The sequence below is a fragment of the Cellulomonas sp. EB106-03-03-XG116 genome, from assembly GCF_058792015.1.
On record NZ_JBYTEP010000006.1, the window covers coordinates 56,303 to 111,811 of the forward strand.

Annotated in this window: 55 protein-coding genes, 1 tRNA gene and 1 riboswitch (2 of these 57 only partly in view); of the genes, 19 read left to right on the plus strand and 37 right to left on the minus strand. The window is 74.5% G+C overall.

Going from position 1 to position 55,509, the window contains the following annotated elements; all coding sequences use genetic code 11:
- From AC3WUG_RS04370 to AC3WUG_RS04400, 7 genes are all read right to left on the minus strand, one after another.
- Positions 1–5, minus strand: the 5' portion of a protein-coding gene (locus AC3WUG_RS04370) for a hypothetical protein (RefSeq protein ID WP_492326533.1). It extends 604 nt beyond the left edge of the window; 5 of the gene's 609 nt are visible here — the first part of the coding sequence; the start codon lies at positions 3–5; its stop codon lies off the left edge, out of view.
- 163 nt (positions 6–168) lie between these two features.
- Entirely contained in the window at positions 169–408 is a 240-nt protein-coding gene (locus AC3WUG_RS04375) for a helix-turn-helix domain-containing protein (protein ID WP_147795137.1), read from the minus strand.
- A gap of 250 nt (positions 409–658) precedes the next feature.
- Positions 659–1,030 carry a glycine cleavage system protein GcvH gene (gene gcvH / locus AC3WUG_RS04380; protein ID WP_492326534.1) on the minus strand — a complete coding sequence of 124 codons (372 nt, stop codon included), beginning with the start codon at positions 1,028–1,030 and terminating at the stop codon, positions 659–661.
- A gap of 67 nt (positions 1,031–1,097) precedes the next feature.
- Positions 1,098–2,270 carry a glycine cleavage system aminomethyltransferase GcvT gene (gene gcvT / locus AC3WUG_RS04385; protein ID WP_492326535.1) on the minus strand — a complete coding sequence of 391 codons (1,173 nt, stop codon included), beginning with the start codon at positions 2,268–2,270 and terminating at the stop codon, positions 1,098–1,100.
- The gene (gene gcvP, locus AC3WUG_RS04390) at positions 2,267–5,281 is read right to left on the minus strand and encodes an aminomethyl-transferring glycine dehydrogenase (RefSeq protein ID WP_492326536.1); all 3,015 of its coding nucleotides are present in this window, start codon (positions 5,279–5,281) and stop codon (positions 2,267–2,269) included. The genes gcvT and gcvP overlap by 4 nt, the downstream gene beginning before the upstream one ends.
- Positions 5,282–5,481: 200 nt before the next feature.
- A riboswitch (glycine riboswitch) is annotated at positions 5,482–5,595 on the minus strand.
- Between the two features lie 78 nt (positions 5,596–5,673).
- Positions 5,674–6,192: an ACT domain-containing protein gene (locus AC3WUG_RS04395; protein WP_492326537.1), complete on the minus strand. Its 519-nt coding sequence runs from the start codon at positions 6,190–6,192 to the stop codon at positions 5,674–5,676.
- Positions 6,189–7,274, minus strand: a complete 1,086-nt coding sequence (locus AC3WUG_RS04400) for a lactate/malate family dehydrogenase (RefSeq protein ID WP_492326538.1) — start codon at positions 7,272–7,274, stop codon at positions 6,189–6,191. Before AC3WUG_RS04400 ends, AC3WUG_RS04395 begins: the two co-directional genes overlap by 4 nt.
- Positions 7,275–7,497: 223 nt before the next feature.
- Between AC3WUG_RS04400 and AC3WUG_RS04405 the strand changes: the two genes are divergently transcribed.
- Positions 7,498–9,534 carry a DUF4214 domain-containing protein gene (locus AC3WUG_RS04405; RefSeq protein WP_492326539.1) on the plus strand — a complete coding sequence of 679 codons (2,037 nt, stop codon included), beginning with the start codon at positions 7,498–7,500 and terminating at the stop codon, positions 9,532–9,534.
- Positions 9,535–9,579: 45 nt separating this feature from the next.
- Here AC3WUG_RS04405 and AC3WUG_RS04410 read toward each other — a convergent pair whose 3' ends face one another.
- From AC3WUG_RS04410 to AC3WUG_RS04425, 4 genes are all read right to left on the minus strand, one after another.
- Positions 9,580–10,014: a TFIIB-type zinc ribbon-containing protein gene (locus AC3WUG_RS04410; protein WP_492326540.1), complete on the minus strand. Its 435-nt coding sequence runs from the start codon at positions 10,012–10,014 to the stop codon at positions 9,580–9,582.
- 118 nt (positions 10,015–10,132) lie between these two features.
- On the minus strand, positions 10,133–11,317 hold the full coding sequence (locus AC3WUG_RS04415) for a pyridoxal phosphate-dependent aminotransferase (RefSeq protein WP_492326541.1): 1,185 nt from the start codon (positions 11,315–11,317) through the stop codon (positions 10,133–10,135).
- Positions 11,318–11,601: 284 nt separating this feature from the next.
- The gene (locus AC3WUG_RS04420) at positions 11,602–12,114 is read right to left on the minus strand and encodes a low molecular weight protein-tyrosine-phosphatase (RefSeq protein WP_492326595.1); all 513 of its coding nucleotides are present in this window, start codon (positions 12,112–12,114) and stop codon (positions 11,602–11,604) included.
- A 106-nt stretch (positions 12,115–12,220) separates the two neighbouring features.
- Positions 12,221–13,768, minus strand: a complete 1,548-nt coding sequence (locus AC3WUG_RS04425) for a SulP family inorganic anion transporter (RefSeq protein ID WP_492326542.1) — start codon at positions 13,766–13,768, stop codon at positions 12,221–12,223.
- A 158-nt stretch (positions 13,769–13,926) separates the two neighbouring features.
- Here AC3WUG_RS04425 and AC3WUG_RS04430 point away from each other — a divergent pair, with 158 nt between their 5' ends.
- Entirely contained in the window at positions 13,927–14,811 is an 885-nt protein-coding gene (locus AC3WUG_RS04430) for an SDR family oxidoreductase (protein WP_492326543.1), read from the plus strand.
- A gap of 332 nt (positions 14,812–15,143) precedes the next feature.
- On the opposite strand, the gene map is transcribed toward AC3WUG_RS04430, so the two are convergent.
- The 3 genes from map to AC3WUG_RS04445 are packed head-to-tail and all read right to left on the minus strand — an operon-like array spanning position 15,144 to position 17,419.
- Positions 15,144–15,914: a type I methionyl aminopeptidase gene (gene map, locus AC3WUG_RS04435; protein WP_492326544.1), complete on the minus strand. Its 771-nt coding sequence runs from the start codon at positions 15,912–15,914 to the stop codon at positions 15,144–15,146.
- Between the two features lie 31 nt (positions 15,915–15,945).
- Complete coding sequence (locus AC3WUG_RS04440; protein ID WP_492326545.1) at positions 15,946–16,551, minus strand: TetR/AcrR family transcriptional regulator; 606 nt, start codon at positions 16,549–16,551, stop codon at positions 15,946–15,948.
- Entirely contained in the window at positions 16,544–17,419 is an 876-nt protein-coding gene (locus tag AC3WUG_RS04445; RefSeq protein WP_492326546.1) for an alpha/beta fold hydrolase, read from the minus strand. The genes AC3WUG_RS04440 and AC3WUG_RS04445 overlap by 8 nt, the downstream gene beginning before the upstream one ends.
- 62 nt (positions 17,420–17,481) lie before the next feature.
- Here AC3WUG_RS04445 and AC3WUG_RS04450 point away from each other — a divergent pair, with 62 nt between their 5' ends.
- Together AC3WUG_RS04450 and AC3WUG_RS04455 are read left to right on the plus strand one after the other, a co-directional pair.
- Positions 17,482–18,057 (plus strand): GNAT family N-acetyltransferase, encoded by a 576-nt coding sequence (locus AC3WUG_RS04450; protein WP_492326547.1) that lies wholly within the window; start codon positions 17,482–17,484, stop codon positions 18,055–18,057.
- A 406-nt stretch (positions 18,058–18,463) separates the two neighbouring features.
- Positions 18,464–19,099, plus strand: coding sequence for an NADPH-dependent F420 reductase (locus tag AC3WUG_RS04455; RefSeq protein WP_492326548.1), 636 nt, complete (start codon positions 18,464–18,466; stop codon positions 19,097–19,099).
- 43 nt (positions 19,100–19,142) lie between these two features.
- Here the strand turns inward: AC3WUG_RS04455 and AC3WUG_RS04460 are convergent, their stop codons facing one another.
- Complete coding sequence (locus AC3WUG_RS04460; RefSeq protein ID WP_492326549.1) at positions 19,143–19,538, minus strand: winged helix-turn-helix domain-containing protein; 396 nt, start codon at positions 19,536–19,538, stop codon at positions 19,143–19,145.
- Positions 19,539–19,806: 268 nt separating this feature from the next.
- Here AC3WUG_RS04460 and AC3WUG_RS04465 point away from each other — a divergent pair, with 268 nt between their 5' ends.
- On the plus strand, positions 19,807–22,260 hold the full coding sequence (locus AC3WUG_RS04465) for an Ig-like domain-containing protein (protein ID WP_492326550.1): 2,454 nt from the start codon (positions 19,807–19,809) through the stop codon (positions 22,258–22,260).
- Between the two features lie 170 nt (positions 22,261–22,430).
- Positions 22,431–24,713 (plus strand): hypothetical protein, encoded by a 2,283-nt coding sequence (locus AC3WUG_RS04470; protein ID WP_492326551.1) that lies wholly within the window; start codon positions 22,431–22,433, stop codon positions 24,711–24,713.
- Positions 24,714–24,892: 179 nt separating this feature from the next.
- Here AC3WUG_RS04470 and AC3WUG_RS04475 read toward each other — a convergent pair whose 3' ends face one another.
- Positions 24,893–25,804, minus strand: coding sequence for an endo alpha-1,4 polygalactosaminidase (locus tag AC3WUG_RS04475; RefSeq protein WP_492326552.1), 912 nt, complete (start codon positions 25,802–25,804; stop codon positions 24,893–24,895).
- Positions 25,801–26,748: an LLM class flavin-dependent oxidoreductase gene (locus AC3WUG_RS04480; protein ID WP_492326553.1), complete on the minus strand. Its 948-nt coding sequence runs from the start codon at positions 26,746–26,748 to the stop codon at positions 25,801–25,803. Before AC3WUG_RS04480 ends, AC3WUG_RS04475 begins: the two co-directional genes overlap by 4 nt.
- A gap of 93 nt (positions 26,749–26,841) precedes the next feature.
- Here AC3WUG_RS04480 and AC3WUG_RS04485 point away from each other — a divergent pair, with 93 nt between their 5' ends.
- A complete protein-coding gene (locus AC3WUG_RS04485) occupies positions 26,842–27,405 on the plus strand; it encodes a dihydrofolate reductase family protein (protein WP_492326554.1) in 564 nt (187 codons plus the stop codon).
- An 80-nt stretch (positions 27,406–27,485) separates the two neighbouring features.
- Here the strand turns inward: AC3WUG_RS04485 and AC3WUG_RS04490 are convergent, their stop codons facing one another.
- From AC3WUG_RS04490 to AC3WUG_RS04535, 10 genes are all read right to left on the minus strand, one after another.
- Positions 27,486–28,082, minus strand: a complete 597-nt coding sequence (locus AC3WUG_RS04490) for a dihydrofolate reductase family protein (RefSeq protein WP_492326555.1) — start codon at positions 28,080–28,082, stop codon at positions 27,486–27,488.
- A 40-nt stretch (positions 28,083–28,122) separates the two neighbouring features.
- A complete protein-coding gene (locus AC3WUG_RS04495; RefSeq protein WP_492326556.1) occupies positions 28,123–28,893 on the minus strand; it encodes a DUF1206 domain-containing protein in 771 nt (256 codons plus the stop codon).
- Between the two features lie 166 nt (positions 28,894–29,059).
- On the minus strand, positions 29,060–29,629 hold the full coding sequence (locus AC3WUG_RS04500; protein ID WP_492326557.1) for an RNA 2'-phosphotransferase: 570 nt from the start codon (positions 29,627–29,629) through the stop codon (positions 29,060–29,062).
- Positions 29,622–29,894, minus strand: a complete 273-nt coding sequence (locus AC3WUG_RS04505) for a hypothetical protein (RefSeq protein ID WP_492326558.1) — start codon at positions 29,892–29,894, stop codon at positions 29,622–29,624. The genes AC3WUG_RS04500 and AC3WUG_RS04505 overlap by 8 nt, the downstream gene beginning before the upstream one ends.
- Before the next feature lie 319 nt (positions 29,895–30,213).
- The gene (locus AC3WUG_RS04510) at positions 30,214–31,602 is read right to left on the minus strand and encodes an RHS repeat-associated core domain-containing protein (RefSeq protein WP_492326559.1); all 1,389 of its coding nucleotides are present in this window, start codon (positions 31,600–31,602) and stop codon (positions 30,214–30,216) included.
- A gap of 177 nt (positions 31,603–31,779) precedes the next feature.
- Positions 31,780–32,004 carry a hypothetical protein gene (locus AC3WUG_RS04515; protein WP_492326560.1) on the minus strand — a complete coding sequence of 75 codons (225 nt, stop codon included), beginning with the start codon at positions 32,002–32,004 and terminating at the stop codon, positions 31,780–31,782.
- Between the two features lie 58 nt (positions 32,005–32,062).
- The gene (locus AC3WUG_RS04520; RefSeq protein ID WP_492326561.1) at positions 32,063–32,629 is read right to left on the minus strand and encodes a suppressor of fused domain protein; all 567 of its coding nucleotides are present in this window, start codon (positions 32,627–32,629) and stop codon (positions 32,063–32,065) included.
- A 650-nt stretch (positions 32,630–33,279) separates the two neighbouring features.
- Positions 33,280–33,564, minus strand: a complete 285-nt coding sequence (locus tag AC3WUG_RS04525) for a hypothetical protein (RefSeq protein ID WP_492326562.1) — start codon at positions 33,562–33,564, stop codon at positions 33,280–33,282.
- A 205-nt stretch (positions 33,565–33,769) separates the two neighbouring features.
- Positions 33,770–34,009: a DUF6959 family protein gene (locus AC3WUG_RS04530; protein ID WP_492326563.1), complete on the minus strand. Its 240-nt coding sequence runs from the start codon at positions 34,007–34,009 to the stop codon at positions 33,770–33,772.
- 64 nt (positions 34,010–34,073) lie between these two features.
- Positions 34,074–34,541, minus strand: a complete 468-nt coding sequence (locus tag AC3WUG_RS04535; RefSeq protein ID WP_492326564.1) for an SMI1/KNR4 family protein — start codon at positions 34,539–34,541, stop codon at positions 34,074–34,076.
- A 289-nt stretch (positions 34,542–34,830) separates the two neighbouring features.
- Here AC3WUG_RS04535 and AC3WUG_RS04540 point away from each other — a divergent pair, with 289 nt between their 5' ends.
- Positions 34,831–35,268 carry a hypothetical protein gene (locus AC3WUG_RS04540; RefSeq protein WP_492326565.1) on the plus strand — a complete coding sequence of 146 codons (438 nt, stop codon included), beginning with the start codon at positions 34,831–34,833 and terminating at the stop codon, positions 35,266–35,268.
- Positions 35,269–35,272: 4 nt separating this feature from the next.
- On the opposite strand, the gene AC3WUG_RS04545 is transcribed toward AC3WUG_RS04540, so the two are convergent.
- The 3 genes from AC3WUG_RS04545 to AC3WUG_RS04555 are packed head-to-tail and all read right to left on the minus strand — an operon-like array spanning position 35,273 to position 37,732.
- Entirely contained in the window at positions 35,273–35,845 is a 573-nt protein-coding gene (locus AC3WUG_RS04545; RefSeq protein WP_492326566.1) for a YdeI/OmpD-associated family protein, read from the minus strand.
- A gap of 46 nt (positions 35,846–35,891) precedes the next feature.
- Positions 35,892–36,494 (minus strand): response regulator, encoded by a 603-nt coding sequence (locus tag AC3WUG_RS04550; protein WP_492326567.1) that lies wholly within the window; start codon positions 36,492–36,494, stop codon positions 35,892–35,894.
- Positions 36,491–37,732 (minus strand): sensor histidine kinase, encoded by a 1,242-nt coding sequence (locus AC3WUG_RS04555; protein ID WP_492326568.1) that lies wholly within the window; start codon positions 37,730–37,732, stop codon positions 36,491–36,493. Before AC3WUG_RS04555 ends, AC3WUG_RS04550 begins: the two co-directional genes overlap by 4 nt.
- A 153-nt stretch (positions 37,733–37,885) precedes the next feature.
- Between AC3WUG_RS04555 and AC3WUG_RS04560 the strand changes: the two genes are divergently transcribed.
- Positions 37,886–38,383 (plus strand): small multidrug efflux protein, encoded by a 498-nt coding sequence (locus AC3WUG_RS04560; RefSeq protein WP_492326569.1) that lies wholly within the window; start codon positions 37,886–37,888, stop codon positions 38,381–38,383.
- Between the two features lie 87 nt (positions 38,384–38,470).
- Positions 38,471–39,241, plus strand: coding sequence for an SRPBCC family protein (locus AC3WUG_RS04565; protein ID WP_492326570.1), 771 nt, complete (start codon positions 38,471–38,473; stop codon positions 39,239–39,241).
- 49 nt (positions 39,242–39,290) lie between these two features.
- On the opposite strand, the gene AC3WUG_RS04570 is transcribed toward AC3WUG_RS04565, so the two are convergent.
- The 4 genes from AC3WUG_RS04570 to AC3WUG_RS04585 form a co-directional block, all read right to left on the minus strand.
- Positions 39,291–40,988 carry a glycoside hydrolase family 13 protein gene (locus tag AC3WUG_RS04570; protein ID WP_492326571.1) on the minus strand — a complete coding sequence of 566 codons (1,698 nt, stop codon included), beginning with the start codon at positions 40,986–40,988 and terminating at the stop codon, positions 39,291–39,293.
- Positions 40,989–41,057: 69 nt separating this feature from the next.
- Positions 41,058–41,948, minus strand: coding sequence for a carbohydrate ABC transporter permease (locus tag AC3WUG_RS04575; protein ID WP_217614347.1), 891 nt, complete (start codon positions 41,946–41,948; stop codon positions 41,058–41,060).
- On the minus strand, positions 41,948–42,874 hold the full coding sequence (locus AC3WUG_RS04580; protein WP_147795105.1) for a carbohydrate ABC transporter permease: 927 nt from the start codon (positions 42,872–42,874) through the stop codon (positions 41,948–41,950). The genes AC3WUG_RS04575 and AC3WUG_RS04580 overlap by 1 nt, the downstream gene beginning before the upstream one ends.
- Positions 42,871–44,202: an ABC transporter substrate-binding protein gene (locus tag AC3WUG_RS04585; RefSeq protein WP_492326596.1), complete on the minus strand. Its 1,332-nt coding sequence runs from the start codon at positions 44,200–44,202 to the stop codon at positions 42,871–42,873. Before AC3WUG_RS04585 ends, AC3WUG_RS04580 begins: the two co-directional genes overlap by 4 nt.
- Before the next feature lie 117 nt (positions 44,203–44,319).
- Between AC3WUG_RS04585 and AC3WUG_RS04590 the strand changes: the two genes are divergently transcribed.
- Both AC3WUG_RS04590 and AC3WUG_RS04595 read left to right on the plus strand, forming a co-directional pair.
- Positions 44,320–45,543, plus strand: a complete 1,224-nt coding sequence (locus AC3WUG_RS04590) for an ROK family protein (protein ID WP_492326572.1) — start codon at positions 44,320–44,322, stop codon at positions 45,541–45,543.
- Positions 45,544–45,628: 85 nt separating this feature from the next.
- Positions 45,629–46,873, plus strand: coding sequence for a hypothetical protein (locus AC3WUG_RS04595; protein WP_492326573.1), 1,245 nt, complete (start codon positions 45,629–45,631; stop codon positions 46,871–46,873).
- A gap of 10 nt (positions 46,874–46,883) precedes the next feature.
- Here the strand turns inward: AC3WUG_RS04595 and AC3WUG_RS04600 are convergent, their stop codons facing one another.
- Complete coding sequence (locus AC3WUG_RS04600; protein WP_492326574.1) at positions 46,884–47,084, minus strand: hypothetical protein; 201 nt, start codon at positions 47,082–47,084, stop codon at positions 46,884–46,886.
- A gap of 41 nt (positions 47,085–47,125) precedes the next feature.
- Positions 47,126–47,278 (minus strand): hypothetical protein, encoded by a 153-nt coding sequence (locus AC3WUG_RS04605; protein ID WP_492326575.1) that lies wholly within the window; start codon positions 47,276–47,278, stop codon positions 47,126–47,128.
- Between the two features lie 476 nt (positions 47,279–47,754).
- On the opposite strand from AC3WUG_RS04605, the gene AC3WUG_RS04610 reads away from it, so the two are divergent.
- A complete protein-coding gene (locus AC3WUG_RS04610) occupies positions 47,755–48,894 on the plus strand; it encodes an acyltransferase family protein (RefSeq protein ID WP_492326576.1) in 1,140 nt (379 codons plus the stop codon).
- A 300-nt stretch (positions 48,895–49,194) separates the two neighbouring features.
- Here AC3WUG_RS04610 and AC3WUG_RS04615 read toward each other — a convergent pair.
- A tRNA-Leu gene (locus tag AC3WUG_RS04615) sits at positions 49,195–49,277 on the minus strand.
- Positions 49,278–49,512: 235 nt separating this feature from the next.
- Here AC3WUG_RS04615 and AC3WUG_RS04620 point away from each other — a divergent pair.
- The 6 genes in view from AC3WUG_RS04620 to AC3WUG_RS04645 are tightly spaced (at most 21 nt apart) and all read left to right on the plus strand, a layout consistent with a single transcriptional unit that may run on beyond the window.
- A complete protein-coding gene (locus tag AC3WUG_RS04620; RefSeq protein ID WP_147795101.1) occupies positions 49,513–50,226 on the plus strand; it encodes an FHA domain-containing protein in 714 nt (237 codons plus the stop codon).
- A gap of 21 nt (positions 50,227–50,247) precedes the next feature.
- Positions 50,248–50,751, plus strand: a complete 504-nt coding sequence (locus AC3WUG_RS04625; RefSeq protein WP_492326577.1) for an FHA domain-containing protein FhaB/FipA — start codon at positions 50,248–50,250, stop codon at positions 50,749–50,751.
- 8 nt (positions 50,752–50,759) lie between these two features.
- A complete protein-coding gene (locus AC3WUG_RS04630) occupies positions 50,760–52,091 on the plus strand; it encodes a Stp1/IreP family PP2C-type Ser/Thr phosphatase (RefSeq protein WP_492326578.1) in 1,332 nt (443 codons plus the stop codon).
- A complete protein-coding gene (locus AC3WUG_RS04635; RefSeq protein ID WP_492326579.1) occupies positions 52,091–53,566 on the plus strand; it encodes an FtsW/RodA/SpoVE family cell cycle protein in 1,476 nt (491 codons plus the stop codon). The genes AC3WUG_RS04630 and AC3WUG_RS04635 overlap by 1 nt, the downstream gene beginning before the upstream one ends.
- Positions 53,563–55,020 (plus strand): peptidoglycan D,D-transpeptidase FtsI family protein, encoded by a 1,458-nt coding sequence (locus AC3WUG_RS04640; RefSeq protein WP_492326580.1) that lies wholly within the window; start codon positions 53,563–53,565, stop codon positions 55,018–55,020. Before AC3WUG_RS04635 ends, AC3WUG_RS04640 begins: the two co-directional genes overlap by 4 nt.
- Positions 55,017–55,509, plus strand: the 5' portion of a protein-coding gene (locus AC3WUG_RS04645; protein WP_492326581.1) for a serine/threonine-protein kinase. It continues 899 nt past the right edge of the window; the window shows 493 of its 1,392 coding nt (coding positions 1–493); its start codon is at positions 55,017–55,019; its stop codon lies beyond the right edge, outside the window. The genes AC3WUG_RS04640 and AC3WUG_RS04645 overlap by 4 nt, the downstream gene beginning before the upstream one ends.

Consider the following 55,509-nt stretch of genomic DNA (forward strand, 5'->3'; position numbering starts at 1 on the left):
GTCATGACGTCTCCCATGCATATCGAGGATCGATGTTATCGATTGACGATATGCCATCGGGTGCGCCGCGTCGAGCCCGGCCGGGACGACGCAGGGCCGCGACCCCCGGCGAGGGGGGTCGCGGCCCTGGTGGTGCCCGTCACCCCCGGCGAGGGGGGTCGCGGTGCGTCAGCGCATGCCGGCGGCCTGGGCCCAGGCGACGGCCTCGGCCCGCGTGGAGACGCCGATCTTGCGGTACACCGACCGCACCTGCGACTTCACGGTGTTGCGCGTGACGAAGAGCTTGCGGGCGATGTCCTCGAGGGTGACGTCCTCCGCCAGCTCGGCGAGGACGACCCGCTCACGCGTCGTGAGCGGCTCACCCAGGATGCTGGTGGACGCGGTGGGGGCGATCTCCAGGGTGGCCATGCTGTCCTCCGGTCTGCGTGTGGCGAGTCCCGGCTGCTGGGGGTCTCCGGCTGCCGTCTACCGGTGTTGATCGGCAAGTGTGGCGGCCTCGATCGCAGTTGGTTTCTCACCCGTTCCCGGCGACGTGCGGACGATGCGGGACGCACCGCCCGTGTGCTAGGACCGAAGGCCCAGGTCACCGTCCGGCAAGCGGTCTCCTGAGAGGCTCCTCAGAAACACCCGAACGGGCTAACCGCCGTCCGGGGGAGTCTCAGTCCGTGAGCGTGGCCGCGTACTCCGCGGCGGACAGCAGCGGGCCGGCGCTCGTGACGTCCACCTTGAACAGCCAGCCGGCGCCGTACGGGTCCCCGTTCACGACCGACGGCTCGTCGACCGCCTCCTGGTTGACCTCGACCACGGTGCCCGCGACCGGGGAGTACAGCTCGGACACCGACTTGGTCGACTCGACCTCGCCCACGACCGCGCCCGCGGCGATCTCGCTGCCGACGGTCGGCAGCTCCAGGTAGACGATGTCGCCGAGCGCGTCGGCCGCGTTCTTCGTGATGCCGACGGTGGCCGGCTCGGCGCCGTCGATCCACTCGTGCTCGGCCGTGTACTGCAGGTGGGTGGGGACGTCGCTCATGGTGCTCTCCGGGGTTGTGCTCGCGAGCGGGCGCTCGCCGGCGGGTGGGGGGTGGTCGGGGCGGCGGTCAGGACCGACGGTAGAACGGCAGCGCCACCACGCGGACCGGCTCGCGCCGACCGCGCACGTCGACCGCGAGCTCCGTGCCCTCGGCGCTCACCTCGGGGGTCACGTACGCCATGGCGATCGGGGTGCCCAGCGTCGGCGAGGGCGCACCCGACGTGACGCGGCCGACCGTGACGGCGTCCTCGGCCGTCGAGGTGAGCACCTCGTAGCCGTGCCGCGCGGCGCGGCGACCGGAGCCGACCAGGCCGACGAGCACCCGGGACGGGGTGGCGTGCGCCCGCGAGGCGAGGGCCGCGCGGCCGACGAACGGCAGCGGCTCGCCGTCGGCCGTCGTCTTGTCCAGGCGGACCACCCGGCCGAGGCCGGCGTCGTGCGGGGCGGTGGTGGTGTCGAGCTCGTTGCCGTACAGCGGCATGCCCGCCTCCAGGCGCAGGCTGTCGCGCGCCGACAGCCCGGCGGGCACCAGGCCGAGCGGCGCACCCGCGGCGAGCAGGTCCCGCCACAGGCCGGGCGCCGCGGCGGCGGGCACGAACAGCTCGAAGCCGTCCTCGCCGGTGTAGCCGGTGCGGGCCACCAGGGCCTCGACGCCGCCGACGGTCGCGGGCACGCCCGCGTAGTACCGCACGTCCCGCACCGCGTCGGCGTGCGTGGGGTCGGTGAGGCCGACGACGATCTCGGCGGACCGGGGACCCTGGACCGCGATCAGCGCCGTCTCCAGGGACCGGTCGGTGAGCGAGGCGTCGAACGGAGCCAGCCGCTCGGCGAGCGCGCCCGCCACGACGGCGACGTTCGACGCGTTGGCGACCACCAGGTAGGCCTCGTCGGCCAGGCGGTAGACGATCAGGTCGTCCAGGATCCCGCCGTCCTCCTGCACGATCATCGTGTACCGCGCCCGGCCGACCGCGAGGCCGGAGATGTTCCCGACCAGCGCGTGGTCGAGGCCGGTGCCGGCCCCGGGGCCGTCCACGTGCAGCTCGCCCATGTGCGACAGGTCGAACAGCCCGGCCGCGGTCCGGACGGCCTGGTGCTCCGCCAGGTCGCCGGCGTACCGCAGCGGCATCATCCAGCCGGCGAACGGCGTCATCGTGGCGCCGAGCGCGACGTGCTCCGCGTGCAGCGGGGACAGCACGGCCCCCGTCGCGTCGTCGGTGGTCGGGGTGGTCGTCTCGGTCACAGCGCGGCTCCCTCGGCGTAGGCCTCGATGGGCGGGCAGGCGCAGACGAGGTTCCGGTCCCCGTGCGCGCCGTCGATCCGCCGGACCGGCGGCCAGTACTTCCCGGCGCGCAGGCCCGCGACCGGGTAGGCCGCGAGCTCGCGGCCGTAGGGCTTGTCCCAGTCGTCGGCGACGAGCGACGCGGCGGTGTGCGGGGCGTTCCGCAGCGGCGACTCGGCGACCGCCCAGCGCCCGGCGGCCACCGCGTCGATCTCGGCGCGGATCGCGACCATCGCTTCGACGAACCGGTCGAGCTCCGCGACGTCCTCGGACTCGGTGGGCTCGACCATCAGGGTCCCGGCCACCGGGAACGACAGCGTCGGCGCGTGGAAGCCGTAGTCCATGAGCCGCTTGGCGACGTCCTCCGCGGTGACCCCGGTCTGCTTGGTGATCGCGCGCAGGTCGAGGATGCACTCGTGCGCCACCAGGCCCGCGGGGCCGGTGTAGAGCACCGGGAAGTGCGGGGCCAGGCGCGAGGCCAGGTAGTTGGCGGACAGCACGGCGGTCTCGGTGGCGCGGCGCAGGCCGTCGCCGCCCATCAGCGCGACGTAGGCCCAGGAGATCGGCAGGATGCCGGCGGACCCGAACGGCGCGGCCGACACCGCGGGGGCCTCGCCGCCGGCGAGCGGGCCGGTCTCGCCCGTCCAGACCGCGTCCGTGGCCGGCAGGTACGGCACCAGGTGCGCCGCGACGCCGATCGGGCCGACGCCCGGGCCGCCGCCGCCGTGCGGGATGCAGAACGTCTTGTGCAGGTTGAGGTGCGACACGTCGCCGCCGAACTCGCCCGGCCGGGCCAGGCCGACCAGCGCGTTGAGGTTGGCGCCGTCGATGTACACCTGGCCGCCCGCGGCGTGCACCAGGTCGCAGACCTCGCGCACGTCCTCCTCGTAGACGCCGTGCGTCGACGGGTACGTGATCATGATCGCGGCCACGCGCGGGCCGTGCTGCTCGAGCTTGGCGCGCAGGTCGTCCAGCTGCACCGAGCCGTCCTCGGCGGTAGCGACGACGACCACCCGCATCCCGGCCAGGGCGGCCGACGCGGCGTTCGTGCCGTGCGCCGACGCGGGGATGAGGCAGAGGTCGCGCACCGGGACGTCCTCGGGCGCGGCGCCGCCGGCGATCGCCTCGGCCCGCCGGCCCTCGTGGTACCCGCGGATCGCGAGCAGCCCGGCGAACTCGCCCTGCGAGCCGGCGTTCGGCTGCACCGACACCGCGGCGTACCCGGTGATCTCGGCCAGCCAGCCGGTCAGGTCGCCGATCAGCTCGGCGTAGCCCGCGGCCTGCTCGGCCGGGACGAACGGGTGCAGCCCGGCGAACCCGGGCCACGAGATGGCCTCCATCTCGACCGTCGCGTTGAGCTTCATCGTGCAGGAGCCGAGCGGGATCATCGTCCGGTCCAGCGCGAGGTCCTTGTCGGACAGCGCGCGCAGGTACCGGAGCATCGCGGTCTCGGAGCGGTGCCGGTGGAACACCGGGTGCGTGAGGTAGTCGCTCGTCCGGCGCAGGTGCACCGGGATGGCGGGGGCGTCGAGCCCGTCGGCCGGGCCGGTGGCGAGCGCACCCGCGTCGGCGTCGGCGAACGCCGCGAGCACGTCCGCCACGTGCGCCTCGGTCGTCACCTCGTCGCAGGTCACCTGGACGTGGTCGTCGTCCGCGGCCCAGACGTTGATCCCGCGGGCGGCCGCGGCGGCGACCACCGCGCGCGCCCGGCCCGGCACCACGGCGCGGACGGTGTCGAAGAACTGGGCGTGCTGGACCGGGACGCCGCCGGCGCGCAGCCCGTCGGCGAGGGCCACCGCGCGCGCGTGCACCCGCTCGGCGATCTCCCGCAGCCCGTCGGGCCCGTGGTAGACCGCGTACATCGAGGCGACGATCGCCAGCAGCGCCTGCGCCGTGCAGATGTTGCTGGTGGCCTTCTCGCGGCGGATGTGCTGCTCGCGGGTCTGCAGCGCGAGCCGGTACGCGGTCGCGCCGTCGGCGTCGATCGACACCCCGACCAGGCGGCCGGGCAGCGAGCGCTCCAGGCCGGTGCGCACCGCCATGTAGGCGGCGTGCGGGCCGCCGTAGAACAGCGGGACGCCGAACCGCTGCGCTGAGCCGACCGCGATGTCCGCGCCCTGCTCCCCCGGCGGCGTGAGCAGCGTGAGGGACAGCAGGTCGGCGGCGACCGTGACCAGCGCGCCCGCGTCCTTGGCGGCGGCGATCAGCGGCGCGAGGTCCCGGACGGCACCGGAGGCGCCGGGCGCCTGCAGCACGAGCCCGACGAGCGCGTCCTCGCCGAGGTCCGGCAGCCCGTCGCTCAGGTCGGCGACCCGGACGCCCAGGCCCGCGGCCTCCGCCCGGCCGAGCGTGACGGCGAGGGTCTGCGGCAGGCAGTCGGCGTCCAGCACGACGACGCCCGTGCGGCCCTTGGCGGCGCGGTGCATGAGCGCGACCGCCTCGGCGACCGCGGTGGCCTCGTCGAGCAGCGAGGCGTTCGCGACCGGCAGCGCGGTGAGGTCGGCGACGACGGTCTGGAAGTTGAGCAGCGCCTCGAGCCGGCCCTGGGAGATCTCCGGCTGGTACGGCGTGTACGCGGTGTACCAGGCCGGGGACTCGAGGACGTTCCGGCGGATCACCGGCGGCGTCACGGTGTCGTGGTAGCCGAGGCCGATCATCTGGGTGAGCACGGTGTTCTTGTCCGCGATCGTCCGCAGCGCGGCCAGCACCTCCGACTCGCCGCGGGCCTCCGGCAGCGCGAGCGGGCGGTCGGTGCGGATGCTCGCCGGGACCGCCGCGTCGATCAGCGCGTCCAGGCTCGGCCAGCCGTCGCCGACGTGCGCCAGCAGGCCCGCGACGTCGCCCGGGCGGGGGCCGACGTGCCGGTCGGCGAAGCCGCGCGCGGCGTCGGTGCGGTCCGCGGGCGCGGCGGCGCGCGGGGTCCCGGCGGCCGTCGTGCGGGCGTCGGTGGGGAGGTCCTCGAGGTGGGTCACGCGGCTGCTCCGGGCGGGTCGGACGTGCAAGGCGGACGGGCGGGTGGTGCGCGTCTCCCCGCTCTGTCATCCGCCGGCCGCGGGCGTGCCGCGGACGTACGACCTGAGAGTTTTGCCGGTCCGCCGTGCCCGTGAGGGCCGGGGCGCGCCGGCTTGCACCGTCGGTGGGCCGGCGTGCGCCGGCCGCTTTCCAGAGTTGCCTCGCCACGGCGGTACGGGGGCCTGAGAGATTCCCGGGGAGGGTTGCTCCTTCGGCGCCTCGCGGTCGCGGCCGCCGGGGCGGTCGCGCGGGAGGGCTCTCCCGCCGCGGTTCGAGCAGCGTGTTGAGTTGTCTGGGTCACAGCCTAACCGCGGTCGTGGGCCGTTCGTCCCCCGCGTCCGCCCGTCGGCCGTTACGGCTCGGTGAACTCTGCCGCGGGCAGCGGCAGCACGACCGTGGCGGCCGAGTCCGCGCCGCGGGCGCGCGCGGCCGCCACCACGCGCTCGACCTCGGGAAGCGGGCCCTCGACCAGCACCGCCTGGCCCGCGGCGGGGTCGCCGGACCAGCGCACGGCGGCGTCGTCGGGCGGCACGAACGGCCCGGACGCGCGCGGCAGGTGCACCACCGCGGCCGCGCGGACCGCGGGGTCGCCGACCGCACGCACCTCGGCCGACCGGACGGCCGCGAGCCGTCGCAGCGTGCGCAGCAGCAGGCGCTGCCGCCGCTCGGAGGCGGTGAACGTCACCACGATGAGGCCGACGCCGTCCGCGACGTCGCCGGTGGTGAGCGAGTCGAACGAGACGCCGCGGGTGGAGAACACCCCGGTCAGCGCCGTGAGGGTGCCGGTGGCGTCCGCGCCCGCCACGAAGGCGACCCAGCGGCGGTCGGGTCCGGGCGCCGGCTCGACCGCGACGGGGCCGACGGCGGTCACCGGGCCGCCCCCGCGCCCAGCCCCCACGGCGCGAGCATCGCGTCGATCCGCGCGGCGGAGGCCAGCAGCCGGCGCGCCTCGTCGGGCTCGGGCTCGTCCAGCAGCACCCGCGTCCAGCCCTCGGGTCCCAGCACCACCGGCACCCCGAGCACCCCGCGCAGCGGCGTCCCCGCCACGGCCACCTCCCCGTCCAGCGCGACCTGCCCGGCGACCACGATGTCCCGCCCGTCGAGCACGGTGTCCACCAGGTCGACCGTCGCGTTCGCGGTGGCCGCCGCCGTCTTGGCGCCGCTCTGGTGCGTGAGCCACGGGCGCGCGACGCCGCGCAGGTCCGGCGGCCAGGTCTCGACCAGGTCGAACGCCGCGGCCACGTCGTCAGCCATCAGGCCGCCGAGGTCCCGCTTCGCGGCCTCGATCTCGGCCGCGAACCCGTCGAGGGTCCGCCCGCCGCGCAGCGCCGCCACCGCCCGCCGCCGCTCCTCGACGTCGAGCCCGCTGATCCGGACCGTCGACCACAGCGGCACGAGGTCGTCCCCGTGCTGCCCGGCGACGAACCCGCCGACCCGGTGCCGGCGCACGCCGAGCGAGACGGCGACCTCGCGGCGGAACCGCAGCGTGTCCAGCCAGGCGCCCATGCCGATCACCCGGTGCCGGCCCAGCTCGCGGGCCACCACCGCGACGCCCAGCTCCACGGGGTTGGACACCACGACGACCACCTCGTGCCCGGATCCGTGCCGCGCGATGGCGCGGGCGTAGGAGGCGAACACCTCGTGGTTCTCCGCCGCGAGCGCCGCCCGGTCCGTCACCGCCCCGGCGCGCGCGGGCGCCGTCCGGCCGGCGGTCAGCACGACGACGTCGGCGACCACGTCCTCCGGGTCGAGCGCCACGTCGATGAGCGGGGCGTGCTCGTCGTACGCGTCGACCAGGTCCGCGCGCAGCCCGTAGGACGCCCGCCCCGACGCGCCGCCCGGCCGCCCGACGAGCTGCAGCCGCGACGTCGTCGGCAGCACCCGCCGCTCGATGAGCTGCGCGCACACCTGCCGCCCGACGTCACCCGTCGCTCCCAGCACCGCCACGTCCACGGGGCCGACCCTAGGTCACCCGGACGGGCCCCATCGATCCTGGGCCGCTCACGCGGGCGGTCCGGCGTCCGATGGGGACGCTGCGCCATCCGGGTCGTGCGCGCCGAAACCCCGGCGCGCAGGCTCGGGAGAAGGGCACCATCGAGCACACAGGGGGCGATGCGCGGCCTGCGCCCGCCCCGCAGCACCGTCCCGCCCGCACCAGGGCCCCAGGAGGACCCGCATGAGTCCCACCGTCTCCAGCCACCCGGCCCTGCGCCGCCGGGCCGGCCTCGCCACGGCGGGCGCCGCCGTCCTGGGCCTCCTGGCCCCGGTCGCCGCGCTCGCCGACGAGCCGACCCAGGAGTTCCAGGTCGACGGGCGGGTCGTGTACCGCACGTCCGACCGCGTCGGCGCCGAGGGCCGGCACTTCGAGGAGGGGTCGGTCACGACCGCGTACGCCGAGGTCGGCGACGCGATGATCGACCTGTCCGCCGTGCAGGCCCCCGTCGTCGGCGCCGAGCTGAGCCCGTCCGAGGGCCTGCCCGCGGGCGGGGCGGTCACCGTGACGATCCAGGCCCGGGCCGGCCTCGACGAGGACGGTGCCCTCGCCGCGCTGGCGACGGAGGAGGACGCCGTGGCGCCCGCCACCCAGGTCGTGGACGTCGAGGTGACGGACGGCGGGACCGACCCGACGTCGCTCCCGGACGCGGCGCTCGTCTCGGGCGTGCACCAGCTCGTCGTCGTGCCTGCCCGGTGGAGCAGCTCCACCACGGTGCCCACCACCGAGCTGCAGGCCGCCGCCGCCGGGACGGAGACCTACTGGGAGCGGCAGAGCAACGGCCGCGTGGACCTGCAGACGTCCGTCCGCGCGGCGGTCACCGTGACCCGGCCGGCGCTGTGCGACGAGGACGCGATCATGGGCCAGGTCCTCGAGCAGACCGGGCTGACGCCGACGTCGACCCGGCACGTCGCGGTCTGGTTCCCGGAGCACGCCGGCTGCGACTTCGCCGGTCTCGCCACCATCAACGGCGGCGCCATCTGGCTCAACGGGGCCACGGAGATCTACGTGCTCGCGCACGAGCTCGGGCACAACCTCGGCCTCGGGCACGCGAACACGCTCGTGTGCACGACCGCGGGCGGCGGCCGCGTGCCCCTCACCTCCGACGGCCGGACCTGCACCGTCACCGAGTACGGCGACGACACCGACGTCATGGGGCAGGGCCGCGACTGGACCCGGCCGGGCAGCCTGAGCTCGGGCTTCGCCGACGCCCTCGGCTGGGCGACCGTGACGACGATCAGCAGCCCGGTGCTCACGACCAGCACGGTCGACCTCACGCCGCTGTCCCAGACCACCGGGGTCCGGGGCGTCCGCCTGACCTCGGACCTCGGCCCGGTGTTCGCCGACTTCCGCCCGGCGGTCGACTCCGACGCCCTGCACCGCCCCGAGTGGGCCGGTGTCCAGGCCCGCCTGGTGCTGACCGACCCGACCTACCGGTACCCGACGAGCTTCCTGCTCGACCTCCAGCCCACCGCCCCGTCGTTCGCGAACCCCTCCCTCCCGATCGGGCAGACCTGGGACGTCCCCGGGGCGGACGCCACGATCACCACCACGTCCGTCGCCGGGACCGCGCGGGTCACGGTGGGCCCGTCGGGCGAGGCGTCCCAGATCCAGCGGTACGTGACGAAGGTGTACCAGGACCTGTTCCTGCGTGCGCCCGACCCGACCGGCCTGACCAGCTGGACCCGCAACCTCCTGGCCGGGCAGCCACGCGTCGCCGTGGCCAACGCCATCACCGGCTCGGACGAGTACCGGTCGCGCCTCATCGCGGGCGCCTACCAGACCTACCTGGGGCGGTCTCCCGACCCGGCGGGTGCGGCGTCGTGGCTCCGCGCCATGCAGACGGGAAGCACCGTCCAGAGCATCGAGGGCGGGTTCATCGCCTCCGCGGAGTACTACCAGCGGGCCGGTGGCAGCAACTCGGCCTGGGTCGCCCGGCTCTACCAGCACGTCCTGAACAGGAACCCGTCGGCTGCCGAGATCACGGGGTGGACCCGTCAGCTGGCACAGGGCAAGTCGCGGACGAGCGTGGCCATGGGCTTCCTGCTCTCGTCCGAGCACCTCACGACCGTCGTGGACGGCTACTACGTCGACCTCCTGGACCGGCACATCGACGCCGTCGGCCAGGCGTCCTGGGTCTCGCAGATCCAGCGCGGCGGCCGTGTCGAGGCGATCATCGGCGGGATCATCGCCAGCCAGGAGTACTTCGGCAAGCCCTGACGTCGCGGCCGCGGGCACCGGCGTCCGGTGCTCGCGGCCCGCGGCTCAGTCGAAGTCGAGCAGGTCGCCCAACCAGGACTCCCGCTTCTTCTTCTTGCCGTACGGGTACCGCGGGTCGCGGCGGTCGTCGTAGCGCCGGTCGTCGGGGCGGCGCTCGTACCCGCGGTCGTCGCGGTAGCCCCGGTCGTCGCGGTAGCCCCGGTCGCCGCCGTAGCCGTCACCGCGGTGGCCCGGGTCGCGGTAGCCGTCGTAGCCCGGCGCCGGTGCCGACGCGTAGCCCGGCACCGGTGCCGGTGGGTAGCCGGGGGTCGCAGGGGCGGGGTCCGCGAGGCCCGGGGCGGGCGTCCCGGCGGCGCGGTCGAGGATCTTGTCGAGCTCGCCCCGGTCCAGCCAGATCCCGCGGCACGACGGGCAGTAGTCGATCTCGACGCCCTGCCGCTCGGCCATCACCAGCTCGGCCCCGTCCGTGGGACACCTCATGTCGACCTCCTCGCCCGTGCGCGCCCTCGGGGCGCGCGTCCTGCCCGGCCCAACGGACGAGGGCGGGGAGCGGTTCCGGGCGGTGGCGCCGGCGGCGCGGCGGTGGTGGCGGTGGGCGCTACAGCGTCCGCTGCCAGGCGACGACCCGGTCCACCGCCTCGGCCACGACCTCCGGCGCGGACGCGAACGACAGCCGCACCCAGTCGTGCCCGTCCACCGAGTCGAAGTCGGTGCCGGGCGTCAGCGCGACGCCCGCCTCGTCGAGCAGCCGGGCGCACCAGGTCCGCGAGTCCAGACCCGCCCCCGACACGTCCGCGTACACGTAGAACGCGCCGTCGGCGGGCGCGACCCGGGACCAGCCGAGCTCCGGGAGCCGGTCCAGCACGGACCGGCGGGACGCCGCGTACTGGGCGACGTTCGCCTCGGCGGCGGCGTACCCCTCCGGAGTGAACGCGGCGACCCCCGCGTGCTGCGCGAGCGCCGGCGGGCACAGCGCGACGTTGCCGGCGAGCGCGTCGACCGGGGCCGCGAGGTCCTCCGGCAGCAGCAGCCAGCCGAGCCGCCAGCCGGTCATCGCCCAGAACTTGGAGAACGAGTTGACCACGACGGTGCCCGTGCCGAGCGACGTCGCGGCGGTGGGGGCGCCGGCCGGGCCGGGCTCGGCGGCGACCGCGTCGGGGTAGGTGATCCCGTGGTAGATCTCGTCCGAGACCAGCCGGACCCCGTGCTCCGCGCACCAGGCCGCCAGCCCGTCGAGCGACGCGCGGTCGATCAGCGTGCCGGTCGGGTTGGCCGGGCCGGCGACCACGAGCCCGTCGACCGGGCGGTCCAGGGCCTCGAGCTGCTCGACGGTCGGCTGGTACCGGGTCTCGGGGCCGCACGGCAGCTCGACCACCTCGCACCCGAGCGAGGCCAGGATGTTCTTGTACGCCGGGTACCCGGGCCGGGCCAGCGCGACCCGGTCGCCCACGTCGAACGCCGCCAGGAACGCCAGCATGAACCCGCCCGACGACCCCGTGGTGACGGCGACCCGCGCCGGGTCGACGTCGACGCCGTACCAGGACCGGTAGTGGCCGGCGATGGCCGCGCGCAGCGCCGGGCTGCCGAGCGCCTCGGTGTACCCGAGGTCGCCGCCCGAGAGCAGCTGCACGGCGCGCTCGCGCACCACGTCGGAGGCGCCGGTCGACGGCTCGCCGACGCACAGGTTGAGCACCGACTGGCCGGCGGCGCGGCGGGCGTTGGCGGCCGCGACGATGTCCATCACGGCGAACGGGGGCACCTGGGAGCGCGCGGAGACCTTCACCCGCCCATCCTGCCCCGCGCCCGCCCACCGGCGCCCGCCCGCGCCCCGGCGCCCGCCCGCCCCGGCGCCCGCCCGCGCGCCGGGGCCCACCGAGCGCGGCACTTCCAGCCGAGCGCGGCACCTCCAGCCACCGCGCTCGGCGCGAGCTGGCGCGCTCGCAGCGAGCCGCCTGCGGTTTCCTGCGCGGACACCCCCGATCCGCGCGGGCGGCGCGGGAAGGCGTAGGCCGCGCCCGCAGCGCCCGCCGCCGCGCCGCGCCCTCCGCGCCGTGCCCGCCGCCGCGGTCAGGCGCGCGCCGCGTCCCGGTCCGACAGCGCCGCGCGGACCGCGTCGACGACGCCGTCCGCCGCCGCCTCGATCTCGTCCAGGCAGTGCTCGAAGTTCTCCGGCCCGCCGTACCAGGGGTCGTCGACGTCGAGCAGGTGCTCGTCCGCCCGGTCCGCCACCCGCGGCGCCGCCGGGTCGAACGTCCGGAACATGACGACGCGCCCGGCCGCCTCGTCGTCGCCGGCGATCCGGCGCAGCGCGCGGGCGTGCGACGCCGTCATCGCCAGCACCAGGTCCCGGTCGGCGAGGTCGGCGGGCCGCACCTGGCGCGCCTCCCGCCGCGGCACGTCGTAGCCGCGGGCCGCGAGGGCGGCGCGGGCCCGGCGGTCGATCGGGTTCCCGTGCTCCTCGTCGCTGACCCCGGTGGAGTCGACGACCACCCGGTCGCCGAGGCCGGCGTCCTCCAGGCGCGCGCGCAGCACCACCTCGGCCATCGGGGACCGGCAGATGTTGCCGGTGCACACCGTCATCACGCGGTAGCGGTCGTCCGTCACGCCGGGTCCTCCAGGGGGTCGTCGGGTCCGCCGTCCATCCTGGCACCCGGACCGGGACCCCGGCCCGTCGTGCCCGACCCCCTCAGTGCCCGCCGCCCCCGAGCGCCTCCGCCAGCCGCCCGAGCCGACGCGCGCTGTCCGCGTTCAACCCCACCACCTCGGCGGTCTTCCCCTTGGCGGCGTACTTGGTGACGATCGCGTCCAGCGTGGCCGCCGTCGACGCGTCCCAGACGTGCGCGTCCGCGAGGTCGATCACGACCCGCTCCGGGTCCCCGTCGTAGTCGAACTGGTAGACGAGGTCGTTGGACGACGCGAAGAACAGCGCCCCGGACACCGCGTACCTCCGCTCGCCGGGGTCCTCCCCCGCGTCGAGCCGGGTCACCGTCGTCAGGTGCGCCACGCGCCGCGCGAACAGCACCGTCGCCACGAGGACGCCCGACACGACGCCGTACGCGAGGTTGTGCGTGGCGACCGTGACCGCGACCGTCACGAGCATCACCGCGGTCTCGCTCAGCGGCATCCGCCGCAGGGTCGACGGTCGCACCGAGTGCCAGTCGAAGGTCGCGACGCAGACCATCACCATGACGGCCACCAGCGCGGCCATCGGGATCGCCCCGACGACGTCGCCGAGCACCACGACCAGGACCAGCAGGAACGCCCCGGCCAGGAAGGTCGAGATCCGGGTGCGCGCGCCCGAGACCTTCACGTTGATCATCGTCTGGCCGATCATCGCGCAGCCGCCCATGCCGCCGAACAGGCCGGACAGCACGTTCGCCGCGCCCTGGCCCCAGGCCTCGCGGGTCTTGTCCGAGTGGGTGTCGGTGACGTCGTCGACGAGCTTCGCGGTCATCAGCGACTCGAGCAGCCCGACCAGCGCGAGCCCGACGGCGTACGGCGCGACGATCCGCAGCGTCTCCAGGGTCAGCGGGACGTCGGGCAGCAGGAACGACGGCAGGCTGTCCGGCAGCTCGCCCTGGTCCCGCACCCGCGGGACGGCCAGCCCGGCGACGACGGTCACGACCGTCAGCAGCACGATCGCGACCAGCGGTGCCGGGACGACGGTCGTGAGCCGGGGCAGCAGCGCGATGATCGCGATCCCCGCCGCCACGAGCGGGTAGACCACCCACGGCACGTCGACCAGGTGCGGCAGCTGGGCGACGAGGACCAGGATCGCCAGCGCGTTGACGAACCCGACCATCACCGACCGCGGGATGAACCGCATCAGCCGCGCCACCCCGAGCAGCCCCAGCGCCACCTGGATCACGCCGCCCAGGACGACGGTCGCCAGCAGGTACGGCACGCCGTGGTCCCGCACGACCGGGGCCACCACCAGCGCCACGGCGCCGGTCGCGGCGGAGATCATCGCCGGCCTGCCGCCGAGGAACGCGAGCGACACCGCCATCACGAACGACGAGAACAGCCCGACCCGCGGGTCGACGCCGGCGACGATCGAGAACGAGATCGCCTCCGGGATCAGCGCGAGGGCCACCACCAGCCCGCCGAGCACCTCGGTCCGCAGCCGGGCCGGCGAGCGCAGCGCCGTGCGCACCGACCACGAGGCGTCCGCCTCGGGGACGGCGGGGTGCGCACCGTCGGGCGGCGCGGGAGCGGGCTGGGGGGTCGCGGGCACGCGGGATCCGTTCGAGGTCGGGTGGGGGCCGACCGGATCGTACTCTCACGCGGCGTCAGGGTTGCCTCGCACCCCCGTCGCCGACGGGCCCCCGCACCGCTACCGTCGCTGCCACCCGGGGCACGCGTCCCGCGGGCCGACCGGTGCGGAGGAGACGCATGGACGACGACCTGATCGTGGTGACGGGCGCCTCGGGGCGGGTGGGCCGGCGGCTGGCCGTGCGGCTCGCCGCGGAGGGGGCGCACCAGCGCCTGGTGGTCCGCTCCGCCGACCGCGCCCCGACGATCCCGGGCACCGAGACCGAGGTCGCCCTCAGCCCCGGCTACCGCGACGTGGCCTCGATGCGCGCGGCGTTCGCGGGCGCGCGCACGGTGTTCCTGGTCTCCGGGCGCGAGTCAGCGGACCGGGTCACCGAGCACCGCGCCGCCGTGGACGCGGCGGTCGACGCCGGGGTGGAGCGGGTGGTCTACCTGTCGTTCATGGGCGCGGCGCCCGACGCGACGTTCACGTTCGCCCGGGACCACTGGGTCACGGAGGAGCACATCCGCGCCTCCGGCCTGCGCTTCACGTTCCTGCGGGACTGCCTCTACCACGACGCGATCGTGCGGTTCGTGGGCGAGGACGGCGTGATCCGCGGGCCGGCGGGCGACGGCCTGGTCGCGGCGGTCGCGCACGACGACGTCGCGGACGTGGCCACGGCGGTGCTGCTCGACGAGCGGGCGCACGCGCACGACGGCGCCACCTACGACGTCACCGGCCCCAGCGGGTACACCCTCGCGGAGGCGGCGCAGGTGCTGTCCTCCGCGACCGGGCGGGAGATCACGTACCACCCCGAGACGGTCGAGGAGGCCTACGCGTCCCGCGCGGTCTACGACGCCGAGCCGTGGGAGGTGGACGGCTGGGTGTCCTCCTACACGGCGATCGCCGCCGGCGAGCTCGCGACCCCGTCGCCGATCGTGCGCCGCCTGTCGGGCCGGCCCGCGCAGTCCCTCGGGGAGTGGCTGACGGTCAACCCCGGCGAGTGGGCGCACCTGCGCGCGTGACCCGCGGGTCCCGCCGGTCCCGCCGGCACGACGCGACGGGGGCGGCGCCCGACCTCCCCCGAGCGTGCGCCGCCCCCGCCCGTCCAGGCGTCCGCGCGACCGCGACGGGCGTCCACGTCACCGTCGCCGACGGCGCTGGCCGGGGGGCGTCGGCGGGGTGAACGCGGGACGTCGGCCGCGCGTCGGATCGGCGGCGCGCCGGCTCGACGGGCGCGCCGGCTCGGCGGGCGCGTCGGCTCGGCGGGCGCGTCGGCTCGGCGGGCGCGTCGGATCGGCAGGGCGCCGGCTCCGCGGGCGCGACACCCCGCGCGGCGTGCGCGTCCCGCCGCGGGTCAGCCCTTGCGGGCCGTGAGCACCAGCGGGCCGTCGGACGTGATCGCGACCGTGTGCTCCGCGTGCGCGGCGCGGGAGCCGTCGGCGGTCCGGATCGTCCAGCCGTCGGGGTCGATGACGTAGCCGTCGCCCCCGGCCATGAACCACGGCTCGATCGCGATGACCAGCCCGGCCTTGAGCTTGATGCCGGTGCCGCGGCGCCCGAGGTTCGGCACGTGCGGCTCCTCGTGCATCGTGCGCCCGACCCCGTGCCCGCCGAAGTCGGCGTTGATGCCGAGGCCCGCCGCGCGGCCGACCTCGCCGATGGCCGCGGAGATGTCGCCCATCCGGTTGCCCGGGCGCGCCTGCGCGATGCCGGCCGCGAGCGCCTCCTCGGTGACCCGGATCAGCCGCTGGGAGTCGGGGTCGGGCGTGCCGAGCTGGAACGTGAGCGCGGAGTCGGCCACCCAGCCGTTCACCTGCGCGGCGAAGTCGATGCTCAGCACGTCGCCGTCCGCGAGCACCTGCTCCGACGGCAGGCCGTGCAGCGCGGCGTCGTTCACGCTGGTGCACAGCACGCCGGGGTACGGCATCGCGCCGAACGACGGGTGGTACCCGAGGTACACGGAGTGCGCGCCGGCGTCGTCGATCAGGCGGTGGGCGTGCGCGTCGAGCTCCTTCAGCGTCATGCCCACCCGGGCCACGTCCTGCAGGCTGCTCAGCACGCGGGCCACGAAGGCGCCCGCCGCCCGCATCGCCTCGATCTCGCGGGGTGTCTTCAGCTCGGCCACGCGCCCACCCTAGACGCGGCGCGGGTCCGGCTCAGCCCGGGGCCCCGGGGCGGTCGGCCGCGAGCGCCGCGACGCCCGCCACGAGCATCCCGACCAGGACGTCGAAGCTGCGGTCCCGGTCCTGCGGCAGCCGGAACCCGCCCCCGAGCTCGAGCGTGACGAACCCGTGCACCCCCGCCCGGACCGCCCGCACGGCGTCGACCGACCGCTCCTCGGGCAGGTCGAAGCCGCGCAGCGCGGCCGCGATCACGTCCACGGTGCGGGCCGCCGCGGCAGCCAGGGCGCCGGCGTCGGGGTCCGCCGGGTCGGGCGCCACCTGCACGGCGGCGTACCGCCCGGGGTGGGCGTGCGCGTAGTCGCGCATCGCGCCGGCCAGCGCCCGGAGCGCGTCGGGACCGGACCGGCCGACGGTCGCGTCGACCAGCCGCGCGGCGAGGTCCTGCACCGTCTGCACGGCGACCTCGCGGCGGAGCGCGGCGAGCGACCCCACGTGCTTGTAGAGGCTCGGCGTCGCGACCCCGGCCGCGGCGGCCACCTTCGCGAGCGTGAGGTCGGCGAATCCGGTGGGCCCGCCGTCGTCCACCAGGTCGAGCGCGATCCGGACGACCGCCTCTGGGGACAGGCCGGCCCTAGGCACCGGCGACCCCGTCGGCCGGCGCGCCGGGTGCGACCGGGGCGACGTCCGCCAGCAGCGCGAGCACCGCCTCGCCCACGACCTCGGGGGTCTGGTGCTGCGGGTAGTGCCCGGCGTCCTCGACCAGCAGGCCCCGGGCGCCGATCGCCTCGCGGACCCACGCGAGCTCGGCCGCGGGGTCCTTCCAGTCGGGGTCGAGCGCGCCGACGACCGCGAGCGCGGGCGCCTGGATGCGGGGCACGCGGGCCTCGACGGGCGCGTGCGTGAGCGCCAGCGCCAGGTCCCGGAAGGCCCGCAGGTAGCCGGGGCGGCGCAGGCTCGCCCGGATCGCCGCCGTGTGCGCGTCCAGCCGCGCCGACCGGGTGCCCTTGTTGAGCGAGCGGTAGTAGGCCGTCCACGCCGCGGCGCCCCACGGGGCGGCGAGCATCGCCCGGTAGACCAGCGGCATCACGGCGCGCACCGCGCCCGGGAGCTGCGGGTCGCGCAGGAACGGCGCCAGCAGGACCAGCCCGCGGACCAGGTCCGGCCGGTCGGCCGCGACGACGGCCGCCGCCGACGAGCCCATCGAGTTGCCGACCAGCACCGCGGGCCCCGCGGCCAGGTGCTCGACCAGCACGACGACGTCGCCCGCGGTCGCCTCGTCGCCGTGCGTCGTGAACCCGGCGTCGGAGTCGCCGTGCCCGCGCAGGTCGGTGGTGACGACCCGGTAGCCGGCACCGAGCAGGGCGGACCGGAGCTCGTCGTAGGTGGACCGCAGGTCGCCCATCCCGGGGACCATGACGACGAGCGGACCGGTACCGGCGTCGTCGTAGGCGACCCTCCCCTCGGGCCGCGGCAGGTGCAGCGTGCGTCGTGCGTCGTTGTTGTCCATAGCCCACAGGCTAATGCCATTAGCCATCGACGGCAAGGGGCTCCGTGCGGCATGCTCACCGCGTGCTGCACGACGTCACCCTCGAGGGCCACGGCGCCCGCCTCGTCCCGCTCGACCTCCCGCACGCCGAGGCGCTCGCCGCGTTCGTCGACGGCCGGGTGTGGGCCGGGATGTCCTCCGCGCTCCCCGTCGGCGTGCATGGGTGGCGCGCCGAGATCGAGCGCGCCCACGACGCACCGGGCCGGCTGGCGTTCGCCGCGCTCGACGCCGCGACCGGCGAGGTCCGGGGCAGCACGTCGTTCTACGACCGGGACCTGCGGGTGCCGCGCGTCGAGATCGGGCACACGTTCTTCGCGCCGCGCTGGTGGGGCACGTCGAACAACCCGGCCTGCAAGCTGCTCATGCTCGAGCACGCCTTCGACGTCTGGGGGTGCGCGCGGGTCGCGCTGCGGGCCGACACCCGGAACACCCGCTCGGTCGCGGCGATCACCCGGCTCGGCGCCGTGCCCGAGGGCGTGCTGCGGAACCACCGGCTCGCGCCCGACGGCTCGCGGGGCGACACCGCGTACTTCTCGATCCTGCCGGACGAGTGGCCGGCGGTGCGCGCGGGGCTGCTGGCGCGGCTCGGGGCCGGCTGACGCCTGCTGCGGGGGCCGTGCCGTCCGCGGCGTCCGCCGCGCGGTCCGCGGCTTCCGCACGCGGGCAGGGAACAGCCCGTGGGCCGGGCCTCCTGCTGGAGGGCCCTGCCGCGAAGGACGAGCTCGCGGCTCCCACGGGCTGCGGTGACTGCGGGGATTCGCCCGTCGCGGTCACCGGTCGGACCGGCGGCGCGGCGAACGGATCGCAATCCGTCCGAACACTGCTGTCCGCGACTAGCGGGCAGTCACCTCACGCGTCCAAGAAGACTTCATGTCTCGGACCACCTCCTTCCCGTGTGCCTCGACGGTACGTCCGCCCCGGCGCGCGCACCAACGGATTTTCCCCACGGCGGAACCGGGTCGGCTGACCAGGAACAACGGGCGCGCCCTCCGGCGTTGGCCCGGCATGACCACGATCGGATTCATCGGCGCCGGCCACATCGGCGGAGCGCTCGCCCGCCTGGCCGTCCAGCACGGGCAGACGCCCGTCCTCAGCAACTCGCGCGGTCCGCACACCCTCGTCGACCTGGTGTCCGAGCTCGGCGACGGCGCGCGCGCCGGTACCGCCGAGGAGGCCGCGACCGACGGCGACGTCGTCGTCGTCACCGTGCCGTTCCACGCCTACGCGCAGGTCCCCGCCGAGCCGCTGGCGGGCAAGGTCGTCATCGACACGAACAACTACTACTGGGAGCGCGACGGCCACGTGGCCGCGCTCGACGACGGCTCGACCACCAGCGCCGAGCTGCTGGCCGACCACCTGGGCGGCGCCCGCGTGGTGAAGGCGTTCAACCACATCACCGCCGCCGACCTCGGGTCGAAGGGCGCGCCCGCCGGGACGCCCGGCCGCCGTGCGCTCGCCATCGCGGGGGACGACGCGGACGCCAAGGCCGAGGTCACCGCGCTCATCGACCGCTGGGGCTTCGACGTCGTGGACGCGGGCCCGCTGTCCGAGGGCTGGCGGTTCCAGCGGGACACCCCCGCGTACGGTGCCGAGCTCGACGCCGAGGGGCTGCGCGCCGCGCTCGCCGCGGCGACCCGCTGACCCGACCACCCCGGCGACCGGTGCGGCGCGGTGGCGGCGCGGCTCAGCCCGCGGTGCCGTCGCGCTGCTCCGGGACCCGGACCTCGGGCGCGAGCCGGTAGCCCAGGCCGCGCACGGTGCTGATCGCGGTCCGGTCCCCCGACCCGTCCGCGAGCTTCCGGCGCAGGTTCGCCATGTGCACCTCGATGCTGCGCCGGTCCGCGTCCGTCGGCGTCGGCACCGCGTGCGGCCCGTGGACCGCGACCGCCACCGCGAGCTCGTCCTTCGACACCGGCTGACCGGCGCGCTCCGCGAGCGCCACGAGGATCTCGAACTCGCTGCGGGTCAGCGGCACCGGGCGGTCCGCCACGCGCACGCACCGCGCGGGCACCTCGACCACGAGGTCCCCGCGCACCAGCACCCGGCCGTCGTCGAGGCCGGAGTCGTCTCCGATCGCCATCGGCTCACGGTACGTCGGCCCCTCGCCGCCCGCGCGGGCAGGCCCGCCACCAGCGGCCTCGGCCCGGCGGGGGTGCCAGCACCCACCCGCCCGACGCCGTCCCTCAGTTCTCCTGCAGCCCTCCCCCGGACCGCCGATGAGCCCCCCGTCCACGAACACGGGGGTCGCCCCCGTCCGACAGGGGGAGAACCCAGTGCACACTTCGCGCACGCGATCCGGGCGCCTGAAGCGCCCCGTCGCCCTCGCGACCGCCGCGGTCGTCGCGGCGATGCTGATCCCGGCAGGCGCCGCGGTCGCCGACGAGGGCGAGACCGACCCGAACGCCGTCGTCGAGACGCAGCCCATCGCCGACCCGCAGCCCGCCGACCCGCTTCCCGCCGACCCGCAGCCGGACCCGCAGCCGCAGCCCGACACCCAGGACGAGAGCTCGACCACGCCGGTCGAGCCGACCCCGGTCTCGTCCGGGTCGGGCTCCGAGCAGGACGCCTCGCCGACGCCGGACACGCCGGTGCAGGGCGACACGTCCGACACCGACGTCCCGGACGACACCACGCCGGTCGCCGACCAGCCGTCCACCGGCACCACCACGCCCGAGCAGGACGCCCCGGACACCGACCAGGGCTCTGGCGACACCGGTCCGTCGTTCTCCGCCGGCGGCTTCAGCGTCTCGGGCTACTCCCTCGACCAGCAGGGCAACCGGGTCGCCGTCGTGGGCCAGGCGCTCACGCTCTCGCGCACCGAGCCGACGCCCGAGGGCGCGGAGTACTCCTGGGACTGGCGCACGGACGGCGGGTGGCGCGGGAACTCCGCCCAGTTCACCCCGACGACCGACGACGTCGGCAAGCAGCTCGTGCTCACGGTGATCGCGTACTCCGACGGCGGGTTCCACCCCGTCCTCACGGAGAACCTCGGCGTCGTGCTCGCCGAGGCGCCCGCCGCCGGCCCCGGCACGCCGCAGCCCACCACGCCGGTCGACAACGACCCGCAGCCGGACGACCGCGTCGAGGCGCCGGACGAGTGGACCGACTTCGTCTTCTCCGGCACCACCACGGACGAGTGGGGCGACCCGGTCGCCACCATCGGCACGCCGATCACCGTGCGCCCGACCACCAACTGGATGGCCGGCACCACCTTCACCTACGAGTGGCGGCTCGACGACTGGGACGGCCCGGTCGTCGGCGAGGGCACGACCTACACGCCTACGGCCCTCAACCGGATGATCTACCTGGTCGCCGACCCGACGTCGCCCGACGGCAGCACCCGCGGCGCCGGCACGATCGTCGCCTGGAACACGATCGACCCGACCGTCCCGGACGACTCCGACGACTCGGACGACTCCGACGACGACTCGGGCCTGAAGCCGATGCCCGAGGGCTGGTTCCAGGTCGACGGCGGCAACGGCTACGAGCTGGCCTACGGCAAGGAGTACACGGCGACGCCGACCGGCTTCGCGCCCGGCGCCGAGTACACCGTCCGCTGGACGGTCGACGGCGTGCAGGTCGGCTCGGGCCGGACGTTCACCCCGGCCGCCGGCCAGATCGGCCAGTTCGTCGACCTCGAGTTCGAGGTGCGCGCCGAGGGCTACGAGACGTACAAGTCGGTGCGCTCGGCCGGCTGGGTCCAGGCGCAGCCCACGGTCACCGTGTCCGCCCCGACCATCACCGCCGGCGCCGGCGCGACCGTGACGATCTCGGTCAAGGGTCCGGCCAAGGGTCCCCAGGTCACGGGCCCCGTCGACCTCTACGTGCACGGCAACGGCTACAGCCAGCCGCTCACCGGCCAGTCGCTCCAGAACGGGGTCGCCACCTACCGCATCCCGAATCTCCCGGCCGGCTCCTACGAGCTGACCGCGTCCTACACGGGCGACCAGATGTGGGCGCGCTCCTTCTCGATCCTGACCGCCTCGTTCGGCGGCTACACGTTCGCGCAGGGCGAGGGCACCCTGAAGGTCCTGCCCGGCGCCGCCACCGTCACCGCCCCGGCCACGCTCACGGTCCCGGTCGCGATGCGCTCGACGTTCGACGCGAAGGTCTCCGTGCAGGGCTCCGTGCTCCCCGGCTCGTGGACCCTCCGCGAGGGCACGACGGTCCTGGGCCACGGCTCGACCCACGACGGGCGGTTCGCCGTCACGGTGCCGGTGCTGAGCGCCGGCACGCACACCCTCGTGCTCGAGGTGCCCGCCACCGCGTGGTCGGCGGCCGGCTCGACGACCATCACGGTCACCGTCGTCGGCGAGCCCGTCCGGACCGGCACCACGCCGTCCGCCGCGCTCGACACCCCGAAGGCCGCCACGGCCCCGGGGCAGCAGATGGAGCTCGTCGCCGAGGGCTTCCAGCCCGGTGAGACGGTCGCGTTCTACCTGCACTCCGACCCGGTGTTCCTCGGCACCGCCGTCGCGGACGCGAACGGCGTCGCCCGGCTGATGGCGACCGTGCCCGGCGACGTCCCCACGGGCGCGCACACGGTGTACGCCACCGGCGGCACCACCGGCCGCTGGGCCACGCTGGCGGTGCAGCTCGCCGTCCCCGCGCCGACCGAGGTCACCCCGGTGTCCGCCCCGGTCGCGGCGGCCCCGGCGGCCGTCACGCCGGCGGCGACCGGTGCCGGTGAGCTCGCGGTGACCGGCTCCGAGGGCGGCGCCCTCGGCCTGGCCGCGGCGTTCCTCGTCGCGGTCGGCGGCGCCCTGGTGCTCGTCACCCGCCGGGTGCGCGCCCTGCGCTGACGCCCTGCCGCACGACGGCCCCTCGACCCGCGGACCGGGTCGGGGGGCCGTCGTCGTGCGGCCTGGGTGCTAGCACCCGCGGGCGCGAACGTCCCGAGCGGATTTCCGCTCCGGGCGGCACCGACTGCCGATGGGGCCGTCGATCGCGACCCACCGACCCCGGGGACCTCATGCCACGCCTCCTCCACCGGCGCCTCCGGCGCCCCGCCGCCCTGACCGCGGTCGCCGCGGTCGCCGCGGTGCTGCTCTCGGCGCCCGCCGCCCTCGCCCACACCTCGTCGCTCTCCGTCGCCTCGGGCACCGAGGCGGCCGGCGAGCAGGTGACCTACCAGTTCTCCTGCCAGCTCGACGAGGGCGACACCGCGCGCGGCGCCGACTGGTCGCTCTGGACGTGGACGGGCGAGGAGACCGGCGTGTCCGGCGGGGTCACCCTGACGACCAACACGCCCACGCAGCGCGCCGGGACGTTCACGGTCGACTACGCCGACGTCGACCCCGGCCTGTACAACCTGCACCTGCGCTGCCCGTTCCGCGAGGACGGGTACTTCCCGGCGAACCGGACGGTCGAGCTCGACGGGCCGGTCCAGCAGGACGTCGCGACCACCACGACGCTCACCGCGTCCCGCACGGCCGGCGTCGTCACCGGCGACCAGGTCACCTTCACCGCCACCGTCCCCGGCGTCCCCGCGGGTGACGTCGTCTTCACCATCGGCGGCACCGAGAACGTGACCGTCCCGCTGTCCGGCGGCACCGCCACGACGACGCGCACGATCACCGGCCCGACCAGCGTCGTCGCGGCCTACACCGGCACCTCCGGGTACGCGCCCTCCGCCTCCGGCTACGTCGGCATCGACCCGGTCACGGCGATCACCCCGGGCGTCGTCGGCCTCACGAGCACGCCGACGGTCGGCGCGCCGGTGACGGTCGGCACCCACGGCTGGGCGCCGTCCGAGGCGGACGGGCTCACGCTCACCTACGCGTGGAAGAACGCGGACGGCGTCACGCTGGCCACCGGCCCGACGTACACGCCCACGCCCGCCGACCTGGGCACCGCCATCCACGCCGAGGTCACCGGCACCCGCGCCCCGCTGGCGCCCCGCACGGTCAGCACCAACGCCCCCGTCGTGCTGCCGGGCACGATGTCCGGCGCGGTCGCGATCACCGGCACCACGGACGGCGTCGCCACCGCCGGCAGCACCCTCACCTCGGTGCCGTCCGGCTGGCCCGCCGGCGCGTCCTTCGCGCACCAGTGGTACGTCGACGGCGAGCTCCGCTCCGAGCAGGCCACCTTCACCCCCGGCACCCGCGACCTGGGTCAGGAGACCTGGCTCGAGGTCCGCGTCACCGCCGCCGGCTACGGCCAGGAGTACGGCAGCGCCTGGGCGACCGTGGCCCAGGCGACGCCGACCGTCACCGTCGGGTCCTCCACCATCGTCGTGGGCCGGGACGCCACCGTGCCCGTGACCGTCGCCGGCCCGAAGGGCGGTCCCGTCCCCACCGGCGGCGTGCAGGTCACCCTGACCCCGCAGGGCGGCGGCGCGCCGGTCGTCCTCGACGAGGTCGCGCTCGGCGCGAAGGGCACCGCGTCCGTCGTGGTCCCGGGCCTGGGAGTCGGCCGGTGGACCGCCACCGCGACCTACGCCCCCGCGAGCGACCAGCACAGCTACGCGCGAGCCTCCTCCGGCTCGTCGGGCCCGTACCGCGCCGCCACCGGCACCGGCACCGTGACCGTCACCAAGCCGGCGGCCACCGTGACCGCGCCCGAGCGGCTCGACGTCCCGGTCGCCACGCCGGGCACCTTCGAGGTCACCGTCGGCGGTTCGCCGCGGCCGACCACCTGGCTGGTCCGCGAGGGCGACACGGTCCTCGTCCGGGGCGACGTCCCGGCCGACGGCCGCGTCCGGGTCACCCTGCCGGTCCTGGCCCCGGGCACCCACACCCTCGTCCTGGAGCTGCCGGAGACCTCGGAGGCGGCCGCGACGACCCGCACGATCACCGTGACGGTCGGCGGCGAGCCCACCCGGGTCGGCGCGCTGCCGACCGCGACGCTGGACACCCCGAAGGCCGCCACGGCCCCGGGGCAGCAGATGCAGCTGGTCGCCGAGGGCTTCGAGCCCGGGGAGACCGTGGCGTTCTACCTGCACTCCGACCCGGTGTTCCTCGGCACGGCCGTCGCCGGCGCCGACGGCGTCGCGCGGCTGCTCGCCGACATCCCGGCCGACGTGCCGTCGGGCGCGCACACCGTGATCGCCACCGGCGGGACCTCCGGCCGGTGGGCGACGCTCCCGGTCGAGCTCGCGGTGCCCGCCGCGGGCGCGACGCCCGCCGCCGCGGACCCGGAGCTCGCCGTCACCGGCGCGCAGTCCGGGCTCGTGATGGCCGGGGCGTGGCTGATGCTCCTGACCGGCGGCGCGCTCGTGCTCGTCGCCCGCCGGGTGCGCGCGCAGCGCTGACACGCCCTGCCGCACGACGGCCCCTCGACCCGCGGATCGGGTCGGGGGGCCGTCGTCGTGCGGGCTGCAGCCCGGCGCCCCTGGTCCCCGGCTCTTTCTCGCACGGTCGCCCGATCGATCAGGGTGCGGCGAGAGAACCGGGCGGGGATCAGCCGGGCCGCCGGCCGGGCGCGGTCCCGTCAGCAGGCGTCGAAGACGTGCGCCGGGTCGTCCGACGTGCTCAGGTCCCGGTCGCGGCGGATCGTCGACGGCGCCCGGTCCGGGTCGGCGCAGGCCGCCGCGAAGCCGTCGTCGGTGTACTCGATGTCCAGCACCGCGGCGCCGTAGACGTCCGTGTACGCCGCGCACTCGTCGTACTGCGCGCACTCCTCCGCCACCGCGAAGTCGAAGCCCGCCTCGTCCCGCCCGCGAGCCCCGAGCTGCGGGGTGTTCTTCTGCCCCGCCGCGAGCCCCGCGTCGTGCGCGACCGCCACCAGCCGGGCGGCCAGGTCGACCGCGCCGTCCTCGTCGAGCCGGCCGCCGGACCGGGTCCACGAGTCGAGGTTGTCGAGCTCGACCGCGACGAACCCGCGCTCGGCGCACGCCCGGACCTGCGCGCCGAGGAGGTCCGCGAGCGCCGCCCGGTTCGCCGCGGTCGTCGTGTCGAGCAGCAGCTCGTCCGGCCAGCCCTCGTCGACGACGGGCTCCCCCGCGTCGTCGCGCAGCACCAGGTCGGGGTGGTCGGCGAGCCACGCCTCGCGGTCGCCGGGCTGGGTCTGGAACCCGTTGACGTAGCAGGCGGACCAGAGGCCGGGCTCGGGCTCGTCGGTGACGTCGCGGACCACGCCGCCGACACCGTCCGGGACGGGGTAGCCGCCCCCGAGCTGGTAGTCGACGACGACGCCCGCCGGCGGACCGCCGGGGTGGGGCTCGTCGGAGGCGGCGCGGGTCGGCTCGCCCGCGTCCGCGTCCGCCGAGCCGGGCCCGTCGGCGGCGACGTCGGCACCACGCGCGCCGTCGTCCGCGCCGCCACCCGCCGCGCAGCCCCCGACCAGCGCGAGCGCCAGCGCCGCGGCGGGTGCCGCACGGACCAGCCGGGCGAGCACGCTCACAGCACCGCCGCGAGCCCCTCGAGGGCCGCGAGGGGGTCCGGACCCGCGGGCGCGAGCACCACCGCGTCGGCGCCGGCCAGCGCGAGCCCGTCCAGCCGCGCCCGGGCCTGCTCCGGCGTCCCGACGACCGCGAGCCGGTCGACCCAGGCGTCCGGCAGCGCGGCCGCGAACTCCGCCCGGTCCGGGGTCCGGTCGCGCAGGCCGCGGAACTCCGCCGCGAAGTCCATCGGGTCGATGTGCGGCGCCCAGCCCGGGTCGCCGACCCAGGCCAGCGCGGGCCGCACCCGGTCCCGCGCGGCGGACGCGTCGGCGTCGACGGCCGCGACCTCGTACGCCACCACCCGGTGGTCCGGCGCGTGGCCGATCTGCGCGATCGCCGCGGCCAGGTACTCGGGACCCACCGGCTCCGCGAGCACGGTCCCGTCGGCGCACCGGCCGGCCGCGGCGAGCGACTTCGGCCCGCGCACCCCCGCCAGCACCGGCGGCACCTCGGACGGCGGGGTCTCCAGCCGCACGCCGTCCAGCCGCACGTACCGGCCGTCGACGGTCACCTCCTCGCCGCGCAGCAGCGCGCGCAGCGCGGTCACGTACTCCTCGAACGCGGTCAGCGGGCTGGCCGGCCACGCACCGGCCTGCCGCATCCAGTCCGGCATCCCGTGGCCGATGCCGAGGTGCAGCCGGCCCGGGAACAGCTCCGCGACCGTCGCCGCCTCCATCGCCGCGAACGCCACGTTGCGCGCGCCGACCGGCAGGATGCCGACGCCGACGCGGATCCGCTCCGTCACCGCGAGCGCCGCCGCGGCCTGCGCCATCCCGCCGCGGAACCCGAGGTCCTCGACCACCCAGAGCTCGGCGAACCCGAGCTCGTCGGCGCGTCGCGCGTAGGGCAGCACCTGGCGGGCGGGCAGGTCACGGGGCAGCAGGACGCCGACGTCGAGGCTCATGCCCCGACCCTACGGGCGCGGCGCATCCCGGTGTGCTGTCCTGGTGCCCTGACCCGCGGCGTCGCGGGACCCGCCCACGTCGGGAGGTCGGCCATGGCCAGGCTCGTCTACTCCGCGATCACGTCGCTCGACGGGTTCGTCGCCGACCGCGACGGCCGGTTCGACTGGAGCATGCCGGACGAGGCGGTGCACCAGCGGGTCAACGAGCTGCACCGCGGCGTCGGGACGTACCTGTACGGGCGCCGGCTCTACGACGTGATGGTCGCGTGGGAGACGATGGAGACCGCCGACGAGCCGCCCGCCGTCCAGGACTACGCCCAGCTCTGGCGCGCGGCGCACAAGGTCGTCTACTCGACCACCCTCACCACGCCGCGCAGCGCGCGCACCCAGGTGGAGCCGACCTTCGACCCCGAGGCGGTGCGCCGGCTGCTGCACAGCTCGCCGCACGACGTGCTGGTCGGCGGCGCGCACCTCGCCGGCCTGGCGCTGCGCGCCGGGCTGGTGGACGAGGTGCACCTGTTCGTGTCGCCGGTCCTGGTCGGCGGCGGGACCCGGGCGCTGCCGCGGGACGTGCGCGTCGACCTGGAGCTGCTGGACCTGGAGCGGTTCGCGAACGGGGTGGCGCACCTGCACCACCGGGTGCACGAGGTCCACTGACCCCGCGGGCCACGCCGAGGTCGTCACATCGCGGCGAGGTCGTCAGACGTTCGTGACGACCTCGCCGTCTTCTGCCGACCTCACCGCCGGACGGGGAAGCTGAGGTGCGTGACCCCGCGCGACGGCACCACCACCGTGGGGTCGCCGAGCGGCACGGGCCCGCCGGCCTGCGCCGTGAAGTACGGCCGACCCGACCCGAGGAACACCGGCACCAGGTCGACGTTCACCGCGTCGAGCAGCCCGGCGGCGTGCACCTGGGACGCGATCGTCCCGGCCGCGACGCCGACGACCTTGTCCCCCGCGAGCTCTTGCGCCGCGGCGACCGCCTCCAGGACGCCCTCGTGCATGACCACCAGGTCGGGCGACCCCAGCGCCGCCGACTCCCGGACCGGCCGGTGCGTGAGCAGCACGAACGGCACGCCCAGCGGGTGCTTCCCGCCCCAGCCGTCGGTGAGGTCGAACAGCTCGCGCCCCACGACCAGCGCCCCCAGCTGCTCCCGCCACGCCAGCCAGTACGCGGCGCTTTCCTCCGTCAGCCGGAACGGCGGCAGGTCGCCGTGGTTCTCCACCACGACGTCGCCGGCGTCGTACCAGCCGAACAGCTCGTCGATCCCGTGGTCGTGCCGCGCGATGAAGCCGTCGAGCGACGTGGTCGCCGAGGCGATGACCTGGCCCATGCGCGCGACGCTAGTCCCGCGCCGCGCCCCGGAGAAGGGGTCAGACCTTCGCGTGCCGCGCCCGGCCGAACGCGTATACCCCGTACGCGGCGAACCCGAGCGCGACGAGCGTCAGCAGCACCGCGCCGAACGGCAGGTCCGCGAGCGCGTGCAGCGCCGCGTCCAGGCCCTCGGCCTTCTCCGGGTCGGCCTGCACGGCGGCGACCACGAGCAGCACCCCGACGACCGCCAGCGCCGCGCCCTTGCCGATGTAGCCGACCTTCCCGGCCTTCCGCACCCACGGCGCGGGGCTGGACTCGAGGTCCTCCAGGAACTTCTCCTTCCAGCCCTTGACGACGTGGTACCCCGCCACGGCGACGACGCCCACCCCGACGAGCCCGACGAGCACCCGCCCGAACCCCGAGGACAGCAGCCCGGAGGTCGCGCCGCCGGACCCGCCCGACGACTGGTTCGTCAGCACCGACACCGTGGTGAACGCGAGCACCGCGTACGTCACGGCCTTCGCCGCGGCCTTCAGGCGGTCGGCGGTCTCACCCCAGGCGATCGCCTCGGTCGCCTGCCACAGCGCCAGCAGCACGAACCCGACCAGCAGCACCCACAGCAGCACCTGGCCGAAGCCGTTCCCGGCGACCTGCTGGAGCGCGCCCTGCTGGTCGGCCTGCTCGCCGCCCGAGGTCCAGGCGAGCTGGACGGTCACCCAGGCGAGGAGCAGGTGCAGCACGCCGCTCGCGGCGTAGCCGAGGCGGGCACCCTTCTCCAGGATCGGGTGGTCACCGGCGCGGGCGGCTGCGTGCTGGACGTCTCCGGTCATGCAGCGAGGGTGGCATCCGCTGGGGTTGGTGGCGACCGGGACCCCACACCTGCTTCAACTTGACGACACCTCGGGCTCGAAACCGGACGCGGCCCGAAGATCGATGCGCCGATGAGTAGAAACGGAGGGGTACGGGAACCGGCGCTGAAGGTCACACCACAACTAGTCAGGATGATCGCCAGGCCGGGCCCGCTACGCGGGGGGGGAGTTCCGCAATGAAGTAGGAGCGGACGCTGTCTGCGAGCCACACCCTGTCGTTCCCGCGGTAGAACCTCGCACCTTCGTGGTGGGCGCGCTGAGCGTCGATCGCGAGAACCACCGGGTCCGGGGACTTGCGTCGACCCACTTCGCGAGCAGTCTCCCGATCCACCGAAAGATGGACATACTGGCGTTCCATGGGCCAGAGACCGTCTATTAAGATCGTCCTCGAACTTCGCGGCGACGTGCCATGGAACAGTAGATTTGGCGGGGCCGCAGGAGTCTTTGAGATGCGGCCAGGGACCGAATGACCATAGAGGGCACGAATTCGATCACCCTCGATCTCGTGCCGCTTCTTGGATGCGCCAGCGACCATCTCGACGACGCCTTTTACGTCTAACGCGGACCACGCCGGCTCTCGGCGCAACGCTTCGACCAAGGAATCGAGTGAAGTCCAACCATCGGCGTCCAATTCGAGCTCGAATACCCAGGGCTCATGGCGAAGAGCGTGAGAGACCGCGCGGCTCAGGTCACTCAAAGTCGATCAGGTCCTCGACGGCCTGGCGCAGCCACTCGTGAAATCCGTCATACTCCGCACGATCTTCCCACCCCGGTGATGCGAAGTCGTGGATAACCACGACACGCCTCCCGCGGTCTTCTGGCTCCCAGCACGCAACGTCGTCGGTGTCCTGTCGCCGCGCGAATGGGACAAGGTCGCGCGATGGAAAGCGTCGCTTCAAGCCCGAGCGGCGTTCGCGTAATTCGGCGCCCTCAAGAATGTGCCAGGGCTCGAGGTTGGTCAAGCCGAGTTCAACTATCCGCGCAAAAGAAGGCGGATACCAAAATCCGACTGGGAGCTCTTCAGTCGTCAATAGATCTGCCATCAGTTCCGCTTCGCCGCGAGTAGCCGGGTGTTGTCCACCGATGTGAGACCTCCATCCGGCATCCTAACGGCATCGATCGGATCGCCTGACCAACCGCGACTGCTCATGCTCGACTCGATCTTCGCGGCCCCATTTACTGAACTCTGACTGAAACGGACATTGGCTGAGGGTACCGACTTCGCCGTAGCGCGCCTGACCACCGTACGGGCCGCAGCCGCAACCGCTTGACCCGCCTTTGCTACTGCGGCGCTCGCTTGCTGAGCAGAACCGCGGCGCGTGTAGCGAGGGCAGCAGCGCCCCGTCTGACGGCCGGCGCGACGGCGACCGCGGCCTTGCCGATCAGTCCGCCAGCCGCGCCAGCGATCGCCCCGACGGCGGTGTCACGAGCGAGGGCTGCCCATGAGAACGCCTGCGTCTTCTGGACCTGCGAGCGCCACAGATTTGTTGCAGCGCTGGCAGCGGCGCCACCCAAGGCTGCACACCCGACGCTGCCCACGCCCCACGACGCCGCGAGGCATCCGCCGGTGACGACTCCCCCGACGATCCCGCCGACGATCTCCGCCTGGTACTTGTTCACGAACCGCGTCGTCGATCGCCAGGCCGAGCTCGCCTTCTGCTTGACCCACTTGCCGAACGAGAACAGCCCCGTCGGGTCCCAGTACGACACCGGGTTGTTGTCCGCGTACGAGTACGCCCCCCACTGCTGGGGGCTCGACGTCTCGAACACCGGGTCGACCGAGACGAACCGGCCGATCTTCGCGTCGTAGTACCGCGCCCCCACCTGCGTGAGGCCACTGGTGTCCTGCACCTTGTTCATGAACCCGCGGTCACCCGGCCAGGTCCCTGTCGCGGTGCCCCGGGCGTTCCCGTACGGGTCCGTCCGCCGCTGGGTCACGGCCTTGGTCGTGTTCGCGATGGAGATGGTCGCGGTCTGGTGCGGGTCCGCCACCAGCGAGCTCACCGTCGAGCCGGACATCCCGGTCCGCATCGCGATGTTCTGCCCGTTGAACGAGTAGTAGCGCGTCGCCTTCACGACGTTGGTCGCCGTAGTGAGGTTCAGCTCCTGGCCGCCGGGCAGGTACACCGTCGTGACATCACCCTGCCGGCGGATGAGCCGGTCGCCGTCGGCGGTGTAGAGCGCCTGCATCACGGTGGCGGTGCCCTGCGTGATCGCCTCGAGCCGGCCCTCGGCGTCCCACTTGAGGGTCTGCCCTGCTGCCCCGGCGACGTTGCGGGTCGTCGTGTTGCCCGCCGCGTCGTACGCGAAGGTGCTGGTGGCGGCGCCCGCCACGCCGGCCTGCGTGACAGACGTGACGGCGTGCGGACGCGCCGCGCCGCTCGCCGGGTAGGCGTAGGTCCGGGTCGTGTCGCCGGTGCTGGTGTGCACGACCTCGCTCTTGCGGTTGCCCGCGGCGTCGAGCGTGTAGTCGATCCAGTACGGCGCCGGACCGCCGAGCGACGTGGCGGACCGGGCCGCCCCGCAGTTCGCGTCAGCCGGCGTCCAGGCGGACGTCAGCTGGCGCAGACCGTCGTACGCGAAGCACTGCGCGTCGACCGGGCGGCCGGTCGGTCGATCGACGACCGAGGTCGGGTTGCCCATCTGGTCGTACGCGTACGTCAGGTCCATGCTGTTGCCGAGAATCTCGAGTGCGGCCCGCTCGCCGCCGGAGGTCCGGGCGAGCCGGACGGTCACCCAAGCCAGAAGGAGAGGTGCAGGACCCCGCTGGTGGCGTAGCCGAGGCGGGCGCCCTGCTCGAGGAGCGGACCGTCGACCGTGGGCGGCTCGCCGTTCCGAGAGCGGTCCTCACGCGAGCCACTCGACGACCCATCGGCTCTCCCGGAAATAGGATTCCACGTCAGGGAAGCTCTCCACCCACGAGTCGTACGCGTCGCCCGACCTGTCCACGTTGTCGTAGGTCAGTATCAGGAACCCGCCTGAGGACGACTTGTCATCCGAGACCTCTACGAACCGACCAGCGTCCTCGCCGGCGAGGACTCGGCCTACCATGCCCACCTTGATCGTCGTCATCGTCAGTCCAAGAAATAGAAGTGATGTGCTCACGGGGAAGTCGTGCACCTGAAGAGCACTAGCCCGGAATATCTAGTCCCCGCCGGAACGGATCCGTGAGGAATGCTTCCGACGACGACAGCAGCTGCTCGAAGGCCCGCCACCCCTTGCCCCGAGCAAAATGGGCCTCACGGTGCGATATCGGGACCATCCACCCCACGAAGATGTCCCCGGACTGGTCTCGCGCGGTCTCGAAACCCTCGGGCAGGTACACCGGGGCCGCAACGTACAGCGCTTCCATCTCAGAACCAGGGAAGAGTGGGCCATACGGTCCGACCACTGTTCCCCTGGGAACGCCGCAACCGCTCTCCAGCGCCTCTCGTCCCACCTGCGCAAGTAGAGTCGCGATATTGTCGGGGTCGGGAACCGTGGAGACCGTCATCAACAGCTCCTGCCGCAGCTCAGCACCGGGAACGTGAGACCGAAGCGCGTGGCGAGAGAGTCCGACGGTCGCGTAGGTCACCCCTCCCCAGCGCGGCTCGTCGGCGAACTGGACGACGTCGAAACCTGGATCCCTACCCTCGTCCCAGTTCACATGTGCTCGATGAGGGCCGAGAACCGCTTCGTAGTGACTGATGAGCGCCATCGTCCTCCTGTCGACCCACATCTCTGCATTGACACTGGACGCGCGGTAGCACGTGTCGTTCTGTCGCACGCGCGACGACGAAGCGACACGTTTTTTCTAGAATGGGCGTGGATATCGATCGTCGAGCAAAGAGACCACGTCCGCCGCGACATCCCACGCGTTGAAGACGTCCCTTCGCCGCGCGATTCTGACGAGTAACCAGTACCCCCGGATCGCCTCCGAGTACACCGCCTCGCGCAGGTCATCACGCCCGATATCGAGCTCGGAACGATCCGGGCGTCCAGCGAGTACGCGCCCGAGAAGATCAAGGCTCGACGCCAAGTTCCCCGCAGGGATCACGTCATCTGCGAGTGCCGCGATGATCACCGCGACAGCCGCGGGGGCGCACTCGAAAATACGCCCCTGTGACTCGATAGCATTCTCGAGCTGAGCATATGCGGCACTAGCCTGCGCGGAGTCGCCGAGTAGCAGCGCCTCAAGATCACGAGCAACTGACGAGCTGTCCCCTCGACCAGATCGCAGGTGTTGCCAGTCGATTCCTCGGATCTGGTCGTGGGTCAACGGTGCCGATCTCATCGTCCCCACGCTCCTCCTGGTTGCCCCGACCTCGGCCTTCTCCCCGCCTGCCCCGAGGAGCTGAATGACACGCCCTAGCCGAAGACGTGCCGCGCGGCGTCCTCGTGCGTGCGGTAGAGCTCTCCCCACCCGATGATCTCCAGGTCCTCCGCCGCGACCGGGCTCTCGAGGCCGTCGAGACCCTCTCGCGGGATCGCGATGAAGACGAAGCACGGGAACTCCGACACCGGGTCGACGGATGCACCCTCGTGGCGAGCGGTCAGGACCACGGTCTCGACATCGGCCCCGCGGTTGACGTCCTGACCGATGACGCCCGGCTCGATCCGCGCCGCGATCGCAAGCTTCCCGGTGTCGAACACCAGAGACCGCAGGACGCTGCACGCGCGCACGGGTCCGAACCGGGCGCTCTCGAGCGAGCTCAAGAAGTACGTCGGCCGGTCTGTCGGGGACGTCCGGACTGACACGCGATCTCCTCTCGTCCCTTCGTGCCGCGCGGCGTCGTGCGGTTGATGTCCAACCGCACGGTGACGCGCGGGGGAGGATGGTCCGCCGGGAGCAGCTCCGTCACGGCTGCGACCCGCCCGGGTAGGGGAGGCGCAGCCCGGCGTCGCGCATCATCGCCTCGTACGCGCCGACCCACTCCGACAGCCGTTCGGCCGCGACGCTGTCGGGCGCCTCCTCCATCAGGTCGTCCAGCAGGCTCTTGAGGCTGTCTCCCTGGATCAGGAGTCCGGGGAACCTCCGCCCTTCGAGCAGCGCGAGCTGAAGGTTCCCGTCGCCGGCGAGCCTCACGATGCGGGTCATGCGCGACCTCCTTCAGGGAGCGAGGCGGCAGTGCGGGTCACGCGCGGCGTGCCGAGCCGCGCCGTCATACCTCGCCCGCCACGTACGCCGGCCACCAGGGCAGAGCGGGCTCCCGCTCGGCGGCCAGCCGGCCGAACGCCCGGTCGTCCAGCTCGAGGTAGTCACCCTCGACGCGGACGACTCCTCGGTCGTACGCCTCCACGATCGTCGCGATCAGGTTCCGGACGGCGGAGAAGACGACGGGCCCCTCGATCTCGTCCGGGACGACCCGCAAGACCTGTCCCTCAGAGGTGCCGAGGTCGACGGCGAAGAAGTCCACGTCGTCCACGAGCCCGCCCGGCGGCACCATCACACCGTCGTGCCACGCGAAGAGCGCCTGGACCTCGGGCGGCGCCGGCAGTCCTCGCTCCGCGAGTGCCGTCGTGATCCTGCCGGGCGCGGTCCCGGGACGGAGTGCCCGCAGCGCCTCGTGCCGGCCGAGCGCGCCCATGCGCTGCTCGAGGTCATCGAGCGCCTGCGTGAGCACGGTCATGCCGCGGACCCTAGTCCGCGCCGCACGTCGACGGAGGGAACTGGTGCCGCGTCCCTCGTCTGGACGAGCCCGTGCACCACCACCGGGCGCGCCCACGGCGCGGCTGCTCGCGGTCCGTCGCAGCACGCCGGCCTCCGCGACCGAGGCGTGCGTCACAGGCCACCTGGGCCGATGGTCGCAGCCCGGTTGCCCTTCTGGGGCTATGTGATCGGGTCCGTCGACCGCCCCTCGGGACGACAGCGCTTCCCAGGTTGCCCACCGCCCCGGCAGCAGGAGCAGGGTGGGCCCCGTGCAGTCGGACGAGTGGGTGCAGCAAGACCTCCCGGGGCGGGACGGCGTGATCGAGCAGGCGCGGCACCGCGCCGAGGTCGTGCGCGACCACGTCGAGCACGCCATCGACCTGGCCGAGCGCGACGGCGGCCCGTTCGACTTCCTCTCCATCGCCATCGCCGCGCACTGCTCCGTGACCTACCTGCGGCAGCACCGGGAGTTCGCCGCGCGGATCCGGGCGCTCCAGGCCACGGTCCCGCCCGCGCCCGCGGACCGGCAGGACGCCGCGCTGCGCCGCCGGCTCGCGGACGCGCAACACCGCGCGGCCGCCCTGGGCGACCGGGTCGCGCAGCTGGAGGCGGAGAACGCGCGGCTGCGCGACCGCCTCGCGCAAACCCGGCGGGCGGTCCCGGTCCGGCTCGGTCCGGGGGTACGCAGGCCCGGGACGGCCCGGTAGCGCCCTACTCCCCCACCAGCCGAGCCACCGCCCGCGCGACCCGCTGCGCCCGCACCTCCGGCGTCGGCGCGACCATGAGCGGGTGCAGCACGGAGTAACGCGCCTGCCGGTCCAGCGCGTCGAACGCCGCGCGTGCGGCGGGGACGGCGTCGAGGGCAGCGATCAGGTCGGCCGGGACCTCCGCGGTCGCCGACCCGGCATAGGCCCGGTCCCACCGCCCGTCGCCGCGCGCGAGGTCCACCTCGGCGTGCCCGCGCGGCCGCATCCGGCCGTCCGCGACGAGCCGGGCGACGTGCTCGACGTTCCGCTGCGACCAGATCGACCGCGCCCGCCGCGGTGTGAACCGCTGCAGGAACGTCGCGTCGTCGCGGCTGCGCTTCTGCCCGTCGATCCAGCCGCTGCACAGCGCCTCGTCCAGCGCTTCCGCGTAGGTCAGCGACGTCGGCTCGACCGTGCCCTTCTTCGCCAGCACCAGCCACACGCCCGTGGTCTCGTGCTCGTGGGCGTCCAGCCACGCGCGCCACGCGGCCGCGTCGGCGACGACGAGCGGCGCCTCGGCCGCATCCGGTTCGGTCATGCGAGCAGCCTCGACGGGCGGCCCGCCGGGCACAAGCCTGACGCGCTCAGATCCAGCCCCGCTCCTCCGCGGCGAGCACCGCCTGCTGCCGGGTCGCCACGCCGACCTTCCCGAGGATCGACGACACGTGGTTCCGCACCGTCCCGGGCGACAGGTGCACGGCGGCCGCGATCTGCGCGATCGTCTCCCCGCGGCGCCCGGCCCGCAGCACGTCGAGCTCGCGGTCGGTCAGCGGGCTGCGCTCGTCGGCGAGGGCGTCCGCCGCGACCTCGGGGTCGACGTACCTCCGCCCGGCCGCGACCAGCCGGATCACCTCGGCGACGTCCTGCGCCGGCCGGGACTTCGGCAGGAACCCGTCGACGCCCGCCTGCAGCGCGCGGCGCAGGACGCCGGGCCGCGCGTGCCGGGTCACCACCAGGCACCGGGTCGGCACGGTGCGGCCCAGCCGCGCGGCGGTGTCGATGCCGTCGATCCCCGGCATCTCCAGGTCCAGCAGGCACACGTCGGGCCGGGCGCGCTCCGCCACCGCGAGCGCCTCCGTGCCCGACGCGCACTCCGCCACCACGTCGAGGTCCGGCTCCAGCCGCAGCAGCGCCGCGAGCGCCGTGCGGATCATGTCCTCGTCGTCGGCGATGAGCACCCGGATCACGCGCCGGCCTCCTCTCCCGCGCCGACGGGCACCGCGACCGTCAGCTCGAACTCCTCGTCGCGGCGCACGTGCACCTCGCCGCCCAGCGCCCCGATCCGGTCCCGGATCGCGGCGATGCCGGTCCCGTCCGGCGCCGTGGCGTCCCGGTCCGACCCGGGGTCGCGGTCGTTGACGATGGCGTACCGCCACCGGTCGCCGTCGCGCCGCAGGCTGATCCGCGCGCGGGCCCCGCCGCCGTGCTTGAGGACGTTCGTCACGCTCTCGCGGACCAGCGGGCCGAGGACGTCCGCCGGGGCGTGCTCGGCACCGGGGCCGACCTGCACGTGCACCTCGTGGCCGGCGGCGCGGAGCAGGTCCGCCGCGTTCGCCAGCTCGTCGGGCAGCGGGACGCCGCGGAACCGGGTCGCGAGGTCCCGCGTGCCGGCCCGGGCCTCGTCGACCGACGCCCGCGCGGTCCGGATCTGCTCGGCCGCCGCGGCCGGGTCGCGCTCGATCAGCCGCTCCGCGAGCTCGAGCTGCAGCGCGACGACCTGCAGGTGGTGGCCCTGGAGGTCGTGCACCTCGCCGGCCAGCCGGAGGCGCTCGCGCATCGCGGACACGGCGCCCGCCGCCTCCCGCGCGCGGTCGAGCTCCCGCACCAGGTCCCACCACCACAGCGAGAACGCGGACAGCGCGGGCAGCAGCAGGATCAGCGTCGGCGGCAGGGTCGACAGGTCGGCGTCGTCGGTGTCGATGCCGAGCCGCGGTGCGTCGACCACCCAGAGGCCCGCGAGCACCAGCGTCAGGAGGGCGATCAGCCGCCAGCGGACGCCCTTCGGCCACGGCAGCAGGCTCACGAGGAAGGCGAGCACGCCGGACCCGAGCATCCAGGACCCGGTCGTCACGCCCAGCAGGACCGCCCCGGCGACGCCGACCACCAGCGCGACCGCGCGCCGGCCACGGGGGCCGCGGTCCGGGCCGCCGCCCTCGTCCTCCGTGGTGCCGGGCACGCCCACCGGGTAGTCGCGGACCAGCACCGTCGCGGCCGCGAGCTGGAGCACCGCACCGAGCGCCGCGAGCGCGGCACCGCCCGGCAGCACGACGTGCTCGGGCAGCTCGCCGAGCCAGAGCCACCAGTTCATCAGCACGACCAGGTCGAGGAACACCAGGCCGGCGACGGTGTACCACCAGGTCGCGCGCACGCCGCCGGCGTAGGGGCCGGCCGCCCCCGCCCACGTCGCCCGACCCCGCTCCGCCATGGACCCGACCGTACGGCCATGACATCCGTCACGGGGCGACCCCCCGGGACCTCACGGACGCCGGTGACACCGCGACACTGCCGCGCGCCGGGCGCGGGACGTGGGATGGAGGCACCGAGAAGCACCCGTCCGCACCGCACCCCGGAGGTCCCCATGGCTGGTCTGCCCGACGTCGTCCCCCAGTTCCAGGAGCTCGTCGCCCAGCTCCCCGACTGGCTCCAGCCCGCGGGCGTCGCGCTCGCCGGCGCCGTCCCGTTCGTCGAGGGCGAGGGCGCCGCCGCGATCGGCGTGGTCGGCGGGATCAACCCCGTGGCGGCCGCCGCCGCGGCGATCGCGGGCAACTTCCTCGCGGTGCTGCTGGTCGTCGCGGTCGGCGCCCGCACCCGGCAGGCCGTGGTGACGCGCGGCGGCCGGGCGCCGTCGACGCCGAGTGCGAGCCGGCAGAAGTTCGACCGCGCCTTCGCCCGGTACGGGGTCGCCGGCGTCAGCCTGCTCGGCCCGCTGCTCATCCCGACCCACTTCACCGCGGCGGCGTTGGCCGCCTCGGGCATCTCCCGCGCGCGCATCCTCACCTGGCAGGCGATCGCCATCACGCTGTGGACGATCGCGATCAGCCTGGTCATCACGGGGGTCATCGCCTTCGCGGGCTGACCGCGGGCGCTCCCCGACCGCGGCGCGCATGCTGGACCGGCCGGGTGCAGCGCCGCCGCCCGGCGCGCAGTCGGACGAGGAGACGTCATGACGACGAAGGTCGAGGAGTCGGTCCTGGTGAACGTGCCGGTTTCCGTCGCGTACAACCAGTGGACCCAGTTCGAGGACTTCCCGCGGTTCATGGGGGGCGTGCAGTCCGTGACCCAGCTCGGCGACGACCGCCTGCGGTGGGTCGCCGAGATCGCCGGCGTGAAGCGGGAGTGGGAGGCGCGGATCCTCGAGCAGGTCCGCGACGCGAAGGTCGCCTGGGCGGCCACCGAGGGCGCGACCAACGCGGGTGCCGTCACGTTCGAGGACCTGGGCGGCGGGCAGACCTCCGTGCACCTCTCGCTGGAGTACGCGCCGGAGGGCCTGGTCGAGAAGGTCGGGGACGCGCTGGGCGTCGTGGAGAGCCGCGCCAAGAAGGACCTCGCGCGGTTCAAGGCGTTCATCGAGGACGAGGGGTACGCCACGGGCGCGTGGCGCGGCGAGGTGAACGCCGGGGCCGGCGTCGGCACCCCGGGGGTCGAGGCGGCCGCCGCGTCCGAGGGCGACCGGGGGAAGGCCGGGTTCTCCGGCAAGGCCGTGGCCGCGGGCCTCGGCGCCGCGGCTGCGGGGGCGGCCGCGGCCGTCGTCGGGGCCGCGAGGGCCGGCGGCGACGCGGGCGCGGCGGAGTCCGACCCGGTGGCGCCCGCCACCGCGGAGCCGCTGCCGCCGGCGGAACCGGTCGCCGGCGAGGCCGCGCCCGTGGTCGACGTGCCGCCGACGCGGACCGCGCCGGGGGCCGACGACGGGACGGACCCCGCCGCGCAGATCTGACGGGCCGGCGCCCCCGGTCGGCACTCCGTCCGACGGGGGGCGCGGTGCGTCAGGCCTCGTCGGCCAGGAACCAGGCCGTCGTCCACCCGGGCACGACGCCGTCCGCCGCGGCACCGGGCTCTGCGCTCGTCAGCACGAGGCGACCGGCCTCGACCCGGTACGGCTCGGCCCCGAAGGTGGTGACGACGTGCCACCCGCCCGGGCGCACGTAGTGCAGGACGTCGTCCCGCCCGGTCTCGACCCACGCCAGCTCCTCGGCGCCCTGGAGCCGCCGCCGGGCCGCGAGCGCCCGCCGGTAGAGCCCGAGCGTCGAGCCGGGGTCCGCCTCCTGGGCCGCGACCGCGTGCTCGGCGAACCACGCCGGCTGCGGCAGGTGCGCGTCGCCGGTGCCGAAGCCGAACGAGCCGCCGTCGGCGGTCCACGGGATCGGCACCCGGCAGCCGTCGCGGCCGACCTGCGTCCCGCCGGTGCGGAAGAAGGTCGGGTCCTGCCGCTGCTCCGCGGGGATGTCCGCGACCTCGTGCAGGCCGAGCTCCTCGCCCTGGTAGAGGTAGGTCGACCCCGGCAGGCCGAGCACCAGCAGCGTCGCGGCCCGGGCGACCCGCAGGCCGTGCTCCCGGTCCAGCCCGGACTCGGGACCGCCCTCCAGCAGCCACCGCGCCGCCCGCTCCCGCGGGGCGAGGCCGTCGCCGCGCGGCGCGATGCCGTAGCGGGTTGCGTGCCGCACGACGTCGTGGTTCGACAGCACCCAGGTGCTCGACGACCCGGAGCGCGCGGCCAGCTCGAGGTTGTCGGTGACGATGCGGCGGAACTCGCCGGCGTCCGGCTCCGCGAGCAGCAGGTCGAAGTTGAAGGACTGCCCGAGGCTCTCGGGCCGGGCGTACAGCGGCACCCGCTCGGAGTCGACCCACGCCTCGGCGACGGCGGCGCGCGGCGGGTCGTAGTCGTCGAGCACGGTGCGCCACTCGGCGTACACCTCGTGCACGTCGTCCCGGTCGTACAGCGGGTGGTTCCCGTCGCGGGGCAGCGCCTCGATCTCGGCGGCCGACGGCAGCGGCTCCGTCAGGTCCTTGGTCAGCATGTGCGCGACGTCGATCCGGAAGCCGTCGACCCCGCGGTCCGACCAGAACCGCAGGGTCCGGACGAAGTCCGCGCGGACCTCCGGGTGGTCCCAGGCGAGGTCGGGCTGCTCGGTCGCGAAGCTGTGCAGGTACCACTGCCCGTCGGCGACCCGCTCCCAGGCCGGCCCGCCGAACGTCGACTCCCAGTCGGTCGGCGGCTCCGCCCCGTCGGGTCCCGCCCCGTCCCGGAAGATGTACCGCGCGCGCTCCGGCGACCCCGGCCCCGCCGCCAGCGCCGCGCGGAACCAGGCGTGCTGGTCCGAGGTGTGGTTGGGCACGATGTCGACGACGACCCGGATCCCGCGGGCGTGCAGCGCCTCGACCATCGCGTCGAAGTCGTCGAGGGTGCCGAGCCGCGGGTCGACGTCGCGGTAGTCCGCGACGTCGTAGCCGCCGTCCGCGAGCGCCGACGGGTAGAACGGGCTGAGCCAGACGGCGTCGACCCCGAGCTCGGCGAGGTAGCCGGCGCGGCGCGTGATCCCGGTCAGGTCGCCGAGGCCGTCGCCGTCGGCGTCGGCGAAGCTGCGCGGGTAGACCTGGTAGACGACGGCCTGCCGCCACCAGGCGGGGACGTCCCCGGGCGGGGTGCTCGCTGCGGGCGCGGTGGTGGTGTCCTGTGCGGTCATGCGGGTGCGTCCTCCTGGGGCTCGGCGGCTGTCGGGTCGGGCGGGGGTACCGGGTCGCGGCGGCGGTGGTCAGCCCTTGACCGCGCCCTGGGTGACGCCCTCCATCACCCAGCGCTGGGTGAACAGGTAGGCGACGATCGCGGGCGCCATCGCCATCAGGTAGGAGGCGAACGCCACGTGGTAGTTGTTGCTGAACTGGTTCTGGAACAGGTTCTGCCGCACGGGCAGCGTCTGGAGCGCGGGGTCGGAGATGATCAGCGACGGCATCATGAAGTCGTTCCAGGCGTAGAGGAACGCGAAGATGCCGACGGTCGCGCTCATCGGCGCCAGCAGCGGGAAGATCAGCCGCCAGAACGTCTGCCACGTCGTGGCGCCGTCGAGCCGCGCGCTCTCCTCGAGCTCCTCGGGGATCGACCGCAGGAACGCGGTGAACAGCAGCACGCTGAAGCTGAGCTGGAACATGGTCGCCAGCAGGATCACGCCGAACGGGTTGTCCAGGCCGACGCGGCCCGTGAGCTGGATCTGCGGCAGCGCGACGACCGGGAACGGGATGAACATCGCCGCGAGGAGGTAGTAGAAGGAGTACCGGAACAGCCGGTGGTCCCAGTTCCGCATGATCGCGTACGACGCGAACGCGGCCAGCAGGATGGTCGCCACGACCGTGCCCGCCGTCACCAGCAGCGAGATGCCGGCGCCGACCGGGAACTTCGTGAGGTTCCACGCCTCGACGAACCCGTCGACGCTGAACGGCGCCGGCAGCGAGAAGGCCTGGCCGTCGACCGCCTGCCCCTGGGTCTTGAACGCCATCGACACCGTCACGTAGAGCGGCAGCAGGACGGTGACCGCGCACAGCACCAGGACGACCGTCCCGGACCAGTTCGTGCGCTCGGACCGGACGTGGCCGGTGGTGCGGCCGGTGCCGCGGGCGGCCGCGACCGCCGTCGTCGTCTGCGTCGCCATCACGAGGCCTTCCGGGTGCGCGTCAGGGAGAGCTGCAGGAGCGAGATGAGGACCGCGACGACGAAGAAGATCGTCGCGTTCGCCATCTGGTAGGCGTAGTCGCCGCCGTTGAAGCCGGCGATGATCGTCATCGCGACGCTGCGGGTCTCGGTGCCCGGGCCGCCGTTCGTGAGGCCGACGATGATGTCGTAGGCGTTCAGGTAGCCCTTGAACCCGAGGATCACGTTGATGACGACGTAGCCGGCCACCAGCGGCACGGTGATCCGGAGCAGCTGCTGGACCTTGCTCGCGCCGTCCAGGTCGGCCGCCTCGTACACGTCGCCGGGCACGGACAGCAGGCCCGCGATGTAGATGAGCATCGTCCCGGGGATCGACTGCCACGCGGTGACGAGGACGATCGCGACCCAGGCCAGGTCCGGGTTGGCCAGCAGGCTCGTCTCCAGCCACCCGATCCCGGTGGCGGCGCCCGCGGCGGGCAGCGAGTTCGAGAACAGGAAGTTGAAGACGTACGCGATGATGATGCCGCTGATCACCATGGGGACCACGAACACGGTCCGGAGCGCCGTCTTCATCCGGATCCGCGAGGTCAGCCCCACAGCGAGCAGGAACGCCACCAGGTTGACGACGACCACCGTGGCGACGGCGAAGCCGAAGGTGAACAGGTAGCTCTGCAGGATCGCCGGGTCGCTGAACATCGCGACGTAGTTGGTCAGCCCGACGAAGCTCCAGTCCCCGATGCCGATCGAGTCGGTGAAGCTGAAGAAGATGCCGATGATCCCCGGCACCGTGATCGCCAGGGTGAACAGGACGACGGTGGGCAGCAGGAGCAGGTAGTAGATCGGCTCGACCCGGCGGCGGGCGCGCCGCGGCGGTGGGGCGGTGGCCGCCGCGCGGGCGGCCGTCCCGGTGGTCACGGTGCTGGTCATCGCGTCGACTCCTTCGTCTCCGTGACCGGGGCCGGCTGCCGGAAGGCGAGCCGCGCCCAGTCCGCGTCCAGCGTGCGGAGCATCCCGGCGGGGTCGCCGCCGAGCAGGACCGCCTGCGCGTAGTTGTTGACCGGGATGGTCTTGGGGATGAGCACCGACGGCCCCTGGTACACCCGGTTGTCCTCGTAGTACGACGCCATCCCGGCCACCCGCGGGTCGTCGACGGGCGCGGCGTCGGTGGTCGGGGTGAAGCCGAGCTGCGAGGCGTTGTAGGCCTCGATGACCTCCGGGCGGTACAGGTACTCCAGGAAGTCCCGCGCCGCCTCCGGGTGCTTCGCCTCCACCGGGATCCAGGCCGCGAGGTCGACGTTCACCCGGACCGCCAGGTCGTCCGGATCGTCGGTCATCGGCAGCGGGAAGGTGCCGAGCGGGAGGTCGGGTGCGGTCTTGGCGATCTCGCTGAACGCCCACGGACCCTGGAGGTACATCGCGGCCCCGCCCTGCGCGAAGGCGAGGTTGCCGTCGCCGTAGCCGCGGCTGGCGGCGTCGGGGTTGACGTACTGCGCGAGCTCCGTCGCCTGCTCGAGCGGGCCGGTGAAGTCCTTCTCGAACGACACCGCGCTGCCCGGGCCGACGTCGGTGCCCTGCTCGGCGAGCCGGTCGAAGAAGTCGAGCACGTCGACCTGCCCGCCGACCGCGTAGTCGAACCAGCCCTGCGCGACGGTCCAGTCGTCCTTGAACGTGGCGTAGATCGGGGTGATCCCGGCGGCCTGCAGCGTCTCGCAGGCGGCGATCAGCTCGTCCCAGGTCTGCGGGACCTCGATCCCCTGCTCGGCGAAGATCTGCTCGTTGTAGATGACGGACGCCGCCATCACCGAGTACGGCAGCGCGCTCGTCCGGCCCGGGTACGACCCGTACTGGTCCATCAGCGGCTGCAGGTCGGGGGGGATCCGGGTGGCCGCCTCCGTGTCCGACAGGTCGCTCAGCGCACCGCGCTGGACGAACCGCGCCGACTCCATGTTGTAGTTCGCGAGCGCGATGTCCGGCGGGTTGCCCCGGACGAAGCTCGCCGACACCACGTCCACGCCCGAGGTGTCGAGGACCACCCGCACGTCGGTCTGCGCGGCGTTGTACTCGTCGACCAGCTCCGTCATGAAGCCGATCGCCTCGCGCTTGCTGAACGCGAACCGCACCTCGTCGCGGCCGTCGCCGCCGCACGCCGCCAGCAGCACCCCGCTGGTCAGGACCACGAGCGCCGACGCGACGGCCCGGCGCACGCGCCGCACCCGTCCCGTCCGCCCCGCGGGTCGAGAGATCCCCTGCACCATCGTCCCCTCCGTCGCGGACACCGGTCGGGCGAACTTCATCGTCGCCCACTAGATCTACTTGGCAAATCAACTCGCCTCGGGCAGTGTGTCAGCGCCGAGGAAGGACGGTCAAGACCTGTGACGACGCAGACCCCCCGCACGGCGGCGCGGCCCGCGAGCCTCGACGCCGTGCTGTCCTGCGCCTGGGACGCCGCCGAGCTCACCGCCAGCGAGGTCATCGCCGCGACCGGGCTGACCCGCTCCACCGCGATCGAGGCGCTCGACGCCCTCACCACCACCGGGCTGCTCCGGGAGCTGCCGAACGCCCGCGCGGCCGGCGCCTACCGCAAGGGCCGCCCGGCGCGGCGGTTCGGGCTCGTCGCCGACGCGGCCGTGCTCGTCGGGGTGGACAGCGGCCAGGTGCATGTCACGGCCACCGTCGCCGACCTGCGCGGCGCGCGGCTCGGCACGGCGCGGGCGGTGCTCGGCCCGCTGCACGACGACCCCGCGGCCCGGCGCGCCGCCGTCCTGGCCGCGGTCGACGACGCCCTCGCCGCCGCGGGCCGGACGCGCGCCGACGTGCTCGCCCTGTGCGCCGGCGTGCCCGCCCCCGTCAACACGCACGGCGACTCGCCCCCGCACCCGGACGGCTTCTGGGACCGGATGAACCCGGGGCTCCGCGACGCTTTCGCCTGGGCGCCGCTGGTCCGCGTCGAGAACGACGCCTCGCTGGCCGCGGTCGCCGAGGGCACGCGCGGGGCCGCGGTCGGCAGCCGGAACTACGTGGCGCTGCTCGCGGGCGAGCGCCTGGGCGCGGGCGTCGTCGTCGACGGCCGGGTGCTGCACGGCGCGCACGGCGGCGTGGGCGAGATGGTGGCCTTCGACCTGGTCGAGGGCGTCGGGGCCGCGTACGGGCTCGGGGCCCGGGCTGCCGAGTGGGCGGCCGACGCCGTCGCGCGCGGCGAGGTCGTCTCCGGCGGCCCGCTCGCGGAGGTCGCCGCCGAGGACCTCGACGGGCGCCGGGTGCTGGAGCTCGCCGCCGACGGCGACCCCGACGCCCTGCAGGTCGTGCAGCGGGTCGGCGCGATGCTCGCGCGCGTCGTCAGCGTGCTGGGCAGCATGTTCGACCCGGAGCGCATCGTCGTGTCGGGCGCCGTGTCGGCCGGGGTGCAGCAGGTGGTCGAGGCCGCGCGCGCGGCGCTGCCGCCGGGGCTGCACCTGCCCGCGCCGGCGCTCGAGATCTCGCCGCTCGGGGCCGACGTGGTCGTGACCGGGGCGATCGCGGAGGCGCGCTCCGCCGCCCGGGCGCACGCGCTCGACGTCCTGGCGTCGCGCGAGGCCGCCGTCGTCGAACCGGGATAGCGCCCCGCGGGAGCGGCGGCGCACGCGGCGACCACTCCTCGGAGGAGGCTGGCCCCGGCCGGCCCGACCCGCGAGGATGCGGCGGGTGACCGCACTCACGCACGCCGCCCTCGTCGCCGACCTGCGCCCCGCCGAGCGCAGCAGCCAGGCGCCGGCGCAGCCCGGCCCCGCGCACGACGACGCGGTCGCGGCGCTCCGCGCGCACGCGGCGCGGTGGTCGCTCGAGGACGCCGCGTCCGCCTGGGTGGCGGGCCTGTGGTCCGCGCCCTTCGGCTGGCGCAGCGCGCTGACCGGCGTCGCGGTCGGCAGCGTCCTCCCGGTGCACCCGGCGGAGCCGTACTCCGCCACCTCCGACGTGTGCCGGGTGTGCGGGCACCGGGAGGGCCACGGGCTCGACCTCGCCGAGGAGCGCTGGCAGCGGCACACCCAGGGCGCGCCGATCGACGGAGCCGTCGCCGAGCACGTCCTCGCGCTCGACGACCTCGCCGGTCACCCCCGCCCCGAGCCGACCGACTACGACGTCTGGGCGCTGCGCGCGCTCCTCACCACGCTGCGCACCCTGCCGCCCCGCACCCGCCCGTCGAAGGCGCGGGACGCGCTGAAGCGGACCGGGGTGCTGCCGACGTCGTCGGCGTGGGCGTACCAGTCGGTGCTCGAGGAGCTGGCGCTGGTCGGCGTCGTCGCGACCGCCGGGCGCCCCGGCATGGTCGAGCGGTGGACGACCTACGCCGAGCGCGACCAGCGGCCGAGCGTGCGGGTGGAGGTGCAGGCGCCGCTGGCCTGGTGGGACTCGGACCACGGGCTGCGGGAGGACGTCGTGGAGCGGGTGTTCGGCCACCTCGGGACCTCGGCCGTGGACCTCGACGGCCCCCGGCCGAGGCCCGTGCCCGAGCGGGCGGCGACCGCCACCGTCGCGATCCCCGCGCTGCTGCGCACGCCGCGGACCGGGGGCGCCCTGCCGCCGCACGTGGGGACCGGGCAGGCCGAGGCCGGCGACGTGTACGCGATCCGCCTCCCCGACGACCGGTGGGTCACGGCGTACGTGCACGGCGAGGCGCTGACGGAACCGCGACGGTACGTCCTGGTGGAGTACCTCGCCGGGGTGCACGCCACGCTCCCGTCGCCGGACGCCGTCGGGACGGCCGTACAGCCGCGGCGGGACGGCCGCTCGACGTTCCGCGTGCACTCGCTGGAGAAGCTGCCGCGCGCCCGCCGGATCGCCCGGGACGTCCCGGCGCCGTCGGCGGCGGAGCCGCTGCCTTCCAGCTCCCCGACGGGGGGAGCGGAGACCGTCCGGCAGATGGTGGGCTGGTTCTTCCCGGACGCGTGAGGCCTCACAGCTAGCCTCGCAGGGCAGCAAAGGCGAGCGGGACGGACACGATCAACGCGACGACCACGATCGCGAGGTAGATCCTCGACCGCTGCCAGTGGAGGTTGGTCCGCTGCGCCGGAGGTACCCGTCGCCGAACCACGATGCTCACCGCGACGGCGATCACGCCGACCACGGCCAGAGGAACGACGAGGGTGACGACGTCCGACATGGCGTCCCTTCAGCTGCGATGACCGTCGAGGTCCGCTGACTTCACCTCGGATCGTCGTCGCTCGGCGCGGAACCCCGCCCTCGCGAGTGCAACCAGCCGCGGATCGGCACGACGACCGAACCGCACACGATCGTCGTCCATCCGATCCACGCGCCCAGCGTCTCGTCGATCTGACTGAGCACGAACAGAAGCACGAGTCCCAGTCCGGTCACCCGGAGCGACCACGTCAAGCTCGCGTTCATCTTCCACCCTGGCGGCGGCCGGCCCGTCTGATGCCCGACTTCTTCTTCCTCCGGCACAGGTATCCGATCAACCCAGCCACTGCGAAGAGCGCGATGGCCAACCAGATGTACCCGTACATCCCGGCCGAGACCACTGTTCCTCCTTCAGCTCGTCGCGGCGCCGACGCCCAGCCCGGCGAGCGGGTACCCCGCCTCGACGCCCAACGCTGCACGCTTGCTGACTCCCAGCGCGGATCCCACCGCGCGGTTCCACCCGTTCGGCCCAACGGCGCCGATTCCGGCCACTGCTCGCGCGGTGATGCGCGGCGCCGCCGACGGGCGTCCGTTCAGGTGAACCCATCGCGTCGCCGTGCCTGATATGTCCGCTTTGTGACAGGGTGCGCTCACCAGGAGCGAGGCACGGGCAGGGCGGGACGCCAGGGGGCGACGTGACGATCGAGACCACCACCAGCGCGCGCGTCGAGGGGGTCGACGCGCTGCGCGGACTGGCCGCGATCGCCGTGTTCGTCTGCCACATCGGCGGCTACTGGGGGTTCCTCGAGCTCCCCGGCAAGCTCCCCCAGCTCGTCGCGGCCGGAGCGCACGGCGTCGACGTGTTCATCGTCATCTCCGGGTTCTGCCTCGCGCTCCCGCTCGCCGGGCACCGGCGGCCGCTGCGGGTCCCGCAGTTCTACGGCCGCCGCGCCTGGCGGATCCTGCCGCCGTACTACGTCGCCCTCGCGATAGCCGCCGTGCTCGCGCTGCTCCCCGCGACCTGGCACCTCACGGTCGCCCGGCAGGCGACCCTCGGGGACGTCCTGCTGCACGTCGTCACCGGCCAGGCGTGGGTGCCCGGCGAGGTCGGGACCATCAACGGGTCGCTGTGGTCGGTCGCGCTGGAGGTCCAGCTCTACCTGCTGTTCCCGCTGCTGGTCCTGGCCTGGCGCCGCTGGGGCATCGTCCCGGTGCTCGTCGGGGCGGTCGCGCTCGACCTGGCCTGGCGGGGATCCGGGGCGCTCGGCGGACCCGCGCCCCTCGGCTCCGACCTCGTCGTCCCGGCACGCCTCGACCAGTTCGTCGCCGGCATGGCCTGCGCCGTGGCGATCCGCGCCGGCTTCACCTGGTCTGTGCGCCGCGGCCTGGTCGTGTTCGCGATCGCCACCCTCACCGCGCTCGGCACCTCGACCCTCGACCTCGGGGTCTTCACCGGCGTCGCCTGGGCCGCCGCCGGGTCGAGCGCGGTGCTGCTCCTCGCCGGACCGCTCGGCCGGGCGCTCGGGGGCACGGTCCTGGACCGGTTCGGCGCGCGGTCGTTCAGCTTCTACCTGCTGCACCAGCCCGTGCTGCTCGTCGGCGCCCCAGTCGTGGCGCTGCTCCCGGGCGGGATGCCCGTGCAGCTCGTCGTCGGAGGCGCGATCGCGTTCCTCGTCACCGTGGCCGCCGCCGAGCTGCTGTACCGCGGGGTCGAGCTCCCCAGCCACCACGCCGGGCGTCGACGCTTCCCGGTCACCGTCGCGCTGCCGCCGCACACGCCGGCCGCCACGCGGGACGACCGGCGCGACGACCTTCCCGAGCCGACGCCGGTGTGACCGTGCGAAGCCGGATGAGCCGCGAGCGGCGACGCGGACTGCTCGTGCTGCTGAGCGTCGGGGTGCTGGGTCGTCCTGCTCGTGGTGGCCGTCGCCACCCGCGACCTGCCCGTCCTCCAGACGGTGACCACATCCACGGTGCTGGCGATCGCCTGGATCTCGTGGGCGGTCGACGTCCGTCGCGGTCGATGCGATCCGTGAGCCGGTCGCCCCGGCGCGGGGCCTGGCGACCGGCCGCTCGGTCCCGGACGCGAAGAACCCCCGGCCGGATCTCTCCGACCGGGGGTTCCCCGCCATGTGTGCGCGAGGGGGGATTTGAACCCCCACGCCCTTTCGGACACTGGCACCTGAAGCCAGCGCGTCTGCCGTTCCGCCACTCGCGCGCCGCAGAAGATTAACACGATTCCGGGGGCCCTCCTGACCACCCCCTCGGTGGCGCCCCGGGACCCCGCCTCCACGCCCCGCGCACACCCCGCCGCGACCTCTTCACCAGGGACGCGCCACACCCGTCGTCCCCAGGGAGAGCCTCCGGACCTGGTCCGCGGCTACCATCGACGCAGTGTGTCGGGTGCACGTTGGCGCCCGACCGTTCGCGCGTGCGGTGAGGAGGTGGTGGGCGTGGGCATCCTGGACCGGTTCGAGCACGGTGTGGAGCGCGTGGTGAACACCGCGTTCGCCAAGGCCTTCCGCAGCGAGGTGAAGCCCGTCGAGCTGGCGAGCGCGCTTCGTCGCGAGGTCGACGACCGGGCCGCCGTCGTCGGCCGCGACCGGACGGTCGTGCCGAACGAGTTCACGCTGGAGCTGTCGCCGTCGGACTACGACCAGGTCGAGGCCTGGGGCGCCGAGGCGCTGGCCGACGAGCTGGCCGCGAACGTCACGGAGCACGCGACAGGCCAGCGGTACGCGTTCGTCGGCCCCGTGACGGTGGCGTTCCACGAGTACGAGGACCTCGAGACCGGCCGGTTCCGGGTGAAGTCGGCGACGGTGCGCGGCGCGGCCGCCCCGGCGACGACCGCCGCCCCGAGCCCGCGGCACCCGCTCATCGACATCGACGGCCAGCGCTACCTGCTGACCGGCCCGGTCACGGTCATCGGCCGCGGCTCGGAGGCCGACATCGTGGTGGACGATCCGGGCGTGTCCCGCCGGCACCTCGAGATCCGGGTCTCGTCGCAGGGCGTCGTCGCCTCGGACCTCGGTTCCACGAACGGGTTGTTCGTCGAGGGCCACCAGGTCCCCGCCGCGACACTCCTGGACGGGAACACGCTCACCATCGGCCGGACCCGCATCATGTTCTGGACGGGCGACGGCGACGGACAGGACCAGGACGAGTGAGCCACGGCACGCAAGGCACGCATGAGTGAGCTGACGGTCACCCTGCTCCGCCTGGGCTACCTCGTGCTCCTGTGGGCCTTCGTGCTGTCCGCGATCGGGGTGCTGCGCCGGGACCTGTACGGGACCCGCATCACGAGCCGCCGCAAGCCGCGCGCCGAGGCGCCGGCCGCCGGGCCCGCGACGGCGCCGTCGGCCACCCCGCCCGTGCCGGAGCGCGGCCGCGGACGCCGCAGCGGCCCCACCCGCCTCGTCGTGACCGAGGGCCCGCTGCGCGGCACGACGCTCCCGCTCGGGTCGTCGGCCGTGCTGATCGGCCGCGCCCCCTCCTGCACCCTGGTGCTGGACGACGACTACTCGTCCTCCCGGCACGCGCGGGTGTACCCCGAGGGCGGGCAGTGGCTGGTCGAGGACATGGGGTCGACCAACGGCACGTTCCTCGACGACCGGAAGGTCACCGACGCGGTGCCGGTCCGCCCCGGTGCGCAGATCCGCATCGGCCAGAGCGTCCTCGAGCTGCAGGGGTAGCGGGGATCGTGGGCATCGCGCTGCGGTACGCCGCCCGGTCCGACGTGGGGCTGGTCCGGTCGAACAACCAGGACTCCGCCTACGCCGGCCCGCACCTGCTGGTCGTCGCGGACGGCATGGGCGGGCACGCCGGGGGCGACGTCGCGTCGTCCGTGGCGATCGCCGCCCTGGCCCCGCTGGACGGCGAGTCGCACGGCCCCGACGACGCGCTGGACGAGCTCGAGCGCGCGCTCGAGGAGGCCCGCGAGGAGATCATCAGCCGCTCGGAGTCGAACCCCGAGCTCGCCGGGATGGGGACGACGGTCACCGCGATCCTGCGGGCCGGCAACAAGCTCGCGATGGTGCACCTCGGCGACTCCCGCGGCTACCTGCTGCGCGACGGCGTGCTGACCCAGGTCACGACCGATCACACCTTCGTCCAGCACCTGGTCAACACGGGCAAGATCACGCCCGAGGAGGCCGAGACCCACCCGCAGCGCTCCGTCGTGATGCGGGTGCTCGGCGACTTCGACGTCGACATCGCCCCGGACCTGTCCGTCCGCGAGGCGCGGGCGGGCGACCGCTGGCTGCTGTGCTCGGACGGGCTGTCGGGCTTCGTCAGCGGCGAGACGATCGCGCGCACGCTGTACGAGCTGCCGGACGTCGACACCTGCGCCGAGCGGCTGGTCCAGCTCGCGCTGCGCGCCGGCGGCGGCGACAACGTGACCGTGGTGGTCGCCGACGTGCTCGAGCTGAACGAGGTCCGCGACGGCGCCGGCCCGACCACGAACGCCGTCGTCGTCGGGTCCGCGGCCGTCTCCCGCAACCGCCCGACCGCCGCGCAGGACGGGCCCGCCGCTCGCGCCGCCGAGCTGTCCCGGCAGGCCAGCACCCCCGGCGGGGGCGTGGCCGTGGTGGACGACGCCGACGACGCGGAGGACGACCCCGACGAGCGCCGCGCGCGCCGGCGCCGCCGGGTGCGCCGCCTGGTGCTGAGCCTGCTCGCGGTCGTGGTCGTGGCCGGGGCCGCGTTCGGGTTCTACCGGTGGACGCAGACCCAGTACTACGTCGGCGTGGACGGCGAGGTCGTCGCGATCTACCGCGGCATCCCGCAGTCGGTCGGACCGGTGTCCCTGTCGGAGGTCGTCGAGACCAGCGACGTCGTCGTCGACGACCTGCCCGCGTTCGTGCGCGAGCGCCTCGACCAGACGATCCACACCGCGACGCTGGCCGACGCCCGCGAGCGCGTCGCGTCGCTCTCCGAGGACGCCGAGCCGGAGCCGAGCCCGACGCCGACCCCGACGACGCCCGCCGCCCCGGCCGCCACGTCCGGCGCCACCGCCCCGCCGGCAGGACCCTGATGGCCACGGTGGAGGCGCACCGCGTCCGCGCCGGCCGCGGCACCGAGCTGGGTCTGCTGGTCCTGGCACTGGCGATCGCCATCGCGGCGTACGCGCTGGTCGGGCTGGGCGCGACCGACGAGCTCCCGGCCGACGTGCTCGGGTACGGGGCCGGCCTGGCGGGCCTGGCCCTGGTCGTGCACGTCGTGCTGCGCTGGCGCGCGCCCTACGCGGACCCGGTGATCCTGCCGTCGGTCATCGCGCTCAACGGCATCGGGCTGGCCATGATCTACCGGATCGACCTGGCCCGGGAGGCCCGCGGCGGCACGGAGATGTTCGCCGGCCGGCAGCTGGCCTGGTCGGCGATCTCGGTGGTGCTCGCCTGCGCGGTCCTGGTCGTGCTCCGCGACCACCGCACGCTGCGCCGGTACACGTACACCGCGATGGTCGTCGGCCTCGCGCTCATCCTGCTGCCCCTGGTCCCCGGCCTCGGCGTGACCATCAACGGCGCGCGGATCTGGGTCCGCGCGCTCGGGTTCTCGCTGCAGCCGGCCGAGCTGGCCAAGATCGCGCTGGCCGTGTTCTTCGCCGGCTACCTGGTCACGCACCGCGACACGCTCGCCCTCGCCGGACCCAAGGTCCTGGGCCTGCAGCTCCCCCGCCTGCGCGACCTCGGCCCGATCGCCGTCGTCTGGGCGGCGTCGATCGCCGTCCTGGTGCTGCAGAGCGACCTCGGCACGTCGCTGCTGCTGTTCGGCCTCTTCGTCGCGATGCTCTACGTCGCGACCGAGCGGCTGTCGTGGATCGTCATCGGCATGGTGATGTTCGCGGGCGGCGTCGCCTTCGCGACCACCGCGTTCGGGCACGTCGCGGCGCGGTTCCACATCTGGCTGCACGCGCTCGACCAGGACGTCTTCGAGCGGTCCCCGGGCGGCTCCGGCCAGCTGGTGCGCGGGCTGTTCGGCCTGGCCAGCGGCGGGCTGTTCGGCACCGGCTGGGGCCAGGGCCGGCCCGACCTGGTGCCGTTCGCCGAGTCGGACTTCATCATCGCGTCGCTCGGCGAGGAGCTCGGCCTGACCGGGCTCATGGCGATCCTCACGATCTACCTGGTGCTGTGCCAGCGCGGCCTGCGCACCGCGATCGGCGTCCGGGACGGCTTCGGCAAGCTGCTCGCCGCCGGCCTGGCGTTCGTCATCGCGTTCCAGTGCTTCGTCGTCGTCGGCGGCATCACCCGGATCATCCCGCTGACCGGCCTGACGACGCCGTTCCTCGCGTACGGCGGCTCGTCGCTCCTGGCCAACTGGATCATCGCGGCGCTGCTGCTGCGCATCTCCGACGACGCCCGGCGCCCCGCGCCCGAGCCGGGCGGCGAGCTCCTCTCCACCCCGGCCGGCGGCCTGCCGCTCGACGAGGACGCCCGCAACCCCGTCGCCGTCGCCGGCGACGACCAGCCCACCGAGCAGCTGCGCCGCACGTCAGGGGGTGGTCGCGCGTGAACACCGCCCTCCGCCGCCTGGCGACGGTCGTCGTCGTCATGTTCCTGGCCCTGCTCGCCGGCACCACGTGGGTGCAGTTCGGCCAGGCGTCCGCGCTGAACAACGACTCGCGCAACGTGCGCACGCTGTACCGGGAGTACGGCAAGCCGCGCGGCCCGATCATCGTGGCCGGCCAGCCCGTGGCGCAGTCGACGGCCGTCGACGACCCGTTCGGGTTCCAGCGCGCGTACAGCCAGCCCGAGCTCTACTCGACGGTCACCGGCTTCTACTCGGTCGTGAACGGCGGCTCCCAGCTCGAACGGTCGATGAACGACGTGCTCACCGGCCAGGCCGACTCGCTGTTCTGGACGCGGATCCAGGACCTGATCACGGGCGCGCAGCCGCAGGGCTCGTCCATCGAGCTCACGATCGACCCGGCGGCGCAGCAGGCGGCGGTCGACGCGCTCGGCGGCCAGCAGGGCGCGGTCGTGGCGGTCGAGCCGTCGACGGGCCGGATCCTCGCGATGGTCTCGACGCCGGGCTTCGACCCGAACGCCCTCGCCACGCACGACACGACGGCGGCGAACGCGGCGTACCAGCAGCTCCTCGCGGCCGAGGGCGACCCGCTGATCAACAAGACCACCAGCGAGAACTACCCGCCCGGATCGACGTTCAAGCTGGTCACCGCCGCGGCGGCCCTGGAGTCCGGCGACTACACCCCCGACTCGGTGCTGTCCGCGCCCGACATCTACACGCTGCCCGGCACCCGGACCACCCTGCCCAACTTCGGCGGCTCGTCCTGCGGGGCGAACCAGCAGACGACGCTCGCGGACGCGCTGCGGATCTCCTGCAACACGGCCTTCGCCTCGCTGGGTGTGGACCTCGGCGACGACGCGATCCGCGAGCAGGCCGAGAAGTTCGGCTTCGACCAGACCGACCTCACCGTGCCGATGCGCGTCGCCGCCTCGCGGTACCCCGAGGACCTGAACGACGCCCAGACCGCGCTGTCCGCGATCGGCCAGGAGTCCGTCCGGGCGACCCCGATCCAGATGGCGATGGTCGCCTCGGCGATCGCGAACGGCGGCACGCTGATGACGCCGTACCTCGTGCAGACCGTGCGCACCGCGAACCTCGACGTCGTCAGCGAGGCGGACCCGACCGAGCTGTCGCAGGCCGTCTCCCCCGCGACCGCCCAGCAGCTGACCGACATGATGATCGGCGTCGTGCAGTCCGGCTCCGGCACGTCCGCGCAGATCCCCGGCGTGGCGGTCGCCGGCAAGACCGGCACCGCGCAGACCGGCGTCGAGGGCGACGCCCCGCACGCCTGGTTCACCGGCTTCGCGCCCGCGGACAACCCGCAGGTGGCCGTCGCGGTCATCGTCGAGCACGGCGGCTCCGTCGGCTCCGAGGCCACCGGAGGCCGGGTCGCCGCGCCGATCGCCAAGGCCGTCATGGAGGCGGTGATCAACCCGTGAGGCCGGCACCGGGCGTCGTGCTGGGCGGGCGCTACCGCCTGACCCGCCAGATCGCCGTCGGCGGCATGGGCGAGGTCTGGGCCGCGCACGACGAGTCCCTGGCGCGCGACATCGCGATCAAGGTGCTCCGCGAGGAGTACGCGGGCGACACCGGGTTCCTCGAGCGGTTCCGCACCGAGGCCCGCAACGCCGGCAGCCTGTCGCACGCCGGCATCGCCGCGCTGTTCGACTACGGCGAGCAGGACGGGTCGGCGTTCCTGGCGATGGAGCTCATCGTCGGCGAGCCCATGAGCGACCTGCTCGAGCGTGAGCCGGTGCTGCCCCCGCGCCGGCTGCTGCCGATCCTGGCGCAGACCGCGCGGGCCCTGCACGCCGCGCACGAGGCCGGCGTCGTGCACCGCGACGTGAAGCCCGGGAACATCCTCATCACGCCCACGGGCAAGGTGAAGATCACCGACTTCGGCGTCTCGCTGTCCAGCAACCAGGTCC

Bases quoted from the DNA above. Each gene is read 5' to 3' on its own strand.
- AC3WUG_RS04510 (WP_492326559.1), bottom strand. From the start codon at position 31,602: ATGGACCTGACGTACGCGTACGACCAGATGGGCAACCCGACCTCGGTC.
- AC3WUG_RS04490 (WP_492326555.1), bottom strand. From the start codon at position 28,082: ATGGGCCAGGTCATCGCCTCGGCGACCACGTCGCTCGACGGCTTCATC.
- AC3WUG_RS04495 (WP_492326556.1), bottom strand. From the start codon at position 28,893: ATGACCGGAGACGTCCAGCACGCAGCCGCCCGCGCCGGTGACCACCCG.
- AC3WUG_RS04430 (WP_492326543.1), top strand. From the start codon at position 13,927: ATGGACGACGACCTGATCGTGGTGACGGGCGCCTCGGGGCGGGTGGGC.
- AC3WUG_RS04535 (WP_492326564.1), bottom strand. From the start codon at position 34,541: ATGACCGTGCTCACGCAGGCGCTCGATGACCTCGAGCAGCGCATGGGC.
- AC3WUG_RS04575 (WP_217614347.1), bottom strand. From the start codon at position 41,948: ATGGCGACGCAGACGACGACGGCGGTCGCGGCCGCCCGCGGCACCGGC.
- AC3WUG_RS04520 (WP_492326561.1), bottom strand. From the start codon at position 32,629: ATGGCGCTCATCAGTCACTACGAAGCGGTTCTCGGCCCTCATCGAGCA.
- AC3WUG_RS04530 (WP_492326563.1), bottom strand. From the start codon at position 34,009: ATGACCCGCATCGTGAGGCTCGCCGGCGACGGGAACCTTCAGCTCGCG.
- gcvH (WP_492326534.1), bottom strand. From the start codon at position 1,030: ATGAGCGACGTCCCCACCCACCTGCAGTACACGGCCGAGCACGAGTGG.
- AC3WUG_RS04375 (WP_147795137.1), bottom strand. From the start codon at position 408: ATGGCCACCCTGGAGATCGCCCCCACCGCGTCCACCAGCATCCTGGGT.
- AC3WUG_RS04545 (WP_492326566.1), bottom strand. From the start codon at position 35,845: ATGACCGAACCGGATGCGGCCGAGGCGCCGCTCGTCGTCGCCGACGCG.
- AC3WUG_RS04570 (WP_492326571.1), bottom strand. From the start codon at position 40,988: ATGACCGCACAGGACACCACCACCGCGCCCGCAGCGAGCACCCCGCCC.
- AC3WUG_RS04445 (WP_492326546.1), bottom strand. From the start codon at position 17,419: ATGGACAACAACGACGCACGACGCACGCTGCACCTGCCGCGGCCCGAG.
- AC3WUG_RS04560 (WP_492326569.1), top strand. From the start codon at position 37,886: ATGGCTGGTCTGCCCGACGTCGTCCCCCAGTTCCAGGAGCTCGTCGCC.
- AC3WUG_RS04625 (WP_492326577.1), top strand. From the start codon at position 50,248: ATGAGTGAGCTGACGGTCACCCTGCTCCGCCTGGGCTACCTCGTGCTC.
- AC3WUG_RS04515 (WP_492326560.1), bottom strand. From the start codon at position 32,004: ATGACGACGATCAAGGTGGGCATGGTAGGCCGAGTCCTCGCCGGCGAG.
- AC3WUG_RS04580 (WP_147795105.1), bottom strand. From the start codon at position 42,874: ATGACCAGCACCGTGACCACCGGGACGGCCGCCCGCGCGGCGGCCACC.
- AC3WUG_RS04420 (WP_492326595.1), bottom strand. From the start codon at position 12,114: ATGACGGTGTGCACCGGCAACATCTGCCGGTCCCCGATGGCCGAGGTG.
- AC3WUG_RS04585 (WP_492326596.1), bottom strand. From the start codon at position 44,202: ATGGTGCAGGGGATCTCTCGACCCGCGGGGCGGACGGGACGGGTGCGG.
- AC3WUG_RS04565 (WP_492326570.1), top strand. From the start codon at position 38,471: ATGACGACGAAGGTCGAGGAGTCGGTCCTGGTGAACGTGCCGGTTTCC.
- AC3WUG_RS04470 (WP_492326551.1), top strand. From the start codon at position 22,431: ATGCCACGCCTCCTCCACCGGCGCCTCCGGCGCCCCGCCGCCCTGACC.
- AC3WUG_RS04485 (WP_492326554.1), top strand. From the start codon at position 26,842: ATGGCCAGGCTCGTCTACTCCGCGATCACGTCGCTCGACGGGTTCGTC.
- AC3WUG_RS04455 (WP_492326548.1), top strand. From the start codon at position 18,464: ATGACCACGATCGGATTCATCGGCGCCGGCCACATCGGCGGAGCGCTC.
- AC3WUG_RS04555 (WP_492326568.1), bottom strand. From the start codon at position 37,732: ATGGCGGAGCGGGGTCGGGCGACGTGGGCGGGGGCGGCCGGCCCCTAC.
- AC3WUG_RS04480 (WP_492326553.1), bottom strand. From the start codon at position 26,748: ATGAGCCTCGACGTCGGCGTCCTGCTGCCCCGTGACCTGCCCGCCCGC.
- AC3WUG_RS04600 (WP_492326574.1), bottom strand. From the start codon at position 47,084: ATGTCGGACGTCGTCACCCTCGTCGTTCCTCTGGCCGTGGTCGGCGTG.
- AC3WUG_RS04460 (WP_492326549.1), bottom strand. From the start codon at position 19,538: ATGGCGATCGGAGACGACTCCGGCCTCGACGACGGCCGGGTGCTGGTG.
- AC3WUG_RS04465 (WP_492326550.1), top strand. From the start codon at position 19,807: ATGCTGATCCCGGCAGGCGCCGCGGTCGCCGACGAGGGCGAGACCGAC.
- AC3WUG_RS04410 (WP_492326540.1), bottom strand. From the start codon at position 10,014: ATGAGGTGTCCCACGGACGGGGCCGAGCTGGTGATGGCCGAGCGGCAG.
- AC3WUG_RS04635 (WP_492326579.1), top strand. From the start codon at position 52,091: ATGGCCACGGTGGAGGCGCACCGCGTCCGCGCCGGCCGCGGCACCGAG.
- AC3WUG_RS04405 (WP_492326539.1), top strand. From the start codon at position 7,498: ATGAGTCCCACCGTCTCCAGCCACCCGGCCCTGCGCCGCCGGGCCGGC.